This window comes from Treponema porcinum, from assembly GCF_900167145.1.
Classification (GTDB): domain Bacteria; phylum Spirochaetota; class Spirochaetia; order Treponematales; family Treponemataceae; genus Treponema_D; species Treponema_D porcinum.
Window position 1 is genome coordinate 57,672 of record NZ_FUWG01000013.1, and the last position, 43,930, is coordinate 101,601.

Genomic DNA, 43,930 nt, shown 5'->3' on the forward strand with positions numbered 1-43,930 from the left:
TTTGTCCATAGTAAGGGAACTTGACATTGTTGAACAGCCGACGTATGCGATGTCTGCCATATCAAGAAGTCCCTGAATAGTACCGTCTTCGCCGTAAGTACCGTGAAGGGCAGGGAATACTACGTCAATCGAAAGGGTTTTATCTGCGGTGCGGAATGCATTTTTCTTTCCTGCTGGAATGACTGATATTGCATTCTCCGGTTTTTCGGTTATTGTAAGCGGCGAGTCCTGCTCCTTGCAGATACGCTCGTATTCTTCGCTGTCCTGAAGATACCATTCGCCTTTTTTTGTAATCCCGATGAGGGTGACGGAATGATTTTTTCCGACGGCGCGTGCGATTGCGGCCGCAGAAATAAGTGAAATTTCGTGTTCGCCTGAACGTCCGCCGTATATTATTGCAATGTTCATAAATACCTCTGTTAAAATTTTATTTTTTATATCCAAGTTCGGAAAGTGCTTTTTCCGCCTCTTTTATTTCATCGTATGGCATTACAAAATCTTTGTAGATAATGCTGTTTTCATGAGATTTTCCAAGCAGAAGGACAATATCGCCTTTTTGCGCCGTTTTAAATGCACGGCGGATTGCCTGCTTTCTGTCCGGAATGATAAAAAGATTTTCGTTTAGCGTTTTGCCTGCTTTTTCCGCGCCTTTTGCAATCTGCGAAAGAAGTTCAGCCGGATCTTCACCGCGCGGATCTTCGTCCGCAAGAATTACTGTGTCGCAGAATTTTCCTGCAATTTCACCCTGAAGAGGACGTTTTTTTATGTCGCGTTCGCCGCCGCTTCCGAATACGGCAGTCATTCTTCCGGCACAGCGTTTTTTCAGCGGCGGGAAAATAGTTTCAAAAGAACTTGGCGTATGCGCATAGTCAACAATCAGTTCGAACGGCTGACCGGCATCAATTACTGTCATCCGTCCTTTTATCGGTGTAAGTTCTGGAACGAACGCTGCTACTTTTTCAAAAGGAAGGGAAGTAACGCTTGATACTGCGGTAATTGCCGCCATAATGTTGTACGCGTTGAATGCGCCCGGAAGTTTTGCCTGTATGTTCAGGTGATGATGCGTGCGCGGAACGACTGGGTCATAGGAAGGTGGAAAAGCCGCCGAATCACCGTCTGCATCAATTGAAAAATCAATTCCGTAGCGCGCGGAAGCAATGTTTGTTGCTGTCATATAGCGCGTATTGTCTGGAATTTTGGGGAGTGGAACGGCGTCTGCTCCAGTTTCAGCCGCGGCTTTTCCTGCTTTTCCAAGAGTCGTAAAGCCGTAGACATTCTGTTTTGTTGCCTGCATAAAATATGCGGCTGACGGATCTTCAAGATTTACTATTCCTATAGACGGAATGCGTACGTTTTCTCCGCCGATGCACTTTATGTGATCGTGTCTGTCCAGTGCGCGGAAAAGATTTGCCTTGTCGCTTCTGTACTGTTCGAACGTTCTGTGGAATTCAAGGTGTTCAAGCGTAACGTTCATAAAAACGCCGCAGTCGAAAAGGACGTTTCCCAGTCTGTTTGTTTTTGAGGAAAGTCCGTGGCTTGAAGACTCAACGACGGCATACTGACATCCGTTTTCAAGCATTTTGTTCAGATGGTGCTGGATTATCGGTGCTTCCGGCGTTGTCTGGTGCTGAGGATTAGGAATTGCCTCGCCGCCGAACGAATATTCAACTGTGGAGATGAAGCCGGCTTTTTTTCCGCACAGGCGGAGAAGCTGCCAGATGAACGAAACGGTGGAGCTTTTTCCTTCCGTTCCTGTTACGCCTATGACGACAAGCCGTTTTGACGGAGAATCATAGAATGCATCGCTTGCAGGCGACATTGCATAACGCGCATCAGGAACTTTTATAAAAGCTGGAACGCAGTATTTTTCCGCGCCGTCCGCCGTTTCTCCTTCCGCCTGCATTCCTAGCGCGCTTTTGATATGCCGTTTTGCAATCAGCTGCGCACATTCTTTCTGAATGTCGGTCGGAATTTCGCCTTCAAAGACTATTGCATTTGCACCTTTTTCAAGTGCCTGCGGAATGAATGTATTTCCGTGTATATGAGTTCCGGGAAGTGCAAAAAACATACTTCCTTCCGTAACGTCCCTGGAATCAAAAACAAGATTTGATACAGGAATGGAATAAACGTCGTTTTTTTCTACCGGCGTTTTTGTGTCGCAGGCAACAAGTTCGTGCCCGAACGCAGGAAGAATTTGTGAAAGTAATTTTTTCATGATAGTTTATTTTAGCGTTTATAAAGATTATTTACAACAAAAAGTATTTGCTGATTTTTGCGGAGTGCGCCGTCTTTGCCTGCAGTTTGAAACAACAGTGAATAATCAGTATATTTGATGTATGTATTTTTATAGAAAAAATGTCAGTTCTGTTCTGGCTGTCGCTCTGGCTGTTTTTATAATGATGAGCACGGTTCTTCCGGCTTTTTCGCAGTCTGTTCCGCCTGTTTTGCTTTTTGACAGGGACAACGGTTTTGTGCCGGAGTATGCGCTCCCTGATGTTGAAGAAAGAGAGCCGTCTTCTGTTTCTGATTTTGAGCAGGATTCAGGGAAACCCGGAATTAAAGACTGGCTTTTTGCCGGTGCTGGCGTTCTTGCAAGCAATGCCGCGCTTTTCTCTTTCAATCATTTTGTAATGCAGGCAGAATATGCGGAAGTTGACGGCGATACTATTTATGACAACCTTTCGCATCAGTGGGTGTGGGATCAGGACACTTTTGTGGTGAACCAGCTGGGACATCCGTATCAAGGTTCTTTTTATTTCTGTTCGGGGCGCGCGAACGGTCTTTCGTTTATGCAGTCGCTTTTGTGTACTTCGTTCGGAAGCGTAACGTGGGAATATTTCTGCGAAAACGAGCGGCAGTCAGTGAATGACTTGATTTGTACGACATTCGGCGGTGCGGCGTTCGGCGAGGTTCTTCACCGGCTTTATCTTGAAGCTCACGAACAAAAATCTCCGTTCGCCTTTATTTTAAGTCCTATGGACGCGCTGACCGGCGTTATTACCGGGAAAACTCAGAGCAGGGGACAGGACGACGGAATTACCAGTTTTCAGAATTATCTTATGATAGGTTCTGTTTTTGAAAATGAAGATACAGATTCTCCGGAAACGGAAAATTCTACCGTCTTTCCTGTTAATTTCAGCGGCGGATTTAATCTTGAGTACGGAAACGCATTTACCTGCCGGAAAAACGTTCCCTATTCCTTTTTTACAATGGATGTACTTGTCGGCGGAACAAAAGATTATTTTGCCGTATCTATCCGCACAGAGGGAATTCTGTACCGTTTCGGCACAGGCTATACTGATAACGGACGGTATATGCTGGGATGCTCAATGCTTTTTGATGCGTCCTGGAAAAAAAATACGGCATTTTCTGTTGATGGACTTGGACTTTTGTACCGGATGAACAGCGAATATGATAACGGATTTTCTGTCATTTTGAATGCAAATGCGAGCTGGGTTCTATTTGGCGGAAACGACTACTACAATCTTTACAGCGGAAACATAAAACTGCCTGATGATGGTGTTGAACGCCGTTTGTATGATTACGGTACTGGTTTTTATACACGCTGTGAACTGACTGCAGGACAAAAATCATTCGGAACATTCGGTGCAAAAGCGATGTTCTGCGGACTTTTCAGTTTTGAAACTGCCGTTCCTGCTTACGGTTCAGACGGTTTTGCCCTTATTTTTAACGGCGACCTTTCCTATGACCATATTATCACTAAGAATTTTTCGCTTGGAATTGACGGAAATCTTTACACCAAGTACGGCTGTTATTACGAAAGCGAGAACGTTTTTCAGACTGTTACTGCGGTAAGCCTTTACGGAAAAAGACTGATGAAATGAGGAAATCTCTTTTCAGTTCCTTTAATTTTTTCTCTTCTTTCAGATTTTTGCTATACAGTTGTTCCGTGCTTTTTGTTGTATAAAAAAACTATTACTGCCATCAGAATGATGACTGCGTACCCGATAAGGCTGTATGCGTCCGGAATCTGCCTGAATGCAAGGTAGCCGAGCAGCGCACTGAAAAGAATTTGCGTGTAGTCGTAGATTGAAATATCGCGCGCCGGAGCATAGTAATAAGCATAGGTAATTCCAAACTGTCCTCCTGTTGCGGCTATTCCTGCACCTGTAAGAATGAGCCACTGCTGCCAGGTCATCGGAGTAAAGCTCGTAACAAGATACGGAACGCTCAGAAGGCAGGAGAACGCGGAGAAAAACGCGATTATTACCGAGCCGGTCATTTTCATAGAGCCAAGTTTTCTTACGCACGCATACGCAAGACCGGCGCCCATTCCGCCGACGAACGCAAAAATTGCCGGAAACGAGTTCATTATGTTTGCGGACGGTTTTATTACGAATACTGCTCCTGCAAACGCGCCTAAAATGCACATAAACGGCACCGGCTTTATCGTTTCGTGAAGGAAAATCAGGCTGAACAGCACTGCAAAAAACGGCGACATTTTGTTCAGAATGCCTGCGTCAGCAATCGGAATGTGGTCAAGCGCATAGAAATTTCCGAAAATTCCTATTGAACCGGCGGCGGCGCGTATCAAAAGGAATTTGAACGAATCTTTAGGAATTGTTACTGATTTCCGCTCTTTTACGAGCATTATCATTGCTGCAAAAAAAGAAACGAGATTTCTGAAAAAAGCTTTCTGTACAAAAAAAATGTCTCCGGCAAGGTGAACGAGCATTCCCATCAGTGCAAAGCAGAACGCGCTGAATATAATGCAGAATATTCCTTTGTATAAATTCTTATTTTCCATACTACGCCTCTTGTATCCGCAGAAATCTCTGGAATTTAAGTTTGTTAAGGTAACTTTTCCCTAATGTATCACAGATTTTAATTTATATCTGTGTAAAAAAGACTCAGTTTTACAGGGAAAATTTACCCGGTGGTGAAAATCTGGGCACGGGAAGAAAAGAGGCGCGGATTTTTTCGTGAAAAAGAGGGAAAATTTGACGTTTTTGCCTGTTTTCAGCTGATTTTCTGCGTTTTTTTTATTAAAAATATTTTTTTTATAAAGTTGGCACGGTACTTGCATAATTATAGGTGTAAGGATTTTGAAAATCCTTGAAAAATGCAAATAAAAACAAATGCTTTAGGAGGCATAAATATGAACGAACTTTCACTTTTTGATTCACTTTTCAACAATTCAATGGACGATGTTTTCGGACTCGGCTATCGTACAGCTCCAGTTCCGAAAGTTGACGTAACGGAAACCAGCGATGCGTACACTCTTAATATGGAACTTCCTGGAAGGACTGAGAGTGACGTAAATATCGAGATAGACAGAAATACGCTTACAATTTCTTCTAAAAAAGAAGAATTGAAAGATGCCGGCGATAAGAAAGACAAGAAAGCGGAGAAGGAAGGCGAGGCTTCAAAGATGAAATACCTTATCCGTGAACGCCGTATGTCTGCTTTCAGCCGGAGCTTTACCCTTCCGGAGGACGTTGATTCTGAATCCGTAAAGGCTTCTTTCAAAAACGGAATCCTGTCTATTGCAATGCCAAGAAAGGCTGTCGCTTCACCAAAGCGCATAGCAATCGAATGTGCATAATGCGGCATTCTGAAAAATCCGCGCCACAGGCTTTTTTAAGTCCGCGGCGCGGATTTTTTTTTATTTAAAAATCTGCTATAATTGGGGCAGGATAAAGTATGTATGAAGTTCGTGTTACGGCTGACTTTGCGGCAGCCCATTTTCTAAAAGATTACAACGGCAAGTGCGAAAACCTGCACGGTCATAATTACAAGGTGTATGCGCACGTGCGCGGAAACAGGCTTGATGAAGGCGGAATGCTTCTTGATTTTACAAAATTAAAAAGCGTTCTTCGCGGCGTATGTGCAGAACTTGACCATACAAACCTGAACGATATGCCTGTTTTTAAGCAGAACCCGAGTGCGGAACGGATTGCAAAATATATTTTTGATGCAATTATTGAGCGCGAACTGCTTTCCGGCGAAGATTTGCGCAAAGGCGAAGGAAAAACATCTGTATGGCTTCAGGCTGTAGATGTTTTTGAAACAGATACTTCCCGGGCGCGCTATATGCCGGACGACCTTCCGGAATAAAATCACTTTTTCACCGCCTGCGCATTTTTGCAGGACGGTGCTTTTTTTGCTACCAGTAAAGTTCCGCCTCAAAACAGGTGTTTTCCTTCTGTTTTCCTGCGATTATGATTCTCTTGTTCTGTTCGTCAAAATTTCCGTACAGCTGAATAAGCTGACCTGCGACTGCTTCCTTTGAATAGTTTATTCTGAAATCCCTGTACGTTTTCTGCTGGTATTCTGGCGGCAGGCAGTCTGCAACGTATGCGCCGTAACGCGCGTTGTTTACGTGACCGTTTCCGTCTATGTCCGAATACCACACCGGGCGTTCCGTAAGAAGTGCCGGATTTTCAGGAATGACGATTTTTCCAGGTTCAATGCAGTCGTGTTCCTCCTGAAGTTGCGGTTCCGGACGAAGCGTAAATTCTTTCAGGCGGAGAATGCGGTGCGTATTGACGTCTGCTAAAAGCCAGTTTGAAAGCCCGGATACAAGTTTTTCTCCTGTCTGTGAGTCTGCAATTTCATACGCGCGCACAAACTGAAGCGGCTGGCTTTTTTCTTCCCAAGTGTGAATTGTAATTTTTTGATTTGCCTGCGGAATTTTATGAAACCTGAAAGACTGTCGGCTTACAAGAATTGCATAGCCGTTATCCCTGAGCATCTGCCAGGACATTCCGCGCTGGTTGTAGTCTTCTACCGCCGCGTCAGAAAGAATGCGCAGAAGTTCAAAAAAACTAAGGTTGTGCTGCGCATCGCACTGACAGAAATAAATCTGGCTTTCGCTGTGGAATTTCAGTGCAGCCTCTTCGCCGTCGTGATATTGTCTGAATACAGTCATTTTTTTTCTCCGTTCCATTTTTGAAGAATAATGTCAGGATAATAGGAAAGCTTTGCTTTTCGCAGTCCTTCAATTCCTAAATCTTCTTCGCGGTTTATGTAGGTGTATTTTTCTGCCGTTTTTGCAAATTCTCTGTTTATTACGGCATAAGCGCCGTCCTTTGCAAACGGCATAATTGCTTTTTCAAACAGAATGTCGATAACGTCTTTAGTTATTTCTGCCGCAATGCAGAAGGCGCAGGGCGTTTCGTCCGCATAAAGAATTCCGCCGGACAGTTCAAGTTCGTCATAATTGTTCAGAATGTTTTTTATGATAATCCGCTCGAATTCTTTTCCGGAATCTCCTTCGCCGCCGTTCTGTGAAAACCATTGTTCTTCTATATATAAAGCGTCGTTCTTGTTCCTGTCTGAAACAGGTTCAAAACGACAGGACTCATATTTTTTGCTGAATTGATTTATATGATTTTTTTTCTTGTGGAATTTCTTTCCCGGAAGATTTGCAAGGTTTTCTGTAAGGTAGATATAATCTTCGGACTCCCGCGTTTCCGTAAATTCGAAAAGTCTAGGGAATAGACGTTCCGCAGTTTCTTTCTGGCTGTCTGTTAGAAGGGCAAAGTGGAAAGGAACGGAATTTTTTTCTGCATCGGAAAAAAGTTCTCTGCATACGGAAAGAAGCTGCTCCGTGTTTCCTTCTTCAAGTGCCGCCGCCGTATGAGAATCTGCCGGAATTGGAAAACAGTATACCTCTGTTCCGTCCTGCTTCCTGAACCGTCTGAGAAGAAATCCGTTTTGTACGGCAATCTGCGTTCCGTATTTTACACTGTAGAAGATAAGGTTTACGGCGCAGCAGTCATTTCCAAGCGAACGTGAACATTCTGCTGCTTCTTTAAGAAGCAGAAAATCGCCGGAAGCAGGAGTTTTCCATTGTATCATTTTACGACCTTACAGGAACTCCCAGTGTTTTTAATTCGTTCTTTATTGTTCCGATTGTATATGCGCCGGAGTGAACCATACTTGCGATGAGTGCCGCGTCGGCTTTTCCGTCCGTAAGAACAGAAGCAAGATGTTCAGGCGTTCCGCCGCCGCCGGATGCAATTACTGGAACAGGTACAGATTCTGCAATCATACGTGTAAGCGGAATTTCATATCCTTCTTTTGTGCCGTCGGCATCTATTGAATTGAGTACGATTTCTCCGGCTCCTAGCGCAACTGCCTTCTGCGCCCATTCGCGTGCGTCAAGTCCGGTATCAACGCGTCCTCCGTTAATGAAAACGCTGTATCCGCTTGGCTTTGAGACATCCCGGGCGGCGTCCATTCCAAGGACAATGCACTGGTTTCCGAAAATGCGCGCTCCTTCGCGGATAAGTTCAGGATTTTTCACCGCCTGTGAGTTCAAGCTTACTTTTTCTGCACCGGCAAGAATGGTAGAACGGATGTCGTCAATTGTCGTAATTCCGCCGCCAACGCAGAACGGAATGAACACCTGACTTGCAACGTTCGCAATCAAGTCAAGAATAGGTCCTCGTCCGCGGGCACTTGCCATAATGTCATAGAATACAAGTTCGTCAACGCCCTGACGGTAATATTCCGCCGCCATCTCAACCGGGTCACCGATGTCTATATTGTTCAGAAATTTTACGCCTTTCGTCGTTCTTCCGTCTTTTACGTCAAGGCATACGATAATTCTTTTTTTTAGCATTTTCTTATCCTTTAATTAAATCATCCTTGCAGAAATTCTTAAGAATCTGCATACCGTGACTGCCCGATTTTTCCGGGTGAAACTGAAATGCGCTTATATTGTCTTTTTCAACGCAGGCAGGTACTTTAATGCCGTAGTCTGCCGTCGCCTTTACGATTGAGTAGTCTTTAGGACAGATGACATAGGAATGTACAAAATAAAAGTCAGAATGTTCCGGTACTCCTTCAAGAAGCGCGCTTCCGCCGTTATCATACGTCAGGTCGTTCCAGCCTATATGCGGAATTTTTATTGCGCCGTCCCTGTTCATACCGATTTCGTCAAACAAAGTGCTGAAATGCACGATTGAACCGGGAAGAAGTCCCAGACATTCGGTGTCGCCTTCATCGGAACGGTCAAAGATAATCTGCGAGCCAAGGCAGATTCCTGCAAGTTTTTTCCCGCTTGCAGCCCAGTCCTTAAGGAAAGAAGCGAACCCAGTGAGCTTGAGTTGCTTCATCGCATAGGCAGCATCACCCACGCCCGGAAAAATAATCCGGTCTGCCTTTTCCAGATCCTTTGGATTTTTTGAAAGAATGAACGGTGCTTTCAGCACTTTTAGTGCCCTCTCAACGCTCGTAATGTTTCCGGCATTATAATCAACAATTCCTGTCATATTTAAATAGTATTGAAAGAACGGTGCAATATCAAGTAGAGCTGGAATTTTTTTATCTGAAAAATATTGTATACCTGTAATTAAGAATGCAAGATGCTAACTGAACAATTCTATTTTCCTGCAGTCTTCTATGTACTGTTCGCTTAGCGTGCGTTTTTTGCCGAAAAGCAGTCTGTCGAAATAATGCGTAAGTGTTCAGAACGTATGAAATAGTAAAACGCATTAAACAGTGAAAGAAGGATAAAAAGAATTATCAGAAGGACAAGCGGTACTGTTTTTTCATAAGAATCTGAAAAAAATGCTATAGAAAAAAATACGCACATTCCCATAGAAAAGATGTTTAAAATCCTTTTAAACCATAATCCGATAAAACCAAAGAAGTTTCTGATGCTCATATTTAGCTCCCATATAATAGAAATTAAGGGTATACCCTTAAAGCGAATTTTTTTATTTTCAACGGTAGTAAACCTCAATAAATTATATACCTAACAATAAAATGTTGATGTTATAAATGGATAGTAAATCAAAATATTGTTTTTATCAAATTTTTAACATCAATATTTTGATATTCTAAAGTTATGGAATTCAGGGATAGATTAAGAGAAGAAATTGAGTTTAAAGGTTTACAGGAAAAAGAAATAGCCGCAAAGGTTGGACTCAGTTACAGTACTTTTCTTTCATATATTGATTCCAGAGGTGTTCTTCCCAACGTAGAAACGGCTGTAAAAATTGCAAAAGTTCTTGGAGTGTCAGTTGGATATCTTGTAGATGGCAAACAGTCCCCCGGTTCATCAGATCCTGCAGAAAAAATGTTAATATCCAATTTCAGAAATCTATCTGATTCAAACAAAATTAATTTCTTAAAAATATCCGCAGTGATTAAATAGTTTTAAATATTTGCTTTTTCTTTGCAAATTTTCTTCTGTTTACTTCCATTTTTCTTGCAAAAAATTCGATTTATAAGAGTATGGAAGAAAATATTGAATTTCCCGGTACTGTTGATGCAGATGATTTTTTCTGTGATGATTCGGCTGTTCTTGCGGCGCGCGAACGGTTCGGCATTCAGTATCTGTATCCGTGGCAGCGTCTTGTAATTGCAAATATAATTGACTCGTATCAGTCTGCCTGCAGACAGGACGGCGCGCAGAAAAATGACGGTGCGCCGGAATTGTGCGATGACGTTTTCTGTAACGGAAGGCAGATTGTACTTTTACCGACAGGTGCCGGAAAATCTGCATGTTTTCAGATTCCGGCGCTTTTGCTTGGAGGAGTAACGCTTGTAATATATCCGCTTCTTGCGCTGATGAGTGATCAGGAGCGCCGTCTTTCTGCCGGAGGAGTAGAGTGCGCCGTTTTCCGTGGCGGTCAGAGTGAAGACGAAAGAAACGACGCTTTCGAAAAACTTAAACGCGGTGCAAAAATCATTATTGCAAATCCCGAAGTCCTGCTGGATTTCTGGCTTTTAGAGAGGCTCTGTGGATTCTCCATTTCTCACGTTGCAATTGATGAGGCGCACTGTGTTTCCGAGTGGGGCGATTCGTTCCGTCCGGCGTATCTTGAACTTGGAAAAATAATTGAAAAAATAGGAGCGCCTGTAGTAACTGCGTTTACGGCTACTGCTTCTCCGGAAGTTCTGCGCCGTATATCCGACGTACTTTTCGGCGGAAATGCGCATATTGTGAGGAGCGACAGCGACAGGGCGAACATTCATTATTATGTAAAAAAAACTGCGTCCAAGAAAAATGCGGCGCTTCTTCTTTCCAGAACTGAACGCCGCCCGATGATTATTTTCTGCGGAACGCGAAGTCGGGCGGAAAGTATGGCCCGCGAGATTTGTACTGCATTCGGAGATGATTTTGCGCGCTTCTATCACGCCGGTCTTGAAAAAGAGGAAAAGTCGAAGATTGAAAACTGGTTCTTTAATGCGGAAGACGCCGTACTGTGCGCTACGTGTGCATACGGAATGGGCGTGGACAAGAAAAATATCCGCACAGTAATTCATCTTGATGCGCCTTTAACGGCGGAAGCGTATATTCAGGAGGCAGGACGCGGCGGAAGAGACGGTGAAACTGCAAATGCAATTCTTCTGTGGAATTATGAAGATACGCGGAAATTCAAGGCATTTAAGGACGACTCGCGGAATGCAGTTATGAGAAATTTTGCGCTTTCTCCGTTATGCCGCCGTCAGACTTTGCTTGACGCATTGGGCGCAGAAAAAGCCGTCTGCTCCGGCTGTGACGTTTGCGATGAGGAAAAGCGGCAGAAAGCCCGTTTGAACTGGAAGAAAAGCGCCTGGAATTCTGCTTTTCAAAAATCTATTCCTCCGTTTGCAGGACATTTCCGACAGAGACGTTTTGAAAATTCTCCGCTGTATTTCCGCATTCCTGCTGACGAACTTATGGATTTTTCAGGCTATATATACAGGCGCATAAAAAATGCCGGGTGCTATTATACAAAAAAATCGCTTGAGGAAATCTGCCTGCGTGAACTTAATGCGTATGTCCGCGCGTTTACCGGAATAAATATATGGACTCATTCTGATTTTGAACAGGCGCTGGAAGGTCTGCTTTTTGAAAATAAAATACAGATTTTGAAATTTCCGTGGCGCGGACGGATAAAAACCGTAAGAAAGACAGCGCCTTGTTTTCCTTTTATTAAGTCGTTTCGCCGTCGCCTTCTTCATCTTCTGTGTTTTCTGCGCTTTTTGGAGCGGCGGCTGCAACTGGTGCCGGAGAAGACCGTTTCTTTTTTGACTTCTTCGGTTTTTTTACGTAATTTGCTACATAAATGCAAAAATCCATATACAAAAAAACGACTACGGCAGTGATGATGATATATGGATTTGTAAATACCTGCTTAAGGACAGGAAAAAGTTGCTGCATATTCATATTTTCAGTATCGGACAGTTTTTCTTCCGCCTTTATATTCTGTATTCAACATAGCGGACGTTTCCTTTTTCTGCAGCGGATTTTATTTCTTTTTCCCGTTCAGAAAGCTGCGATGTGCCTGTTTTTACTTCAACCAGTACGATTTCTTCTATGCATTTGCCTTCTGCCATTCCCGGAAAGGCGATGAAGTCAACCGGTTTTCCTATAAAACGCACGTCTGCCGGATTGCACGGAAAATCAGGAAGAAACGGTGCAATCTGCTCTGCCATCTGTCCGCCGATGACTGCACGCGAACGTTTTACCGCATCTTTTCTGCCTTCCTTTAGCTGTTTGTGCAAGGCATTTCGTTCCGCAAGCATTCCTGTCAGTCTGCCTGCAAAAAATACAAGCGCAAGGACAGCAGGAATAAGGACGATAAGCGCGGCATCCGGCAGAAAAGCTATAGCCGAAGAAAAAAAAGCACATATTCTGTCAAATATTGAGAGCATACATAAAAATAACATTATTACTGTTTATTGTGAACAGCAAAAAGCGTTCGTTTTTTTTCGATATACCGTTCTGCCGATTGCGCCGATATTTAATGTATGAAAAGAACTGTTTTTTTTATTTCAGCGCTGGTTTTCGTGTCAGCGGCATTTAGTCAGGACGCAGACGGAACGCTTTTTGAATTCAAATATAAAAAAGATGATTCAAGCAGAATTCTCTCTACTGTTGACGAAGCTGTTTTCGTAAACGGCGCGCTCAATCACCGTGCGCAGATTTTAAACCGTATATTCTGCAAGGTTACCGATGTTCTTGATGACGGAAGCGCCGCGCACGAGGCGTCTTTTATGACTTCAGAAACGTCCGTGGGCGGAAGAGGCGGCTCTTTTTCCTGGGGACAGGAATACGACAGCGCGTTTGTCCGTACCAGAACCGGAAAATACACAATCGAAGACATTTATTTTATGCCGACGGTGCGTGACGTTCCTGTTTTTCCTGAATATCCTGTGAAAAAAGGCGGAAAATGGAGTGCGGAAGGTCACGAGGTGCACGACCTCAGGATGGCGTTTAACATTCAAAAACCGTTCAGAGTTCCTTTTACGGCACAGTACGAATATGTTGATGACGAAACTGATGAGAACACAGGAAGAACGCTTAATCTTATTGAAGTTACATATTCTATGTATTTTGAAAGTTCGCGTCCGTCTTCCATTACAAGGGATATTCTGAATGCGCCAGCCGTTACAATGGGACATTCAAGTCAGAAAATTTGGTGGGATAATCAGAAAGGAATGATTGACCATTATTCTGAAGAATTTAAAATCATTATCGAAACGTTTTATGGCGACCAGATTACGTTTTCCGGTACGGCTCACGCAGAAGTTACGGAATTCAAGCGCGTAAGTACGGAAGAAAACCTGCGGAAAATCAGCGAGTCCGTGTCAAATCTTGGCTATGGTAATATCGGCGTAGTGCAGGGCGAAAAGGGCGTGACAATCAGCATAGAGAACATTCAGTTTGAACCGGATTCTGCTGTCCTTATGGAAAGCGAAAAAGTAAAACTTGAAAAGATTGCAGAGATTTTAAAAACGTTTGACAATGATTTACTGATTACCGGACATTGCGCAGACCGCGGCACAAAACAGAACCAGCTGCGTATTTCAGAAGACCGCGCTGTATCTGTTGCTGAATATCTTTCGCTTTTGAATGTTCGCAATCCTAACTGCATTTTTACGGAGGGAAAAGGCGCTTCCGTTCCTGTTGCTCCGAATACGACGGAGCAGGGAAGGGCGAAAAACCGCCGCGTTGAAATCACGATTATGGACGAATAAAAGTTGCCTGAGTTTTTCAGGCAGCTTCTGCTCCGTCTTGTTGCGTTTCCTTTTTTTTTTACATTTTTTCCAGGAACGGAACAAGCACCAGATTCATTGCGTTTTTCATAACCGTAAGCGTACATTCCGCAAGGTAAAGGCGTGCTGAGGCAAGTTCCTTTGTTTCTGCGCTTACAATCGGGCACTGCTGGTAGAATTTGCTGAACAGTTTGCTTACGTCATACAGGTACGCCGTCATAATGCTAGGGTCAAGGTTTTCTGCCGCCTTTGCAACAGTCGCAGGAAATTCTCCGAGTGCCTTAATAAGTTCCCATTCTTCCGCCTGAGTTAAAAGCGGCGCATTCGAACCGTCAGATGTAATTCCGCTTTCCTTTGCTTTTGCAAGAATAGAGTTAATTCTTGCACCTACATATTGAAGGTACGGACCTGTGTTTCCGTTGAAGCTCAGCGATTCTTCCGGATTGAAAAGCATATCTTTTACAGGATTTACCTGAAGCAGATAGTAGTGAAGGGCGGCAAGCGCAACTTTTTCTGCAACATCATCCGCATCGGAAAGTTCTGCGTCGCGTCCTTTTTCCTTTATTTCTGCAAGTGCTGCTTCGTGCAGGCTGTCAATAAGGTCGTCTGCGTCAACGACTGTTCCTTCGCGGCTTTTCATTCGTCCGCTAGGAAGATTTACAAGACCGTAGCTTAGGTGGAACAGCTTGTCTGTCCAGTCAAAGCCGAGTTTTTTAAGGATGTGGAACAGAATTTTAAAATGATAGTTCTGTTCACTTGCAACAACGTATACCATCTGGTTAAACTGCCAGTCGTCGTGGCGGCTGATTGCCGTTCCTATGTCCTGCGTGATGTATACAGAAGTTCCGTCTTTTCTAAGAAGTACCTTTTCGTGCGCGTCCTCGTCTTTTCCCTTTCCTACAACATCCGTTACGTCAATGCGCACGGAACCGTCGTTTGCCTTGAAGAAAACGCCTTTTTCAAGTCCTTTAAGGATTTCGTCCTTGCCTTTAAGGTAAGTTTCGCTTTCAAGGTAGAATTTGTCGAACGTAACTCCTGTACGTGCATACGTTTCTTTTACGCCGTTAAGCGTCCAGTCATTCATTTTCTGCCATAATGCGCGGATTTCGGAATCTCCCTCTTCCCATTTAACAAGCATTTCTTCTGCCTGTTTTCCGGCTTCCGGGTGTTCCTTTGAATATTTGTCGAATTCAACGTAACACTGTCCTACAAAATGGTCGCCTTTCATTCCGAGTTTTTCCGGAGTGTCGCCGTTTACTTCGTGGAACAACTTGTACGCGAGCATTGACTTGCAGATGTGAACGCCGCGGTTGTTTATTAAGTCAACTTTGTATATGTCTGCTCCGGCTTTTTTCAGAATGCGGCTTACGCTTTCACCAAGTGCGTCGTTACGAAGGTGTCCAAGATGGAGCGGCTTATTTGTATTAGGCGATGAGAATTCTATCATAACGCGGCGACCTTCAAGCGGCTTTTTGCCGTCCTCATCAAGCGAGCCATAAGAGTCTTTCTGCTGTGCAATCCGTTCCAGAATTGCGCTTCCTGCGTCCGCCTTATTCAGTTTCAGGTTTACGTAAGGTCCTACTGCAAGAAATTCACCTGTGCGTGAAAGTTCTTCCTTTGAGTAAGTTTCATTTATAATCCGCACGATTTCAGAGGCAATCTGCACCGGTGCGGCGCGCAGCGTTTTTGCGTAGACGAACATCGGTATTCCCAAATCACCCATTTCCGGATTAGGCGGAGTCTGCACGGCAACGGTATCTGCATTAACAGGGGCGCAGCCGGCGTTCTTTTCATTTATAAATTTGTTCAGGGCTTCCGCAACTATCCTGCGGTACTCGCTTTTTACATCAGACATAATAATTCCTTTAAAAAATATAAGCGTCTGCACTTACATGCGGACTAAGGAAACACTAAATAAATCCTAATTGAGGATTTTTCTGTGTTAACCTTGAATGTAGCTAATTGTCTGTAAGTCAATGACTTACGGCAATTTGACTGGAAATGCAGAGTAAGCACTTCAAGTGTTAATCAACACTTCCCTAAAACATAGTATCAAAAATATGATTTTTATTCTATAAAATAAACTGCGCCAATTAAAATGCTATGATTTTTCTGTTTCCAGCGAGATAAGCGCAGATTTTTTTCCGCCAAGATAGGCAGCGCAGTTTTGTTCCAGCATAGGTTTTCCGCGCAGAAATCCCTGGACTATGTGGCAGTTGAATTCCTTTAAAATCTGAAGCTGCTCGTTTTTTTCAACGCCTTCTGCAATCGTCTGAAGTCCCATTTTTGTAACCATCGTGATGATGGAATTCGTAATGTTTGCCTGAATTCCGTTTTTTTCCGTAATTCCGGTTATAAAAGACTTGTCGATTTTTAGCGTGTTCAAAGGCAGAACCTGAAGGTAACTTAAAGAAGAATAGCCAGTTCCGAAATCATCAAGCGAAATGCTAAGTCCTATATTTTTAAGCGAATTCAGCTTTTCTATTGCTTCGTTCATATTTTCTATCATAATCCCTTCCGTGATTTCAATTTCAACAGCGTCAGGATTAAGATTGTATTTTATGAGCAGATTGCGGATGTTTTCGATAAAGTTCGGCTGTTTAAGCTGCATAGGCGAAATGTTTATGGACATAATGCCCTTGAATGAATATTTCTGCTGCCAGTTTTTCAGCGTGCAGAATGCCGTATTAAGAACCCAGTCGCCGATTTCAAGTATCATACCTGTTTCTTCTGCCAGCGGAATGAATATTGCAGGTCCTATATCTCCAAGTTCTTTGTCGTGCCAGCGCATCAATGCCTCAAAACCGCGTAAATCCCCTGTTTTTATGTCGAACTGCGGCTGGTACACCAGATAAAAGTCGCTGTTTAAGAGTGCCGCCGACATTTTTGCCTGCATATTAAGTTTCTGGATGAATACTCGCTGCATTTCCGGCTTGAAATTAGTTATTCTGTTCTTGCCGTCTTTTTTTGCCCTTCGCATTGCAATGTCGGTAAAGCGCAGTAAATCTTCTGGTTCTTCCGAATCGTCCGGGTATACTGCAATTCCGCCGGAAAATTTTATCTGTTCGCTGTTAAACGACTCAAAAACGGTGTCGCAGACGTTTGTAATGCTGTCCATTGACGAGCAGTTTTTGATTGCGAGGAGGAATTCGTCTCCGCCAAAACGGTAGGCCTTTATAATGTTCTTGCTGAACCGATTTAGTATTTCTGCGGATTTTTTCAGGACTTCATCTCCGGCTGTATGACCGTTGTAGTCATTTATGATTTTCATATTGTCTATGTCTATGAGGAGAAGTCCGAGTTTTGTTCCGTTAAACTGCGCCTGTGCCGTAAGATCTGCAATGTCGTCAAGAAATTTGTTCCTGTTGTAAAGACCTGTAAGAATGTCTATGTATGCGGTATCAAGCAGTTTTTTTGAATGTTCACGCTCTTTTGTGATGTTTTCAATGTTTACGACGATGTATTTTCCGTCCATACCTTTCATCTGGACTCTGAACCAGCCGTTACTTAAGTCAGAAAAATAAGTTACAGGTTCGCATGGAATTTTGTTGATTGCTTTGTCTGCCATATCGTTCCATGGAACTTCTGTTGAAAGTAATGCTTTAAACTCATGAAAATAGTGAAATTTTAGAATTGTTTTTGAAACTGTGCGGCTGAATGCTTCATTAAAAAATACAAGTTCAAAATCCTTCTGTCCCTGTGGCAAAATGATAGGGCGGGCTACAATAAGAGGCGAGAAAATGGAATTCATGATAGACATAAAGTCTTTTTGATTTAACGTAGTAGAGTCTGAAACTGCCGCACTGTTTTTCAATTATCTGGTCCTTACATAAAAAGGCTCTTAAATAAATTTGCTGGTCTTTTTATGCTGTGTGTTTTATAAAAACATCTGTCCGATATTTTGAAAAACTTCAAATCCGATTTTTTGTTTTTAAATAAAAAAAACACCGGAAAAACCGGAAACATATCTTCCTGTTTCCCGATGCTTTTATTCTACACTAGTTTTTTAAAAACTAAAAGCGAATATTTTGCCAATACTCATTATATTTTTCTAGACCTTCGCCAAGATCGTTCTTGAGTTCACAGTTGCTCATTTCCTCTGCCTTGTACATCGGTTTTTTTGTGGTGTACTTTGCAGCTTCTGTATTTACAAACGACGGGAACTTGAACGTGTCAAGGAATTCTGCATAAATTTCCGGACGGTGGAAGAAATTGATGAATTTCATTGCAAGATCGTAATGTTTTGCGCCTTTAAGGATAACCATAGAATCAAGATACATCGGTCCGCCTTCTGCCGGAATGAAGAAATCGATTATATCGTCCTGCTTTTCTTCCTGAACTTCGCCGTATACTACTTCCGCATATCCCTGGCAAACCCAGAAATCGCCTGTTGCAAATGATTTTCCGAAGCCTTCTGCATCAAATTTGATGAGGTTCGGCTTCCATTCTTTGTTTACCAGGTCGACTGCCTGCGTAAGTTGTGCATCGTCAAGAGTATTTACGGAATAGCCGCAGTATGCAAGGGCATCGCCCATTACTTCGCGCATATCGTCCATCATCGTCATATGACCTTTCAGGTCTTTTCGCGCAAAAATGTTCCAGCTTTTCTCGTAATCAGTAACTTTTGTCTTGTTTACTGCAATTCCTGCTGCACCCATATAATACGGAACTGAATACTTCATCTCCGGGTCATATACTGCTTTTTCAAGCGCAGCCGGATTGATGTATTTTTTGTTTTCAAACTGCTCCTGGTCAATTTCCTGCAGCATTCCTTGTTTAATCATAATTGATGTGTAATCCTGCGACGGGAACGTAATGTCATAACCGGAAGCGCCGTTACGAAGTTTTGCATACATAACTTCGTTTGAATCGAATGAGTCTACGACAACTTTGCATTCGTATTCCTGCTCGAACTTTTCGATTACGGAGTCAGGCGTGTAGTACGTCCAGTTGAACAGGTAAAGGGTGTTATTAGCGCCTGCTTTTGAGCAAGACGATAATCCAATAGTGCCGGCAAGTGCGGCTGCAAGAATGATATTGACCTTTTTCATTTCAATACCTTTCGGAACGGGCTGTTCCTTAATTAAAATAAGAAATCCGCAACGCAGATTTATTTTTATCCTGCACAAAGTTTTTCTGCGCAAGAAGCTGGAGCCACTATAGCCGCTTAATGTGATGCGGCAATGCCTTTCAGTCCTTTTCTAAGGGTGAACGCCAGAAGGCAGGTGATTGAAATCATCACGCAGGAAAGCGAATTGATTACTGGAGATACACCGTATTTTATTGACGAATATACGTATACCGGAAGCGTTGTAGAACCCGGACCGCCTACAAAGTAGGTGATTACGAAATCTTCCAGCGACATAGTAATTGCCATCATAAAGCCGCTTAAAATTCCCGGCATAATTGCCGGCACGACGACTTTAAGCATTGTCTGAAGTTCCGATGCTCCCAAATCGTGCGCCGCTTCGATAATCGAATAGTCAAATTCGTCAAGGCGGGCATTTACCATAAGAAAAACAAACGGAAGGCAGAACGTTGTGTGCGCCGCAAAAATCGTAAAAAGACCGAGAGGAACGTGTATTCCGCCGAAAAATATCAGCGTGGAAATTCCTACGATAACTTCCGGAAGAACCATCGGAAGATATGTAAGAGTCTGAATTACGTTCCGTCCGCGGAATTTGTACCAGTTTATTCCGATGGACGCAAGCGTTCCCAAAATTGTTGAAACAATCCCTGCGGAAAAGGCGATTATTACGCTGTTTAAAAGCGATGCCCACAGCTTGTCGGAATCAAACAGCAGTTTTTTATACCAGACAAGCGAAAAATTCGTAAATTCAGACCCTTTCGTGCCGTTGAAAGAAAATATTATGATGAAAATAAGCGGCGCAAAAAGGAACAGCAGCGTAAGTACAAGCAGTACGTTTGACACGGAAAATGCAGGGCGGTGCTTTTTCCAGTTTTTCTTGGCGTGGCGCGCCGCTTCTGCTGTTTTCGGATGATTTTTCCGCGATAATAAACCGTGCAGTGCAAAAAATACGTTTTTCATTTTACTGCTCCTGCGGTCTGTGCCGATACATAGTTTTCTTCTTTTGTAGAAGACTTCTTGAGTTTAGCTTCTTTTTTCTTAGCCAGCTCCATCCATAAAATTCCTATGATGCTTACAAGCGTAATGACAAGGCTAAATGCAGAACCGAGCGGCAGGTTTCGATTAGTGCGCTGTACCTGGTCTACAATCAGTTTTCCGAGCATATAAGAATTCATATCGCCGACTAAATCCGGAACTGTGTATGCGCCGAAAATCGGAATGAACGTAAATATAAGCGCAGAGATAATTCCGCTTTTTATTCCCGGAAGAAGTACTTTTACCATAGCCTGATTTTTTGAGGCGCCAAGATCGCGTGCCGCTTCCAGCAGTGAAAAGTCGAACCTGTCGATTGCCGTAAAAATCGGAAGGATTGCATACGGAATGTACATATACACGGAAACAAGGATGACTGCGCCCTGATTGTTCAGAAGGGAAAGGTGCTCCTTTGTGATGTGAAGCCGCATTAAAATCTGGTTTATAATTCCGTCATTGTTCAGAATGCTTATCCAGGCAAAAATGCGGATGAGCGAATTTGTCCAGAACGGAATTATTACAAGAAGCAGAAGAAGCATCTGATGCCTGCTCCGTGCAATGGCGTAGCCACAGGGAAGCGCGATTGCAATCGTTATGGCTGTTGAAACAATGGAAATTTTCAGCGTCCTTAGAACGATTATCGCGTATTTCGGATTGCACATATCTGCGTATGCCTTGAGCGAAAACTGCGGAAGGACTGCACCGTATGCGTCTTTTTTCAGGAAACTGTAGACAAGAATGATTATAAGCGGTGCTACAAAGAATATGATGAGCCATATTCCCATAGGCCACGCATACAGACTGCCCTGATTGAGCAGCGACTTTCTTACTGTTGCCTCACCGTCAGGTTTTGGTCTTTCTTCCTGCGCTGTATTTTTCATTTTTCAATGTCCTCTACTACGTATGCATCATCTGCTGACCAGGATACGTATACTTTGTCCTTCCAGCGGATGACAGGTCCCTGATCCATATAATCCGTGTGCTGCTTGAAAACTTTTATTACGGCACCCGAATCAAGCTTTACATAGAATTTAGACTGAAAGCCGGAATAAATCGGCTCTTCAACGATACCGGAATAGACGTTTATGTCCGTGCGTCCGCCAGTTTCCGGAGGCGTAAGCGTAATGCGCACTTTTTCAGGGCGGATTGTAACGGCTACTTTCTGCCCCGGTTTTGTCTGTTCGTAGTCGGTTACCTGCATATAGCGGTCAAGGCTCGTTTCTTCCGCTGTGTCCGACGCAAGAGGTGCCTGCTGACCAAGGCACGGAACGGAAAGCGTTTCGAGGTATTCAGAATTTCCTTCCGCAGTTTTATATGGAAGGCAGTCTACGACGGTTGCCTCAAAAAGGTTTGTTTCGCCGATGAACTGTGCTACAAACTGCGTAGCAGGGCTTTCGTAGATTTCAAAAGGCGTTCCTACCTGAAGGACGTGTCCTGCATTCATTACGGCAATCCTGTCCGAAACGGCGAGCGCTTCGCTCTGGTCGTGCGTAACGTAAATGAATGTAATGCCGATTTTGTCGTGAAGATTGTCAAGGTCAATCAGCAGGCTGGAGCGAAGCTTTGCATCAAGTGCAGAAAGCGGTTCGTCAAGCAGAAGGACTTTCGGTTCGTTTATAAGTGCACGTGCAATGGCGACGCGCTGCTTCTGTCCGCCGGAAAGCTGGTTCGGCTTTTTGTCGATGTGCTGGTCAAGCTGAACAAGATGAACGTAATGACGCACTTTTTCGTCTATTTCATCTTTTCCGAGTTTCCGCAGTTTTAACGGAAAGGCGATGTTGTCATAGACGGACATATGCGGAAACAGTGCATACGTCTGAAAAACGGTGTTTGAGTGCCGCTTGTTCGGAGGCAGCCTGGCAACGTTTTTTTCATCAAAAAGAACGGCTCCGTCATCTGGGAACTCAAATCCGGCAAGAATACGGAGCAATGTTGTTTTACCGCATCCTGAAGGTCCAAGCAGGGAAAAGAATTCTCCCGGCTTGATAGTAAAGTTAATGTCGTCAAGGGCAACGAAATCTCCGAAGCGCTTTGAGACATGATCAATGGTAACCTGGCTTCCGTTCACCTAAGCAACCTCTGTCAATTATGATAAGACCTGCACAACCTGCAGTAATGAATATTTTTGCTTACAATGAAGTTATTACTCTTAATTGTCAATAGTTTTAGAAAAAATAAATGGACTTTTTTTTGCGGTATTTTTCGGTGCGGAATAAAGTGAAAAAAAATCTGTCAACTTGCAGATTGACGTTTTATGTAGTATAGTAAAAACAATGTAATTATGCGCCGAAAGACGCGGGTTTGCGTTGCAAATCTGTTTGAAAATTACTTTGATGTTTTGCTGGAGTGTACGATGGTATCTCTTATATTAGGAATTATTCTTGTTGTTTTTACTGTATTTTCAGTTCTTCCGGTGTTTCCTCTGAACTGGGGTGCAGACGTCATCAATTTTCTGAAAGGCGGCGCACCTGTTCTTGCAGCTTTTCTTGGACTTATCTGCCTTTTTATAGGAGCAGCAGATATAAAGGATAAGCGTGACGCAAAAAGAGAAGAACTTGAAGCCCGCTCGGACGAAGAAAAATAAAATCCCTTCTGTTATGCAGTGTTTTATTATTGACTCTTCTTTGTAAAAAAGGTACAGTAGTATACCCCGTATATAAAAGAAGGGTCTGACTGCTCATCGGATTCTTCTGCAGAAGCTGTCTGATGCAAGGCGGCGGATGCGTGAAACTTTATTATTTTTAAGGTATATACATGAAAACTATTTTCGTAAATGAAAAAGAACAGAAGCGCGACTGGTTTGTCATCGACGCTGCTGGCAAACCACTTGGACGTGTAGCTGCAAAAGCTGCTTCTATTGTTCGCGGTAAAGAAAAGCCTACCTATACTCCTAATCAGGAAATGGGTGATTACGTAGTAATTATCAATGCTGATAAAGTTGCTGTTACCGGTGGAAAAGAACAGAAAAAGATTTACTACAAATATACAACCGGTTATGTAGGAAGCCTCAAGGCTCATACATTTGAAAAGCTCATTGAAAAGCATCCAGAAGATCCTATCCGCCTTGCAGTAAAGGGAATGCTTCCTAACGGACGTCTTGGACGCGTTCTTATGGATAATGTAAAAATCTATGCAGGTCCGGAACATCCGCACGCAGCGCAGAATCCGAAAGCTGTTGAACTTTAATTAGGAGTTTAAGATGGTTAAGAATATTGCTATTGGAACAGGTAGAAGAAAGACAGCTGTAGCCCGCGTATTTGTCCGCGAAGGCTCAGGAAAAATTGTTGTAAACGGAAAAGACGTAAAGGAATATTTCCCGCTTGAAGAGCAGGTTAAGCTTGTTGCACAGCCTTTGCTTGTTACTTCAAACGACAGTAAGTATGATATTGTTATAACTGTTGTTGGCGGCGGACTTAACGGACAGGCTGCTGCTTGTCTGCATGGTATTTCTCGTGCTTTGCTTCAGATTGACCCGGATTGTCATACTTCATTGAAGGCAAACGGTTATCTTACTCGCGACTCTCGTATGGTTGAACGCAAGAAGTACGGTCAGAGAGGCGCACGCAGAAGATTCCAGTTCTCTAAGCGTTAGTCTTTGGTTATCTACAGTACAGAGCAAGTTTCGCCGGAAGTCATCAAGATTACTTCTGATACGGGACTTGCTTTTTTTATTAGAACTACGTTTCTCAAAATCGTTTCGCCGGCTGCAATAGAAAAAGATGCAGAATTCTCAGAAGAAGAGGAAGACGACATTATTGATGCCGGAATGACGTACAGCGCAGAATGCAAGGCTGTTGAGTATCTTGCAAGGGCAGAGCAGTGTCGTTTTAATCTTGCGCAGAAATTGCTTAAAAAAAATTACGAAAGAAAATATATTGATGTGGCCCTCGACTATCTTGAAGAAAAAAATTACCTGAACGACGGACGCTTCGCCCGCGCCTGGCTTAATTCCCGGAAAATAAATCATTATGAAGGAAGGAAAAGGCTTCTTGCAGAATTGCTTTCGCGCGGTATTTCAAAAGAGAACAGTTGCGAAGCTCTTGATGAGTTTTTTGCTGAAAATCCGGAAGAGGCGCTTTGCGAAAAAGCGTATAATAAATACGTACGCGCGGGAAAATCGGAGGAGGCGCTTATCCGTTCTATGACGGGAGCGGGCTTTTCGTATCAGCTTATTAAGCGGACTATACGTAACGCAGAAAATGAAGGGCTGCCGGAAAGTAATTAAACTTAGCAGACAGCCCGTTTTTTCTTGTATATTTTGTTACTTTGTATAGTCCGTTATTTTGTCTGGTAGATAAACGCCGGATATTGCAGCTGCACCTGTTCCGACATTTCCTTAAGGGAATTAAGCGTTGCAGAACCGAACAGGCTTCCCAATACCATATCGCGTAAAGACGGATCTTTTTTGTAGCGGAATTCAATCAGATTTACGTCTTTTCCGTCAAATTCTTCCAGCTTTATATTGGAAATCATATTTTCCCACGTATCAATGGAATCAATCAGTCCGTTTGAAAGCGCCTGTTTTGCGGTATAAATCCGCCCGTCAGCAAGTTTTTTTACCTCAAACAGCGGAATATTTCTGCTCATAGCAACTATTCCCGTAAACTGTTCATAACATTCGTCGGCGATGTTCTGCATAATCTGTTTCTGCTCTTCGCTGACAGGCTCGTTGTAGTTGAACATATTTTTGTTCTTTCCAGCGTGGATTGTTTCAGATTTTACGCCGATTTTTGAGAGCATCTCCGTTACGTCGAAAGAACTTGCGGTAATTACGCCGATAGAACCGGTAAGTGTGTTGCGGTTTGCGTAGATTTTATCAGCGGCGCACGAAATGTAATATCCGCCGGAAGCAGCAAGGTTTGCCTGATATGCGTAGACAGGTTTTCCTGCCGTCTTGTAGTCCTGAAGTGCAAGATATGCTTCGTCCGCTTCGTATACTGCTCCGCCCGGAGAGTTTACGAAAAGCGCAATTCCCCTGTTCTGCCTGTCATTTTTAAGGTTTCTTATTGTATCAAGAAGCCATTTCTGGTTATAAGTTTGGTTTTCCGTGTCGATTACGCCTTCAATGTAAAGCGCTGCGATATATCCGTTTTTGCCTTTGCGTGCTGCGGCAGTTTTTATTGTTCCGGAGGGACTGCTTTTAAAATCCGGGGCTGTAATTCCAAGTGCACTTACTGCCGTAAAGAAAAGCGTTACTGCTACAATGATTGCAAGAACGATAATTCCGTTTTTTTTGTTGTCTTTCATATTATTTCCGCCTAAAAATCTCTGTTTGCGCCGGTTGAAGTGCCTTTTAAATCCTCCAGCTTTATAACACCGGTGGAAAGCGCGTCTTTTAAAAGTCCGTGGTATGCGTTTGTCATTGACATATTGATATACGGCATAAGCCACAAATATCCCAGTCCTACCGGTATTGCAGCAAGAATTGCCCAGCCGATAAAGCTTAGGTGCATTACAAAAAGGTCGCCTTTATGTCCGCGTGTAATTTCAATGCTGATTTTCATTGCTTTTGACACGGACAGTTCCGGGAATTCTGCAAGAAGATAGAACATCTGCGAGTATGCATAGAATTTTACGATTCCCGGAATGAGAAACAGCATTGACCACAGGAATACCCACAGCGTGTTCCATAATCCGGCAAGAACAGCTTTTACCCACATACCTAATCCTTCAACGAATGTTCCCAGCGTAATTTTTTCAGGTCCTTTTGACATAGTAAGATAGACGTTAAGCTGGGCGAACATCAGGATGAATTCTACAAGAATAGTTATCCAGCTGCGGATTGTGTCAAACATATATGTACCTGTTTCGGCTGTTTCCGTCGTAAAAAGTACTTCGTCCGCAGGTATTGTAAATTCTGAAAGTTCCATAAAGGCTTCTTTAAAATCCCGCGCCTCAAGAAGAAAAAGGATTACAAAGCAAATCAATGTCATAATGACCGGCGTAAACCAACGCTTTGAAAGCTGCATTTTTGCAAATTGTTTGTATTTTTTTCTGTCGAACATAGTTAGAAACTGCCTCCTTGTTATACTAACTTCGTTATTTGTTTTCAACTTCTGCCAGAAGTTCACTGTAATATTTCGGCTCGATGTTCTCAAGCGGAATTCCGCATTTTAAAAGAAGTGATTTTAATGTGTCCTGAATGGCGCTGACTGTCTTTTCGTCGTCGGTTTCCGAAAGAATTTCTATCTCGATAAAGTCGCCGAGTCCGCCGACCGTACACAGCTCAAGCGCTGCCGTTCCGTATTCTGTCTGTGCCTGATATGCCAGTACGTTTTTTTTCTTGTGGAGCGCAGGTTTGAAACCGATGTCCGAAAGTAGCGCCTCGACTGCGCCTGCATCTGAAAGTACTGTTTCTTTTTCGTCATTCAGTTCGGATGAAATTCCGGTTGCATTCTGCCTGATTTCTTTCTTTTTATATGTAAGGTAATAAGTGCATTTTTCTTCCTGTGAGTCGGACTGACGTTCCGTCCGTATTCGCGTGCTTATGTATGATTTTTTTCCTGAACTGCCGGTTGAAACGGGAAGATGATAATAGACATCGCTTTTTTCTACTGTCCGTATGTAGTCTGCAAAACTATTGAGTTTTTTGATGAGTTCTTCTCTGTTGCAGACGTGTGCTTTCAGTTCAACTTCAAACATTTTTCCATTATACAATTCTTTATTCAGTTGCGCAAATAATATGTGTGACGGCGGTGTTTTCAATGTCAATTTCAATTGCAGTATCTGAAAAAAAACAATAGAATAGCGGTATGATTTCCGAACGTATGAAAAACCTTCACCCATATGTTCCGGGCGAGCAGCCTAAGGACAGGGTGTATATAAAATTAAATGCAAATGAAAATCCGTATCCGCCGGCGCCTGAGGTGATTAAGGCGACTGGTGCTTTTGTAAAGAAAAATCCGATGAAACTTGCGCTTTATCCAGACCCGGATTCGCTTAGTCTTCGTGCATCAATTGCTGATATGCTGAACAAGACCGGCGGTGTTCTGTGCCGCGCAAGTGTTTCCGGAAAAAAATGCGAGCCGGCTCAGGAAGATAAAATTCCGTTTGTGGTAACTCCCGATATGATTTATGCCGGTAACGGAAGCGACGAAGTTTTATCTTTTGTGTTCTATGCGTTTTTTGACAGCGCGAACAGGCTTGTCCTGCCGGAATTTACGTACAGTTTTTATCCGGTATATGCCGGCTTCTACAATATTCCGACCGACGTGATTCCTCTTAATGCAGACTGGACGCTTGATACTGCGGAGATGCTGTCCCGCGCAAAAGCGAACGGTTCCGGAATTATTTTTGCAAATCCGAATGCGCCTACCGGCCGAGGGCTTACACGTGATGAAGTCAGAGCGATGATTAAGTCCGCAGATTCTGACAAAGTGTTTGTCGTTGATGAAGCGTACTGCGATTTTGGCGGAGAAAGCTGCATTCCGCTTCTTTCTGAATTCAGAAATCTTGTGATAGTCCGTACGTTCAGCAAGAGCCTTTGTTCTGCCGGAATGCGTCTTGGCTATATCGTTGCAAATCCTGAACTTGTAAATACCGTTACTACGGTCAAGAACAGTCTCAATCATTTTCCTGTTGATGCTGTTGCGCAGGCTGCCGGAAAAGCGGCTTGCGAAAATCCTTGGTATTATGCAGAGTGTGCCCGAAAAGTTGCCTGTGAGCGCGATGATTTTATCAGATTTCTTTCTGAAAACGGCTGGAACGTAATTCCTTCGCAGACGAATTTTGTGTTTGCGCAGAAGCCGGGAATGGGCGGCGAAGAAGTCTATCAGCGCATAAAACAGGAGGGAATTCTTGTCCGCCATTTCAGCACAAAGGGAATAGAAGATTATGTGCGCATTACAATAGGAACAAAAAAACAGATGAATGAGCTGAAGCGTGTTATAGGCAGACTTCAGTCTGTTTAAAAATACAGAGGTTGTTGGAGATATTATGAAATTTTTAGTTATGACAGATATACACGGAAATTCGTCCGTTCTTGACAAGCTTGATGATGAGTTTAAATCGTGCGATGCAGTTCTGTTCGGCGGAGATTTTGCAGACGTTATCAGTAAGCTTCCGGGAGAGCCGGTTTTGGAAAAACTTTGCTCAAAGCACGATGAAATATATGCGGTTCTTGGAAATCACGATGTGCCGGATTTTTTAGAGCAGCTTGAAGATTCTGGAATAAATGCCGAGAGGACTTTGAATTATACTGACGGAATTGCAATACTCGGTTCTGGCGGTGCAACAGAATTTACGCACGATACACCGAATGAACGGCCGGAAGACGATATTATTAAGGATTTTGATATACTTAATTCTGCTTCCGGCGGTGATGAAAAAGATACGTGGCGAAATCTGATTATAATTTCGCACAATCCTCCTAAAGACACAAAATGTGATGCTGTGAACGATACGCTTCACGCCGGCTCTCAAAAATTCCGCGAACTTATCGAGCAGATTCAGCCACTTGCTGTCGTTACAGGGCATATTCACGAGGGAACTTCGATCGACAAAATCGGAAGGACAACGGTTATAAATTCAGGAAGCCTTGGAAATCAGGGAACGTATGCCGTTCTTGAAATTGAAAAAAACGATGGTGAATTCATTGTAAAAAATGCAGAAATTAAAAAAATCTAATATGAAAAAAACAAAAATATAAAGAAAAAGCCGGAGTATATCCGGCTTTTTTTTTTACAGTTTTTGAATGCTTTGTGGATGGGGAAGACGAGGCTATTCTAGCAGTGCCGCTTCTATTGATTTAAGCCGCCTTGCGTTTTTCCGTTCCTTGCGTTTCTGCTTGATTTTAATGGTCTGTTCTTTGCGCGCTTTCGGGTATCTGCGTTCCATAATTCCAAGAATAAAATTCGTTACAAAAATGGAGAAAAGGCACAGTCCGCTTAAAATCAGAACAGACCATTTTCCGTATTTTACAAGCGGCAGTTCAATGTTCATACCCCAGAAACTTGTGATGAATGTAGGCACCATCATAATGATGTTCAGGATTGAAAGTCGCTTCATATACATATTCAGGTTATTGTTGATGACGGAGTCGAATGCGTCCGTTACGCCAAGAAGGACGTTCCTGTACGTGTCTGCCATTTCAATAGCCTGGTGGCTGTCGATTTCTACGTCGTCAAGCCAGTCCATATCTTCGTAGTCAAGTTTAATGAGTTTTGTCTTGCGGTATTTTTCAAGGAGCAGCTGGTTGCTTTTTAATGACGTCGTAAAGTAAACGAGTGATTTTTCAAGTCCCAGAAGCTGCATAATCTCGCGGTTTTCTACAGCCAGCTGAAGTTCATTCTGAATGGCGGCGGAACGGCGGTTGATTTCCTTTAAGTAGCGCAGGAACGTCATATTTGCCCTGCCCAAAAGCCGCATAATGAATGCCGGAAAATCAGAAAGTGTGATGCCTTTTACGCGTCCCATTGAAAAATCCTTGAGAACTTCGCAGTCAGTCCAGCAGATTGTGATGATGCAGTTTTCTTTAATGATTATTCCCAGCGGAACTGTTGAATATTGCGTTTCTGCCGCAGGGTCATAGAAAGGAAGGCGTAAAATCGTAAGGATATACGTATCGCCGTCTTCAAGGCGTGAAAGTTCATCCGGGTCAAGAATATCAAGGATATGTTCAGGGTCGATTTTGTATTCTTCCTGCAAAAGTTCAACGTCATCGCGGGTAACGACGCGTGCATCAACCCAGGTGCGCTGAGTTTCGTCGAGTTCTTCTTTTTTGATTTTCAGGAGTTTTCCGTCGTTTTGCTGCCAGTATGTAATCATTGTTCTGTCCTGTGAAAAAAATGTAGCATACAGGAGCAGTCGTTTTAGAGTGACATTTCCTGCTGCGGATTGCGTATAACATACACACCATGATAACCGGAACTATCGCTTCCGCTGTCCATACGCACCTCCTGAAAGTGAAATGTCAAGTCAATTACTGCAATATATCAGAAAAAAGAGCAATGTTCAATTTTAATATGAAAAAAACAGGTAAAAAAATCTTTTTATTTGTGTAAATTTTGCCTTTTTTTAAAGAAAAATTCGATATACAGGTAGAGGTGAAAATGAAAAAACTTTTGTATGTCGGCTGTTTTGTTTTTATGTTTTTGTTGTGCTGCATTCTGGACGGATGTATTTCTTCCGGCGGAGTATACTCCGTAGAGCAGGGAGAATTCAGTTCCGGCGGAATTCCTTGCGGCGGTCCGCTTTCCTACGATTTTACTTTTTGCAACAACAGCAAAAAGACGGTGGAAGCGTTTTCCGTCGTTCTGAGTTTGTTTAACGGTGACGGTGAACCGGCATTATCTTCCGATTTTATTACTGTAGATTTTGCAGAACGCGTTTTTCCTGGTGATTGCCGCAGTTTTGAGATTGACTTGCGTTCGTTTGTTTCGTCGGATTGGGAAGAAAGCGGAGAATTGTATATGACTGATTATTTTTACGCAAATTTTATACGGTATGAGGATGGCAGTGTCTGGAAAGACGAATTCGGATCGTTCGGGTTAAAATGAAAAAGCCTTAGGGAGCGGAAAATGTCGATTCCCAAAGGCTTTTTATGGAAAAAAGAAGTTTTTTCCGTGCGGTGAAACATTCATTCCGCGCGGAAAATTTCTTGTCTTAATTGAATTACAGCGGAATGTTTCCGTGCTTTTTAAGCGGCTTATCCATAGCGGCTTTTTCTGCAAGGAAGTCAAAGCTTTTTGCTACGTATTTACGCGTGTCCGCAGGAGAAATGACTTCGCTGATGTAGCCGCGTTTTGCTGCAATTGTAGGAGTCATAATCTCTTTTTCATACTGTGCTTTTTTTTCTGCAACTTCGCCGGCTTTTGACGGGTCGGCAAGTTCTTTTGCATACAGAATGCCTACTGCACCGTCTGCGCCCATAACGGCAATTTCTGATGCCGGCCAGGCATATACGTAGTCAGCACCAATGTGTTTTGAACACATTGCGATATACGCTCCGCCGTAAGCCTTGCGCGTGATGACAGTTACTTTCGGCACGGAACTTTCTGAATAGGCGTAGATTACCTTTGCACCGTGGCGGATAATTCCCTTCTGTTCTTCCTGCGGTCCCGGAATAAAGCCAGGAACATCGACGAACGTAAGAAGAGGAATGTTATATGCATCGCAGTAGCGTACGTGGCGCGCAATTTTGTCAGATGCGTCGCAGTCAAGAACACCGCCCATTCCTGCCGGGTTGTTTGCAATGATACCGACGGAACGGCCTTCGATTTTTGCAAAACCGATTACACAGTTGATTGCGAATTCCTGTGATACTTCAAAGAATGAGTCGTCATCCGTAACGTCATTGATGACTTCGCGGATATCGTAACCCTGGCGCGTATTTTCCGGCAGGATTTTTTCGATATGCTTTGTCTTTTTGTGTGCATCAAAGTGGTATTTTGCTGCCTGAACAAGCTCGTCGCCGTAATAATGCGGAATGTAGTCAAGCAGGCGGCGTACTTTGTCGTAACAGTCAGGCTCGCTTTCACAGCGGAAATGAGCAACTCCTGATTTTTTTGAGTGAATGGAAGCGCCGCCCAAGTCTTCTGCGGTAATGTCCATAAACATAACTGATTTTACGACTTTAGGACCAGTGATGAACAGCTGGCTGATTTTGTCTACTGCAAAAATGAAGTCGGTTATTCCCGGTGAGTAAACTGCGCCGCCAGCGCAAGGTCCTGCTACAATAGAAATCTGCGGAACGCTTCCAGATGCGCGTACGTTCTGGTAGAACAAATCTCCGTAGCCGCACAATGCATCAACGCCTTCCTGAATGCGTGCTCCGCCCGAATCGTTTATTCCGATTACAGGACAGCGCGCCTGAATTGCTTTGTCTATAAGTTCTGCGATTTTTTCTCCGTGCATACGACCCAATGAGCCGCCCTGAACGGTGAAGTCCTGTGCGTAGATAGCAACTTTTCTGCCGTTTATTTTTCCAAAACCGGTGATTACGCCGTCATAAGGAATGTCTTTTTTGTCCATTCCGAAACTTGTACAGTTATGGCGTACACCTGAATAGATTTCCATAAATGTGTCTTTATCGCAAAGCTGGTTGATTCTCTCTATTGCGTGAAATTTTCCTTTTGCGTGTTGTTTTTCAACTGCGTATTCCATTAGATTCCTCCAACTGGTACTTTGGAAAATGCTGATTAACACTCGAAGCGATAATTCCGCACTCGGATTATTCAGTGTTTCCTTTATTTTATGATATAAAAATGCCGGTTTGTTGTCAATATGACAAATTTTGGAAAAATGTCATTTAGTCGTGCGTAAGAAAAAACGTTCCTGTTCAATAGCCGATTGCGTCAAGGCGCGCCTCTTCCGCCAGCATAGATTCCCGTGTTGGAACCCACGGATATTTTTCGCGAAGCTGATCTACGGCATCTACCGTGTTTCCGCCGCATTTTTCAAGCGCTTCTTTCAAATCAAGCGAGAATGTAAGCGGCGAAAGCGTTTCCTTGTTGCTTGATTCATTTAGGAATGCTATCTGCCATTTTTTTCCGGTGTATTTAAGTTCTACGACAGTAGTAAATTCTTCGATGACAATCATATTGTCAACAGTATGAACAAGGTAGTAATGCGCCGTGTGCTGTGCGCGGGAAAATTCCGTAAGCCGTTCTTCACCGACGCGCGTAAGTTTTGGCGGATGGTTTCTGAGCGAGGGTGCCGACTGGGTAAGGGTGGACGGTATTCCGTCTGCCGTAAAGTTTGTAATTCCGTAGATTGAGTGAGAATATGCCCGGGATGAATCAGGTTCAAAGAACATCCAGTTTTCAGGAGTAGACATTCCGGATTCAAAATTATATGCGGCTTTCATCTGCGTAGTTACGAATATCTGCGGAACGCGCGAAATGTAACCCTGTGCCTGCGGACAGTTTTCCGCGGCGGCAAGCATATAGTCTGTGTCCATCCGGTGAATTCCTGCGTAGAAAATTTCTGTAGTCTGGAGGGAAGAAAGTCCGATGACCGTAGGTTTTTTCCTGTTTTCAAAGACAGCGTTTATAATGAAAACTGTAATGAAAAGAATGATTGCCGCCGCCGCAATTACAGTTCCTGCCCGGCGGTCAAAACGCTGTTTTTTCTGTATACGGTTTGCCAGTTTTTTCATATACAGTTCGGCGGATTTTTCAAAAAGGTCGTCGGACATAATTTTTTTGCGAGGTTCTGTGCGGAAAAGTTCCTCTTCCAGCGCTTTCATAGGAAAATCCGTCTGCGCGGTTTTTCCGCACAATGCGCTGTTTATGGCGGCTGCAAGAGTGCGGTCAATTCCGTTTACGCACAGTTCAAGCGGACAGAAATTGCTGTAGGCAATGGAAACGCTTTTGTCCGTTTCCGTACCAGCCGGGTAGGGAAGATTTTTTGTGAAGGCAAAATAAATGTATACCGCCCGCGTAAAATTCATTGCCCGGTTTCCGGAAAAAGCCGCCTCGCACCAGGGGTCAATGATAAGATTGTACTGCTCTTTTCCGAGATTGGCGCAGGAACGCCCGAACGTTTTTTGCGGAACGAACAGAAGCCGCTTTGTTTTTTCATCATACAGAACGGCGCTCGGACCTGCACACGGAAGCTGAATGTCCTGCTTCTGCGCACAGTCGTATGCGCGGCAAATTGCAAACAAAATCTGCTTTATTTCGTTGTTTGAAACGTTTTTTTCAGGGAGTTCTGAAACTGCCGTTCCTGTAAATCCTTCTCCCGAAAAATAAACAGTTCCGTCTATCGTTTTTGTGCCGGAGAACGCCCATTCGCTGAAGCGCACACCGCCGTCAGTTCCGTCGCTTTCTGCAATATACCCTTTTTCGTACATAAGGGAAGAAAATTTTGTCTTTGCGAACATCATTTCGTCAAGCGACGTCCGCAAAAGCACTTCTTTTTCTGCTGATAAAATATTTTCCATAAAAAGCCGCTACCTTCCGTTCGGTGAATACAGATACTTGAAGTAGTCCATATTCGTGCTGTACGTTGCGTTTGAGTCTTTCAGCGTAGACTTGTATGATTCCATACTTTTCCAGAAATTATAGAATTCCGGGTCTTTGTTGTATGCTTCCGCATAAATCCGCGCAGCCTTGGCGTCTGCCTCTCCTTTTATTTCCTCTGACTTTCTGTATGCCTCTGACTGAATGGTGCGCTTTTCGTTTTCAAGTTTTCCCATCCATTCGGCTTTTTTTCCTTCACCGAGAGAACGGTATGCCTGCGCCACCTGATTGCGTTCCTTTATCATTCTGTTGTATACGCTTTCAGTCAGCTCGTCGGAATATTTTATCTGTCTGGGAACGATGTCAATCAGTTCAATTCCGTATTCCGGCACAAGTTTGTTCGCCTCTGCCGTCATCTGCCGGCAAAGTTCGTTACGTCCTTTTGAAACGGACTCGTTTACGTTGTTTACGTTCACAAGCGATTCGATTTCTTTTGTTTCTTCGTCCTTGTCGTCAGCCTGAATTGCCGTCCGTTCATTTATGATGTTTGAACTGCGGACGATTTCGCTCAGCCTGTTCTGCGTGATGACAGTTCGCGTAGACGAGTCGATTATGTCGCTTAATTTGTTGTATGCGTTGTCCAAAGTCTTGAAACTCTGGTAGAATTTTGCAGGGGAAGTAATTTTCCACCGGCTTGTAGTGTCTACGATGATGAACTGGTTTTCCTTTGTTGGAATGCGCTGTGAGTCACCGTCGAGAGAAAGCACCAGTTTTGGATATGTCGTTACCTGGTCGATGAACGGAATGCGGAAATACAGCCCGGCTTCCGTGTGCGTAGATACAATTCCGCCGAAACGCGTTACGACCGCCTGATAGCCTTCATTTATAATGTAGAACGGTCCCATCATAAGAAAAATAACGACAACAGCTGCAGCTGCTGCAAGCGTGATAAAGAATTTTTTATTCTGTTTTGTCATTTGTGTCCATCCTTTTAGTTTTTTGCCGGCTGCTGTGCTGCACCAAGATTTTTTACCGGCAGCACGTTATCAAGTTTTCCGTCTATAAGAACTGGTTTTGTGTCTGAACCGAATATTTCGTTCATTGTCTCAAGGTAGATTCTGTCTTTTGTAACTTTTGGAGAACGACGGTATTCATCGTAGACGGAGTTGAAGCGTGCTACGTCACCTTTTGCCATATTGACGCGTTCTGCAGCATATCCTTCTGCTACCTGAATACGTCTGTCCGCTTCTCCCTGAGCTTTAGGAATTTCCGAGTTATATGCTTCCTTTCCTTCGTTTATAAAACGGTTCATATCCTGAATTGCCTTGTTTACGTCCTCGAATGCATCCTGAACGCCGCTCGGCGGAATGATGTTCTGAAGCTTTACGGTGATTACGTTTATTCCAAGCCCCAGCTGCCTGAAATTTTCATTCATCATTTCAAGTGCACTGTTTTCAATTGCTGAACGGTCAGCTCCCATAATGTCAAGAATTGCCCTGTCGCCGACAAGGGAATTTATTACGGAGCGAGAAATGTCGCGGATAGTCTGGTTCTTTTCCATAACGCCGAACAGCCACTGTTTTGGATCTACAATCCTGTACTGTATAATCCATTCAACATCTACGATATTCAGGTCGCCTGTGAGCATTGTGGACTCGTTCGTGATGTTGTTGCGGTATTCATTTTCCCTTCCGGATTTTACAGTCTTAAAACCGAACTGTTCCGTCTGAATTACTTTTACCGGAACGGAATAGCTTTTTTCAATTCCGAGGGGCAGCTTGAACTGAAGACCTGGACCGGAAGTCCTGTTGTATTTACCGAATCTGGTGATGACAGCCTGTTCCGTTTCATCTACGATAAAGAAACTGCTTCCCAATACGATGACCGCAAGAAGCAGCCAGATAATCCATAAAAAGTGCGCCGGCTTCAGTTTCTTGAAGCTTTTTACGTTTGAATTCTGTTCCATAAATATGTGTCCTTAAAAGGTGGTGCATCCGCGCAAAACCGGCGGACGTGTATTTTTTAAAGATAAATGTTTATAGAAAAAAAAACAAGAAAATAACGCGGAGAACGGCTGTTTACTGGCAAAGATTTTTTGTAAGGGTGGCGAGGGATTATTTTTCAAGCGAGTCGCGACAGACTTTTTCAATTTCCGCGCTTACCCGGGAGATGAGCGTGGCGGCAAGAGAAGCGGAGTATTTTTTCTTGAACGAAGAATTGATGTTTTTCGGGCAGGCATTTTTAGAAAAAAGAATCTCCGGTTCAATGTGCAGAAATGAAGCAATTTCGTCTATGACCTGCGGCGGCGGAAAAGACACTCCCCCTTCGATGCTGTTTATGTAGTTGTAGCCTTTGTTCAGCATGACAGATAGATCTTTCTGCTTCCTCTGGCTGCTCAGAGCGTTTCGGCTATCACAAAACTGGTGCCCGATGCAAAAGTTTAGAATCCGCTTTCCGTTTATTATTCCGGCGGCGCAACGCTTGACTCTGATCTGGACAAGTGGCTTGCTAAAAATGGATTTTAATTTTTGTCCGTGCAGGAAGGTTCAACAGGAATCTCGATTTTTGCTTTAGGGCAAAGAGAAAACTCTCTGCCCTAAAAAAGACTTATGCAATTAAAACAGTTTCACCGTAAACACCTGTTCTTACAGTTTTGTTTATGCGTGTGCCTGAGCCGTATGCAGTTTTGATAATCAGCCTATATTTTCCAGAAGTTACAGTATCTGGAATATTGAACAGAATTTTTGTGTTGGTGTTATCAACAATGTTTTCCATTCCAAGACAAGTCCATGTGGAAGAATCCATATCATAAGTGCCATCTTCTGAACAGGAAGCAAGATACAAGCCTGTTTCTGCTTCATCGCCGGCAATCTTCATTCGTCTGCCTGTAATCCGGGCGGAATATCCTTTAGAAAGCCTTGTGCCGCTTGTTTTAGTATGGATATTGTACAAGGAAGAAATAAGTGGCTCGTTTGTTGTGGAAATGTCAGCACCGGCAGTTACATCCTTTACCGCTTCAAGAGCAATGTCGCTTGGTGTAAAAGAAAGTGTCATTTTGGGAACATCATCTATTCCCGGCTCTTCTGACTCAATGCTTCCGTCTGGCTTGATATAGAGGATTCCCATTTCAAGAAGATCAACGGCTTTTCCGGCTTTTAAAAGTTCCAAAATGGCATTTCTGAAAAGCCCTGCTGAATAGAGCAATGTTTCTCTGTCCATAACTTTATTGTGTTCAAGGATTTTTGAAACAATGTTTCCAATAAAAGCCGTGTTTCTTTTTACCTTAGCATAAGAAACTGTTTTGTCCGAGAATGTGAGCGTATGCATAGTAACGTTCACTGTGTCTGATAATTTATTAGATTTGTCGTTCATAGTATCACCTATAAAATATGAGATTTTTACAAAGCATAAAGCCCTGTTTTTAAGATATTGACCCCGGCGGTCATGCGTGATACTATAAAAATCAACGAATTTATAAGTGTTCACGCATTTATACAGGCTGTAGGTTTATTGGCGTAAACTTACAGCTTTTTTTGTCTTTCCGCACCGGATAAAGCAGAAAGACTTTTTAAGTCTGTTTTCAAGTGTTTTCCTCCTTTACAAGTTCTAAAAGTTCCTTTTCATATTGAGTATAAAAGTTGCCTGAGTATTTAAGCCATTTTCCATAACGGCTAAAGGCATTTGTTGCAAGTGAAATTGTTACCCAAAACTTATCCATCACTTCATGTATATACTCAAGATTAAAGTAGTGAATGAGCGGAGCAGGAGCTAAAAAATAACTTGCAAAGAAATTTGCTTCAGCTTCATTTTCTTCATCATGAATAAGATGGTGCAATCGAATATGCCCAATTTCGTGAAAGATTGTGAAGCGCACACGAGCAGAATCTTTTGAAGGGTTATAGAAAATCTCATAATGATTGTCTATTTTTGCTACCATTCCATCCTCACTTGCCCTTATAACAGCTACAAATGCCCGTTCATTAAACTGATTATATGATTTAAGTACAATATCGAGTTGTTTGCAGACATCCATAGCTATAACAGGGAACTTTGTAATATGAAGTTCTTTATATAATTCAACAACTTCTTCTTTTATCTCCTCGTATCTTTCATCAGAAAGTCTCACCACTATCCTCCGTAGAGTCAGTAAGAAGGGCATTTATTATTTCTTTCTTCTGCTCGTTTGTTATAATTTTTGAATTACGAGCCAAAAGAAGTTTTATTCTCGGAAATTCTGCTGAAAAATCGGATTCATCTTCTTTTCCAACAATTTCATCAACAGTCACACCAAGAACATTTGCAATCTTTACCAGAACTTTTGCACCCGGTTCTCTTGCATTGCTCAGATAACGGGAAACAGAAGCTTCTGTAGACTCGATTGCCTGTGCGAACTCCTTTTGACTTAAATTCTTTGCCTTCATCAGGCGGGCGATTCTATCACCCATTGTTTCTTCCATATCTTATACCCCCAAAAGAAAATTAGAATCTAAACTTTCTTACCATAAGGATAATTTAACTTTCCATTTTAGTCAAGTACATGGAAAGAAATATTACCAATTTTATAATTGGAGATGATTTATCTCCTTTATAGCGAGATACTTTGTAACACTGAGAGGAGACTGTTTATAACAGCATAACGAGAATACGTAATCTTCTATAAAAGTACAGTTTTTGCATATAACATAATCGCTGCACGGTATCTGTACGCTGAAAATCCCTTCAGTTTTTATCTGTGTTTAGATAACAATAGAAGAAAAAAGAAATTTCCATTATAATAAAGAAAATATAAGATAATATTTTTTTTAACAGGTAAATTATGTCTTCAGATTTCAATGAAAATACACGTGTTCAGGTTCCGGCTGCTTTACATCTAATAACATGAATCGTCATTCAACATATAGTTGAATTAAAAATTTTTTGATTTCTTTCCTTACTCCAAATGCTAATTTATATTGATGAATATCTTTTAGAGAAATGAACTTAATTTCAGAAAACTCATAGCAAAATCTTTCTGGTACATGAAAATCAGAAGCAACTTCAAACATAAAAGTTTTCCATTCGAAGCATGGATAGTGAAAACTACAGATGATTGCTTTTTTTTCATTTACTGAATTAGATAAGTTAATTCCTGTTTCTTCTCGTAATTCTCTAATAGCAGTTTCAAATAATGAATTATCAGTTTTTTCAAATCCGCCGCCAGGAATAGACCATTTGCCTTTATTCGGTTTTATAGTCCGTTTCCCTAAAAGAATTGTATAGTCATTATCTTGTTTTTGAAACAGAGCGATTCCAGCTCCTTTGTATTTTCTCATTTTATATTTCTTAATCTCTCAATCCAGGCAAAAACAGCTTTCCATAAAAATCTTGAAGAAATAAAAAGACAAGTTGTCTGCATTACAATAAAAAATCCTGCAACTCCATAGAGAGAACAAAATGAAACTTCATGTTTTTTAATCTGTAAAATGATGATTCCGATTATTGATAATCCAATTACAGCACAATCAATAATCATTAAAGGGATTGCAAGAAAATCAAATCTTTCAAGCCATTTTAATACGTTATTATATCTCTGTTTACATTTCTCTGTATCTTCTTTTGAAAATAGGCCTTTATTGCAGTTTTCGTCGATTCTGAAAAACATTTCTCCCATACATTCAAGTGCAATTTTTCCAGGAAGAAGGCTTTTATTTCCTTGGAATTGTGTAGTCATATAAACAATATTTACAACAAAAATACTTTCTAATAGGAATAATCCAGAAATTGCTTTACAACCAGATAGATATGCAGAATTAGAAATTAATGGTGCCAAGCAGCAAAAAAGAGCAACGGCAATCATTGCAAATTGAGAAATATAAACTGTCAAAACTTCTTTCTTTACAAACTTATTCATTATTTTCTTCCAAAATATTTAAAAGTTTTCTCTTAAAATCTTCATTGTCTCTAATTTCAAATCTGCTTAAATGAGGAAGTCCTATGAGCAATGTAGTACGATTTTGAATAAATATTTTTGAATATTTTATTGTAAAAGTTCCTGATAAAAACTTTTGCTCAATTTTTCCGCAATATAGGTCCGCAATAAATGAAAATGCAGATTTCTCTTGGTCATTTCCGCAAGTAATAATTACTTCCGGCTGAATAACACTTAATGCTGATTCATGAACACTCCAACATAAACCTGCAAGTCCAAAATTTAATGTATTTGCAGATTTTGTTGTTTCAAAAATCAGGTTAGTCGAAAACACATCACGAATATCACTTTTTAATACATTATTAAAAAGATATTGCATTCTAAGTTGTAAAGGTGATTGACCTTCTGCATATTCATGATTTGAAGTATTCCATTTTAAATCACAAATTGAATTTTTTGTCCAAGTTGAAAAATCGTCTAAATGTTTTTTTATAGAAATAAATCCTTCACCTCCAGGATTCAATCCAAGAAAATAATATTTTCCTTTCTTAAAAGTTTCTTTTGAACTATAAATAACTTCTCCATTCCTTTGTTCAATAAGAGAAAGTTGTTTGTGTCCAAAATCAATAAAATTATCTATGCATTTTTCGTCCATATATTTCCTCATCTTCCGGTGTAAGTTTTTTATTAACAATAGGAGAATATCCGCCTGCAAATTGAGCATCCTTAATACCTCTGCATAAACGGAAGCCTCTTTTTTCTTCAGGATCAGAATTAGTTTGCTCTAGTTTACAAATACCTTTTTCCAAATCAGAATCATCACTTGCACGTACTATTATTTTGCTTTCACCGGTAAGCCATTCACCATCGTCGTTAGTCCATTCCCAGCCTTCTCTTTGAATCATATCTCCATATAATTCAAAGATGGGCAGTCTTGCTTCTTCTTTAGTCGGAAGTCTCCAGCCATTATTTTCATATCTGCATTCAAAATCTTTTCCTGTAATATCAAAATTAATAGCAGATACAGGCTCACCATTTAAATAATAACAGGGTTCTAAATTATGTTTTTTGCTTAAATCATTACAAAATTGAGCTGCAAAAGCCCATTTTACACGTATTGGATTTTTAGCTGCTTCGGTTGTATATTCTTCATCGTATAAACCACAATAAACATCTGTCATTGTAAGAAAGTTTTCAATATGAAAAGCTGCAAAATCTTCTGATAATAATGGAATCATAATTTCCCCCTTTGCAATTTCTACATTAATTATAACATGAAAGTCCATATCAGTGGTGATACGTAGTTGATTTTTTTTTCTAAATATTCCAGACTGTAAAAGTAACGTTTTAGAAATGAAATCTATAGGAGAGCTATTATGTTTTCGTCAATTGAACTAACTATGCTTCGGAAGGTTGATACAAAACTTCCTGTAAATTTATGGATAGATGAAAATAGCGAACATAAGTCTAGGCTCATGTTTCAAAATAACACTTCAGATACACTCAGAAAAAAAAGCGATCTGATTCCTATCTCGGTAGAAGATTGTCCGTCAATTTTAGCAAAGGGTAATACTTTAAGAATTTCATCAGATGAGTTGAAATCTGTTCAATCTTTTATAACTTTGAATAAAGAGATTTTCTTAAAATATATGAATGATACTCATTTTGGTATGCATGATTTTTTTGCTGCCATGAAGCTATCTTCTGAATAAAAAAAGGTATTTATTATGTATTATGATGAATCAATCAGCAGAGAACGCAATGAGCGTATAAATAAAATCATCCGTCTCATCCAAAAGGCAGAAGCCAAGAACGAAATTATAAATAAATCAACTCTTCAAAAAGAAGATATTGGTAGTTCAGCAACTCTTGGCCGCGAGCTTTCTAGGATTGGAGATGAAGGCGAAAAGATTATTACTTTTGATAAGCATAAACTTACATTCAGAATGAATAAAAAATGGAAATCTGCAAAGTATATCAAAATTGATTCATTATCAGATTATGGTTCGCTTGGAATTATGAAATCACTATTGGAGCAATACAAAAATACTCCCTTATATAAGAGTGTTATTGATACAATTGAAGAGCTTGCAGAAATGCCTATTGAAGATTTTTCTCGCATTGCAGTTCCTCCTAAGCCAGAATACAACAAAGAGGATCAGAAAAAGTTTTCAAAGATTTTTGATTATATGACACAAAATCTTAAAATTCAGTTTTATTACAAAGGCCGCTGGCATGGTGATGAAAGAAAAAATCGTGTTGTTCGTCCGTATCAGCTTTTACTCGATAATGGCACATGTTATCTTTACGGCTATGATGAAGAAAAACAGGATGACCGTCTTTTTGTTCTTAGACGTATGGAAGAAATCCGACTGAAAAATAACGAAAGTTTTGATTTACCAGCAGATTATGAGTTTTCACTTAAACACGGTTTTAGCAAATTCGGTGCTTATACTTTCAAAGAGCCTGTAAAATATAAAATTGAGTTTTACGGCAATACACAGGTTTGGATTAGCGAAAACAAATGGGCAGATGACCAGATATTAGAAGTATCTGAAAATAAAACTACACTTACTTTTACATCCAGTCAGGATGATAAGATTCTCGAATGGATTTTATCCTGTGGTCCAGATGCAAAACCTGTTGAGCCGAATGAGTTTGTTCAACGCTGGAAAGATAAAATCTGTGAAATGGCAGAATTAGCAGGAATCTAGGATTTACTGATAAATAATCTATGCCAATTATCCATAAGGCTTCTAATATTTTCTTTTCCAACCACATTTGAGCTCTGAATATCATATTGAGGAATATCCAGATTATGCTGCTGGCAATAATTCACAAGATATTTTGCACAATCATATCCAGATTTTTCTGTTCCAAGGTCATGGTCAAAACAAACAATATCCGGTAATCCATCGTTTTCAAGATGAGCACAAAATTCTTCAAATGTTTTAACCCAGGTGATTTCATAATCTCTGATAAGATAATCTTTGGGGGTTCTATAATCATCTAGCCATAAAAGTCTCTGCATTTCTAACTTATTATATCCTTTTTGTCTGTTTGGTAACAATTCCACAAGAATTTCATAAGCGAATCATATTGTTCAATAATCGGATTTGCATAACGATGGTAGAAATCTACAGTTTTTACCTTATCGTATTTATCAGAAAGTGCAATCTGTTCTGTTACAGGTGGCAACGGTACAAGAAGCTTAGATAGACTTCCTTTTGACAATAGATGTTTCTTACTTGTGAGTTTTAGTTCTTTAATAACTTTATCAGATGGCAGGAATTCCAAAAATGCTTTTAGATAAAGTGGAAAAATCTTAGTTGTGTCAGGTCGAATAATCATAGAAGATGCGCTTGGAACTACCACAATTTTTGTGTCTTCTACAAGTGCTGCAATTTTCTTGCCATTAGAGTACATCTTTCTAAGAATGACAACATCATTCTTCTGTAGTCCATATAAGTCTTCTATTTCTTCTCTTGTAGAAGATTTCCATATTTTAGACCTTATAGAGAGTCCTTGATTTATTGTGGCAATTTCCTTAAGCGGAACAAAAGGTATTTTATCTTTCATGTATTTTTGTAGGGCTATGCATACAACCTGAACCAGTTGATAAACTTCCACACCAGCGGCATTTATTTCCACCAGAACCATGATAATGTTTCTTAGTTGGGCTGTGCATACTGTTCTGCCCAAAGTGAACTTGGACTTTTTTATAAAAGCTAATAAGGTGGTTTAAGCCTGTTGAGCTAACCAATAAGCTCTTCTTTTTATATCTGCATTATGAAGCTTATTTCTCCTGTCTGCAAGTCTTTCTTCTTTTCTTCCTGCAAAATAATCTTCCGGAGTCAGATAAAGAAGCGCGCCGTGCAGACGTTCGTTGTTGTAGAAATCTATCCACTGTGCCATTTTTTGTTTTGCATCTTCATAACTGAAATACGCTGTCTGGCGGACATGTTCGGTTTTCAGCGTTGAATGAAATCTTTCAAGTTTTCCGTTGGACTGAGGATGACATATTCTTGCCGAAGTTTC

General features: G+C 41.8%; 49 protein-coding genes (1 of these 49 running past the window's edge). 15 read left to right on the forward strand and 34 right to left on the reverse strand.

Annotation, left to right across the window (positions count from 1 at the left end; genetic code table 11):
• Both B5D55_RS08875 and B5D55_RS08880 read right to left on the reverse strand, forming a co-directional pair.
• Window positions 1–408, reverse strand: partial view of a D-alanine--D-alanine ligase family protein gene (locus B5D55_RS08875; RefSeq protein ID WP_078933706.1) — the beginning only. It extends 720 nt beyond the left edge of the window; the window shows 408 of its 1,128 coding nt (coding positions 1–408); it begins with the start codon at window positions 406–408; its stop codon lies beyond the left edge, outside the window.
• Window positions 409–427: 19 nt separating this feature from the next.
• Window positions 428–2,215 carry a Mur ligase family protein gene (locus tag B5D55_RS08880; protein WP_078933656.1) on the reverse strand — a complete coding sequence of 596 codons (1,788 nt, stop codon included), beginning with the start codon at window positions 2,213–2,215 and terminating at the stop codon, window positions 428–430.
• Window positions 2,216–2,336: 121 nt separating this feature from the next.
• Here B5D55_RS08880 and B5D55_RS08885 point away from each other — a divergent pair, with 121 nt between their 5' ends.
• The gene (locus B5D55_RS08885) at window positions 2,337–3,845 is read left to right on the forward strand and encodes a DUF3943 domain-containing protein (protein WP_078933657.1); all 1,509 of its coding nucleotides are present in this window, start codon (window positions 2,337–2,339) and stop codon (window positions 3,843–3,845) included.
• A gap of 50 nt (window positions 3,846–3,895) precedes the next feature.
• Here B5D55_RS08885 and B5D55_RS08890 read toward each other — a convergent pair whose 3' ends face one another.
• Window positions 3,896–4,768: a DMT family transporter gene (locus B5D55_RS08890; protein WP_078933658.1), complete on the reverse strand. Its 873-nt coding sequence runs from the start codon at window positions 4,766–4,768 to the stop codon at window positions 3,896–3,898.
• Between the two features lie 351 nt (window positions 4,769–5,119).
• Between B5D55_RS08890 and B5D55_RS08900 the strand changes: the two genes are divergently transcribed.
• Together B5D55_RS08900 and queD are read left to right on the forward strand one after the other, a co-directional pair.
• On the forward strand, window positions 5,120–5,566 hold the full coding sequence (locus B5D55_RS08900; RefSeq protein ID WP_078933660.1) for an Hsp20/alpha crystallin family protein: 447 nt from the start codon (window positions 5,120–5,122) through the stop codon (window positions 5,564–5,566).
• A gap of 98 nt (window positions 5,567–5,664) precedes the next feature.
• Window positions 5,665–6,078, forward strand: coding sequence for a 6-carboxytetrahydropterin synthase QueD (gene queD / locus B5D55_RS08905; RefSeq protein ID WP_078933661.1), 414 nt, complete (start codon window positions 5,665–5,667; stop codon window positions 6,076–6,078).
• A gap of 49 nt (window positions 6,079–6,127) precedes the next feature.
• Here queD and B5D55_RS08910 read toward each other — a convergent pair whose 3' ends face one another.
• The 5 genes from B5D55_RS08910 to B5D55_RS08930 all read right to left on the reverse strand — a co-directional run bounded on the left by B5D55_RS08910 (window position 6,128) and on the right by B5D55_RS08930 (window position 9,637).
• On the reverse strand, window positions 6,128–6,892 hold the full coding sequence (locus B5D55_RS08910) for an acyl-[acyl-carrier-protein] thioesterase (protein ID WP_078933662.1): 765 nt from the start codon (window positions 6,890–6,892) through the stop codon (window positions 6,128–6,130).
• Window positions 6,889–7,824 carry a DUF2156 domain-containing protein gene (locus B5D55_RS08915; RefSeq protein WP_078933663.1) on the reverse strand — a complete coding sequence of 312 codons (936 nt, stop codon included), beginning with the start codon at window positions 7,822–7,824 and terminating at the stop codon, window positions 6,889–6,891. Before B5D55_RS08915 ends, B5D55_RS08910 begins: the two co-directional genes overlap by 4 nt.
• 1 nt (window position 7,825) lies before the next feature.
• Window positions 7,826–8,590: an imidazole glycerol phosphate synthase subunit HisF gene (gene hisF / locus B5D55_RS08920; protein WP_078933664.1), complete on the reverse strand. Its 765-nt coding sequence runs from the start codon at window positions 8,588–8,590 to the stop codon at window positions 7,826–7,828.
• A gap of 4 nt (window positions 8,591–8,594) precedes the next feature.
• Window positions 8,595–9,242, reverse strand: a complete 648-nt coding sequence (hisH, locus tag B5D55_RS08925; protein WP_078933665.1) for an imidazole glycerol phosphate synthase subunit HisH — start codon at window positions 9,240–9,242, stop codon at window positions 8,595–8,597.
• Between the two features lie 143 nt (window positions 9,243–9,385).
• Entirely contained in the window at window positions 9,386–9,637 is a 252-nt protein-coding gene (locus B5D55_RS08930) for a hypothetical protein (RefSeq protein ID WP_078933666.1), read from the reverse strand.
• 183 nt (window positions 9,638–9,820) lie between these two features.
• Here B5D55_RS08930 and B5D55_RS08935 point away from each other — a divergent pair, with 183 nt between their 5' ends.
• Window positions 9,821–10,129: a helix-turn-helix domain-containing protein gene (locus B5D55_RS08935; RefSeq protein ID WP_078933667.1), complete on the forward strand. Its 309-nt coding sequence runs from the start codon at window positions 9,821–9,823 to the stop codon at window positions 10,127–10,129.
• A gap of 80 nt (window positions 10,130–10,209) precedes the next feature.
• Window positions 10,210–12,069, forward strand: coding sequence for a RecQ family ATP-dependent DNA helicase (locus B5D55_RS08940; RefSeq protein WP_078933668.1), 1,860 nt, complete (start codon window positions 10,210–10,212; stop codon window positions 12,067–12,069).
• A gap of 93 nt (window positions 12,070–12,162) precedes the next feature.
• Here B5D55_RS08940 and B5D55_RS08945 read toward each other — a convergent pair whose 3' ends face one another.
• Complete coding sequence (locus B5D55_RS08945) at window positions 12,163–12,618, reverse strand: Holliday junction resolvase-like protein (RefSeq protein WP_078933669.1); 456 nt, start codon at window positions 12,616–12,618, stop codon at window positions 12,163–12,165.
• Window positions 12,619–12,714: 96 nt separating this feature from the next.
• Here B5D55_RS08945 and B5D55_RS08950 point away from each other — a divergent pair, with 96 nt between their 5' ends.
• A complete protein-coding gene (locus tag B5D55_RS08950; RefSeq protein WP_078933670.1) occupies window positions 12,715–13,944 on the forward strand; it encodes an OmpA family protein in 1,230 nt (409 codons plus the stop codon).
• Window positions 13,945–14,002: 58 nt separating this feature from the next.
• Here the strand turns inward: B5D55_RS08950 and argS are convergent, their stop codons facing one another.
• The 6 genes from argS to B5D55_RS08980 all read right to left on the reverse strand — a co-directional run bounded on the left by argS (window position 14,003) and on the right by B5D55_RS08980 (window position 22,151).
• Complete coding sequence (argS, locus tag B5D55_RS08955; protein WP_078933707.1) at window positions 14,003–15,817, reverse strand: arginine--tRNA ligase; 1,815 nt, start codon at window positions 15,815–15,817, stop codon at window positions 14,003–14,005.
• 246 nt (window positions 15,818–16,063) lie between these two features.
• Entirely contained in the window at window positions 16,064–17,713 is a 1,650-nt protein-coding gene (locus tag B5D55_RS08960; protein ID WP_159446197.1) for a putative bifunctional diguanylate cyclase/phosphodiesterase, read from the reverse strand.
• 262 nt (window positions 17,714–17,975) lie between these two features.
• The gene (locus B5D55_RS08965; RefSeq protein ID WP_078933708.1) at window positions 17,976–19,013 is read right to left on the reverse strand and encodes an extracellular solute-binding protein; all 1,038 of its coding nucleotides are present in this window, start codon (window positions 19,011–19,013) and stop codon (window positions 17,976–17,978) included.
• Window positions 19,014–19,129: 116 nt separating this feature from the next.
• Window positions 19,130–20,011 carry an ABC transporter permease gene (locus tag B5D55_RS08970; RefSeq protein ID WP_078933672.1) on the reverse strand — a complete coding sequence of 294 codons (882 nt, stop codon included), beginning with the start codon at window positions 20,009–20,011 and terminating at the stop codon, window positions 19,130–19,132.
• The gene (locus B5D55_RS08975; protein ID WP_078933673.1) at window positions 20,008–20,964 is read right to left on the reverse strand and encodes an ABC transporter permease; all 957 of its coding nucleotides are present in this window, start codon (window positions 20,962–20,964) and stop codon (window positions 20,008–20,010) included. Before B5D55_RS08975 ends, B5D55_RS08970 begins: the two co-directional genes overlap by 4 nt.
• A complete protein-coding gene (locus tag B5D55_RS08980) occupies window positions 20,961–22,151 on the reverse strand; it encodes an ABC transporter ATP-binding protein (protein ID WP_078933674.1) in 1,191 nt (396 codons plus the stop codon). The genes B5D55_RS08975 and B5D55_RS08980 overlap by 4 nt, the downstream gene beginning before the upstream one ends.
• 285 nt (window positions 22,152–22,436) lie before the next feature.
• Here B5D55_RS08980 and B5D55_RS08985 point away from each other — a divergent pair, with 285 nt between their 5' ends.
• From B5D55_RS08985 to B5D55_RS09000, 4 genes are all read left to right on the forward strand, one after another.
• Window positions 22,437–22,667 (forward strand): hypothetical protein, encoded by a 231-nt coding sequence (locus B5D55_RS08985; RefSeq protein WP_078933675.1) that lies wholly within the window; start codon window positions 22,437–22,439, stop codon window positions 22,665–22,667.
• A 170-nt stretch (window positions 22,668–22,837) separates the two neighbouring features.
• Window positions 22,838–23,269 (forward strand): 50S ribosomal protein L13, encoded by a 432-nt coding sequence (rplM, locus tag B5D55_RS08990; RefSeq protein ID WP_078933676.1) that lies wholly within the window; start codon window positions 22,838–22,840, stop codon window positions 23,267–23,269.
• Window positions 23,270–23,282: 13 nt separating this feature from the next.
• Complete coding sequence (rpsI, locus tag B5D55_RS08995) at window positions 23,283–23,675, forward strand: 30S ribosomal protein S9 (protein WP_078933677.1); 393 nt, start codon at window positions 23,283–23,285, stop codon at window positions 23,673–23,675.
• A gap of 3 nt (window positions 23,676–23,678) precedes the next feature.
• Window positions 23,679–24,308, forward strand: a complete 630-nt coding sequence (locus tag B5D55_RS09000; RefSeq protein ID WP_078933678.1) for a regulatory protein RecX — start codon at window positions 23,679–23,681, stop codon at window positions 24,306–24,308.
• 53 nt (window positions 24,309–24,361) lie between these two features.
• On the opposite strand, the gene sppA is transcribed toward B5D55_RS09000, so the two are convergent.
• From sppA to cyaB, 3 genes are read right to left on the reverse strand one after another with little or no spacing between them, the layout of a single operon-like run.
• Window positions 24,362–25,330, reverse strand: coding sequence for a signal peptide peptidase SppA (sppA, locus tag B5D55_RS09005; RefSeq protein WP_078933679.1), 969 nt, complete (start codon window positions 25,328–25,330; stop codon window positions 24,362–24,364).
• Window positions 25,331–25,341: 11 nt separating this feature from the next.
• Window positions 25,342–26,088, reverse strand: a complete 747-nt coding sequence (locus B5D55_RS09010) for a DUF975 family protein (RefSeq protein WP_078933680.1) — start codon at window positions 26,086–26,088, stop codon at window positions 25,342–25,344.
• Window positions 26,089–26,122: 34 nt separating this feature from the next.
• On the reverse strand, window positions 26,123–26,725 hold the full coding sequence (cyaB, locus tag B5D55_RS09015) for a class IV adenylate cyclase (protein WP_159446198.1): 603 nt from the start codon (window positions 26,723–26,725) through the stop codon (window positions 26,123–26,125).
• 110 nt (window positions 26,726–26,835) lie between these two features.
• Between cyaB and hisC the strand changes: the two genes are divergently transcribed.
• Window positions 26,836–27,993 carry a histidinol-phosphate transaminase gene (gene hisC / locus B5D55_RS09020; protein ID WP_078933682.1) on the forward strand — a complete coding sequence of 386 codons (1,158 nt, stop codon included), beginning with the start codon at window positions 26,836–26,838 and terminating at the stop codon, window positions 27,991–27,993.
• Window positions 27,994–28,018: 25 nt separating this feature from the next.
• Window positions 28,019–28,708, forward strand: coding sequence for a metallophosphoesterase family protein (locus B5D55_RS09025; RefSeq protein WP_078933683.1), 690 nt, complete (start codon window positions 28,019–28,021; stop codon window positions 28,706–28,708).
• Between the two features lie 93 nt (window positions 28,709–28,801).
• Here the strand turns inward: B5D55_RS09025 and B5D55_RS09030 are convergent, their stop codons facing one another.
• On the reverse strand, window positions 28,802–29,848 hold the full coding sequence (locus B5D55_RS09030) for a magnesium transporter CorA family protein (RefSeq protein WP_078933684.1): 1,047 nt from the start codon (window positions 29,846–29,848) through the stop codon (window positions 28,802–28,804).
• Window positions 29,849–30,132: 284 nt separating this feature from the next.
• Between B5D55_RS09030 and B5D55_RS09035 the strand changes: the two genes are divergently transcribed.
• Complete coding sequence (locus B5D55_RS09035; RefSeq protein ID WP_143593306.1) at window positions 30,133–30,579, forward strand: hypothetical protein; 447 nt, start codon at window positions 30,133–30,135, stop codon at window positions 30,577–30,579.
• A 115-nt stretch (window positions 30,580–30,694) separates the two neighbouring features.
• On the opposite strand, the gene B5D55_RS09040 is transcribed toward B5D55_RS09035, so the two are convergent.
• The 12 genes from B5D55_RS09040 to B5D55_RS09095 form a co-directional block, all read right to left on the reverse strand.
• The gene (locus B5D55_RS09040) at window positions 30,695–32,185 is read right to left on the reverse strand and encodes an acyl-CoA carboxylase subunit beta (RefSeq protein ID WP_078933686.1); all 1,491 of its coding nucleotides are present in this window, start codon (window positions 32,183–32,185) and stop codon (window positions 30,695–30,697) included.
• Between the two features lie 175 nt (window positions 32,186–32,360).
• Window positions 32,361–33,965, reverse strand: coding sequence for a hypothetical protein (locus B5D55_RS09045; RefSeq protein ID WP_078933687.1), 1,605 nt, complete (start codon window positions 33,963–33,965; stop codon window positions 32,361–32,363).
• 9 nt (window positions 33,966–33,974) lie between these two features.
• Window positions 33,975–34,961 (reverse strand): protease modulator HflC, encoded by a 987-nt coding sequence (hflC, locus tag B5D55_RS09050; RefSeq protein ID WP_078933688.1) that lies wholly within the window; start codon window positions 34,959–34,961, stop codon window positions 33,975–33,977.
• Between the two features lie 14 nt (window positions 34,962–34,975).
• The gene (gene hflK / locus B5D55_RS09055) at window positions 34,976–35,950 is read right to left on the reverse strand and encodes an FtsH protease activity modulator HflK (protein WP_078933689.1); all 975 of its coding nucleotides are present in this window, start codon (window positions 35,948–35,950) and stop codon (window positions 34,976–34,978) included.
• A gap of 148 nt (window positions 35,951–36,098) precedes the next feature.
• Entirely contained in the window at window positions 36,099–36,347 is a 249-nt protein-coding gene (locus B5D55_RS09060; protein WP_078933690.1) for a hypothetical protein, read from the reverse strand.
• A gap of 244 nt (window positions 36,348–36,591) precedes the next feature.
• A complete protein-coding gene (locus B5D55_RS09065; protein WP_078933691.1) occupies window positions 36,592–37,356 on the reverse strand; it encodes a DUF4469 domain-containing protein in 765 nt (254 codons plus the stop codon).
• Window positions 37,357–37,564: 208 nt separating this feature from the next.
• Entirely contained in the window at window positions 37,565–38,110 is a 546-nt protein-coding gene (locus B5D55_RS09070) for an ImmA/IrrE family metallo-endopeptidase (protein WP_159446199.1), read from the reverse strand.
• Complete coding sequence (locus B5D55_RS09075; RefSeq protein WP_078933693.1) at window positions 38,097–38,441, reverse strand: helix-turn-helix domain-containing protein; 345 nt, start codon at window positions 38,439–38,441, stop codon at window positions 38,097–38,099. The genes B5D55_RS09070 and B5D55_RS09075 overlap by 14 nt, the downstream gene beginning before the upstream one ends.
• 429 nt (window positions 38,442–38,870) lie before the next feature.
• Window positions 38,871–39,296: an NUDIX hydrolase gene (locus B5D55_RS09080; RefSeq protein WP_078933694.1), complete on the reverse strand. Its 426-nt coding sequence runs from the start codon at window positions 39,294–39,296 to the stop codon at window positions 38,871–38,873.
• Entirely contained in the window at window positions 39,293–39,874 is a 582-nt protein-coding gene (locus B5D55_RS09085; protein WP_078933695.1) for a hypothetical protein, read from the reverse strand. Before B5D55_RS09085 ends, B5D55_RS09080 begins: the two co-directional genes overlap by 4 nt.
• Window positions 39,867–40,547 (reverse strand): uracil-DNA glycosylase family protein, encoded by a 681-nt coding sequence (locus tag B5D55_RS09090; protein ID WP_078933696.1) that lies wholly within the window; start codon window positions 40,545–40,547, stop codon window positions 39,867–39,869. Before B5D55_RS09090 ends, B5D55_RS09085 begins: the two co-directional genes overlap by 8 nt.
• On the reverse strand, window positions 40,525–41,130 hold the full coding sequence (locus tag B5D55_RS09095; protein ID WP_143593307.1) for a hypothetical protein: 606 nt from the start codon (window positions 41,128–41,130) through the stop codon (window positions 40,525–40,527). Before B5D55_RS09095 ends, B5D55_RS09090 begins: the two co-directional genes overlap by 23 nt.
• A 138-nt stretch (window positions 41,131–41,268) precedes the next feature.
• Between B5D55_RS09095 and B5D55_RS09100 the strand changes: the two genes are divergently transcribed.
• Window positions 41,269–41,604 (forward strand): hypothetical protein, encoded by a 336-nt coding sequence (locus B5D55_RS09100; RefSeq protein WP_078933698.1) that lies wholly within the window; start codon window positions 41,269–41,271, stop codon window positions 41,602–41,604.
• A 15-nt stretch (window positions 41,605–41,619) separates the two neighbouring features.
• Window positions 41,620–42,606, forward strand: a complete 987-nt coding sequence (locus tag B5D55_RS09105; protein ID WP_078933699.1) for a WYL domain-containing protein — start codon at window positions 41,620–41,622, stop codon at window positions 42,604–42,606.
• On the opposite strand, the gene B5D55_RS09110 is transcribed toward B5D55_RS09105, so the two are convergent.
• The 3 genes from B5D55_RS09110 to B5D55_RS09120 form a co-directional block, all read right to left on the reverse strand.
• On the reverse strand, window positions 42,603–42,923 hold the full coding sequence (locus B5D55_RS09110; RefSeq protein WP_078933700.1) for a cyclic-phosphate processing receiver domain-containing protein: 321 nt from the start codon (window positions 42,921–42,923) through the stop codon (window positions 42,603–42,605). The genes B5D55_RS09105 and B5D55_RS09110 overlap by 4 nt on opposite strands.
• A 2-nt stretch (window positions 42,924–42,925) precedes the next feature.
• Window positions 42,926–43,552 carry a restriction endonuclease subunit S domain-containing protein gene (locus B5D55_RS09115; RefSeq protein WP_078933701.1) on the reverse strand — a complete coding sequence of 209 codons (627 nt, stop codon included), beginning with the start codon at window positions 43,550–43,552 and terminating at the stop codon, window positions 42,926–42,928.
• 81 nt (window positions 43,553–43,633) lie between these two features.
• The coding region (locus tag B5D55_RS09120; RefSeq protein ID WP_143593312.1) for an integrase core domain-containing protein at window positions 43,634–43,930 on the reverse strand (297 nt) is incomplete at its 5' end.

What these genes read in the sequence shown, in the direction of transcription:
- B5D55_RS09065 (WP_078933691.1), bottom strand. Translation starts at nt 37,356, where the DNA reads ATGAACGACAAATCTAATAAATTATCAGACACAGTGAACGTTACTATG.
- B5D55_RS09025 (WP_078933683.1), top strand. Translation starts at nt 28,019, where the DNA reads ATGAAATTTTTAGTTATGACAGATATACACGGAAATTCGTCCGTTCTT.
- B5D55_RS09090 (WP_078933696.1), bottom strand. Translation starts at nt 40,547, where the DNA reads ATGGACGAAAAATGCATAGATAATTTTATTGATTTTGGACACAAACAA.
- B5D55_RS08985 (WP_078933675.1), top strand. Translation starts at nt 22,437, where the DNA reads ATGGTATCTCTTATATTAGGAATTATTCTTGTTGTTTTTACTGTATTT.
- B5D55_RS09040 (WP_078933686.1), bottom strand. Translation starts at nt 32,185, where the DNA reads ATGGAATACGCAGTTGAAAAACAACACGCAAAAGGAAAATTTCACGCA.
- B5D55_RS09010 (WP_078933680.1), bottom strand. Translation starts at nt 26,088, where the DNA reads ATGTTCGACAGAAAAAAATACAAACAATTTGCAAAAATGCAGCTTTCA.
- B5D55_RS08975 (WP_078933673.1), bottom strand. Translation starts at nt 20,964, where the DNA reads ATGAAAAATACAGCGCAGGAAGAAAGACCAAAACCTGACGGTGAGGCA.
- B5D55_RS09045 (WP_078933687.1), bottom strand. Translation starts at nt 33,965, where the DNA reads ATGGAAAATATTTTATCAGCAGAAAAAGAAGTGCTTTTGCGGACGTCG.
- B5D55_RS08960 (WP_159446197.1), bottom strand. Translation starts at nt 17,713, where the DNA reads ATGAATTCCATTTTCTCGCCTCTTATTGTAGCCCGCCCTATCATTTTG.
- B5D55_RS09105 (WP_078933699.1), top strand. Translation starts at nt 41,620, where the DNA reads ATGTATTATGATGAATCAATCAGCAGAGAACGCAATGAGCGTATAAAT.
- argS (WP_078933707.1), bottom strand. Translation starts at nt 15,817, where the DNA reads ATGTCTGATGTAAAAAGCGAGTACCGCAGGATAGTTGCGGAAGCCCTG.
- B5D55_RS09085 (WP_078933695.1), bottom strand. Translation starts at nt 39,874, where the DNA reads ATGAATAAGTTTGTAAAGAAAGAAGTTTTGACAGTTTATATTTCTCAA.
- B5D55_RS09115 (WP_078933701.1), bottom strand. Translation starts at nt 43,552, where the DNA reads ATGGTTCTGGTGGAAATAAATGCCGCTGGTGTGGAAGTTTATCAACTG.
- B5D55_RS08940 (WP_078933668.1), top strand. Translation starts at nt 10,210, where the DNA reads ATGGAAGAAAATATTGAATTTCCCGGTACTGTTGATGCAGATGATTTT.
- B5D55_RS09075 (WP_078933693.1), bottom strand. Translation starts at nt 38,441, where the DNA reads ATGGAAGAAACAATGGGTGATAGAATCGCCCGCCTGATGAAGGCAAAG.
- B5D55_RS09100 (WP_078933698.1), top strand. Translation starts at nt 41,269, where the DNA reads ATGTTTTCGTCAATTGAACTAACTATGCTTCGGAAGGTTGATACAAAA.
- queD (WP_078933661.1), top strand. Translation starts at nt 5,665, where the DNA reads ATGTATGAAGTTCGTGTTACGGCTGACTTTGCGGCAGCCCATTTTCTA.
- B5D55_RS08970 (WP_078933672.1), bottom strand. Translation starts at nt 20,011, where the DNA reads ATGAAAAACGTATTTTTTGCACTGCACGGTTTATTATCGCGGAAAAAT.
- B5D55_RS08910 (WP_078933662.1), bottom strand. Translation starts at nt 6,892, where the DNA reads ATGACTGTATTCAGACAATATCACGACGGCGAAGAGGCTGCACTGAAA.
- B5D55_RS08890 (WP_078933658.1), bottom strand. Translation starts at nt 4,768, where the DNA reads ATGGAAAATAAGAATTTATACAAAGGAATATTCTGCATTATATTCAGC.
- B5D55_RS09095 (WP_143593307.1), bottom strand. Translation starts at nt 41,130, where the DNA reads ATGATTCCATTATTATCAGAAGATTTTGCAGCTTTTCATATTGAAAAC.
- hflK (WP_078933689.1), bottom strand. Translation starts at nt 35,950, where the DNA reads ATGGAACAGAATTCAAACGTAAAAAGCTTCAAGAAACTGAAGCCGGCG.
- hisH (WP_078933665.1), bottom strand. Translation starts at nt 9,242, where the DNA reads ATGACAGGAATTGTTGATTATAATGCCGGAAACATTACGAGCGTTGAG.
- B5D55_RS09080 (WP_078933694.1), bottom strand. Translation starts at nt 39,296, where the DNA reads ATGAGAAAATACAAAGGAGCTGGAATCGCTCTGTTTCAAAAACAAGAT.
- B5D55_RS08935 (WP_078933667.1), top strand. Translation starts at nt 9,821, where the DNA reads ATGGAATTCAGGGATAGATTAAGAGAAGAAATTGAGTTTAAAGGTTTA.
- B5D55_RS09060 (WP_078933690.1), bottom strand. Translation starts at nt 36,347, where the DNA reads ATGCTGAACAAAGGCTACAACTACATAAACAGCATCGAAGGGGGAGTG.
- B5D55_RS08945 (WP_078933669.1), bottom strand. Translation starts at nt 12,618, where the DNA reads ATGCTCTCAATATTTGACAGAATATGTGCTTTTTTTTCTTCGGCTATA.
- B5D55_RS09035 (WP_143593306.1), top strand. Translation starts at nt 30,133, where the DNA reads ATGAAAAAACTTTTGTATGTCGGCTGTTTTGTTTTTATGTTTTTGTTG.
- hflC (WP_078933688.1), bottom strand. Translation starts at nt 34,961, where the DNA reads ATGACAAAACAGAATAAAAAATTCTTTATCACGCTTGCAGCAGCTGCA.
- hisF (WP_078933664.1), bottom strand. Translation starts at nt 8,590, where the DNA reads ATGCTAAAAAAAAGAATTATCGTATGCCTTGACGTAAAAGACGGAAGA.
- B5D55_RS08900 (WP_078933660.1), top strand. Translation starts at nt 5,120, where the DNA reads ATGAACGAACTTTCACTTTTTGATTCACTTTTCAACAATTCAATGGAC.
- sppA (WP_078933679.1), bottom strand. Translation starts at nt 25,330, where the DNA reads ATGAAAGACAACAAAAAAAACGGAATTATCGTTCTTGCAATCATTGTA.
- B5D55_RS08930 (WP_078933666.1), bottom strand. Translation starts at nt 9,637, where the DNA reads ATGAGCATCAGAAACTTCTTTGGTTTTATCGGATTATGGTTTAAAAGG.
- B5D55_RS08885 (WP_078933657.1), top strand. Translation starts at nt 2,337, where the DNA reads ATGTATTTTTATAGAAAAAATGTCAGTTCTGTTCTGGCTGTCGCTCTG.
- cyaB (WP_159446198.1), bottom strand. Translation starts at nt 26,725, where the DNA reads ATGTTTGAAGTTGAACTGAAAGCACACGTCTGCAACAGAGAAGAACTC.
- B5D55_RS09110 (WP_078933700.1), bottom strand. Translation starts at nt 42,923, where the DNA reads ATGCAGAGACTTTTATGGCTAGATGATTATAGAACCCCCAAAGATTAT.
- B5D55_RS08915 (WP_078933663.1), bottom strand. Translation starts at nt 7,824, where the DNA reads ATGATACAATGGAAAACTCCTGCTTCCGGCGATTTTCTGCTTCTTAAA.
- B5D55_RS09030 (WP_078933684.1), bottom strand. Translation starts at nt 29,848, where the DNA reads ATGATTACATACTGGCAGCAAAACGACGGAAAACTCCTGAAAATCAAA.
- hisC (WP_078933682.1), top strand. Translation starts at nt 26,836, where the DNA reads ATGATTTCCGAACGTATGAAAAACCTTCACCCATATGTTCCGGGCGAG.
- rplM (WP_078933676.1), top strand. Translation starts at nt 22,838, where the DNA reads ATGAAAACTATTTTCGTAAATGAAAAAGAACAGAAGCGCGACTGGTTT.
- B5D55_RS08965 (WP_078933708.1), bottom strand. Translation starts at nt 19,013, where the DNA reads ATGAAAAAGGTCAATATCATTCTTGCAGCCGCACTTGCCGGCACTATT.
- rpsI (WP_078933677.1), top strand. Translation starts at nt 23,283, where the DNA reads ATGGTTAAGAATATTGCTATTGGAACAGGTAGAAGAAAGACAGCTGTA.
- B5D55_RS08880 (WP_078933656.1), bottom strand. Translation starts at nt 2,215, where the DNA reads ATGAAAAAATTACTTTCACAAATTCTTCCTGCGTTCGGGCACGAACTT.
- B5D55_RS08950 (WP_078933670.1), top strand. Translation starts at nt 12,715, where the DNA reads ATGAAAAGAACTGTTTTTTTTATTTCAGCGCTGGTTTTCGTGTCAGCG.